Annotated in this window: 53 protein-coding genes and 7 pseudogenes; 25 read left to right on the forward strand and 35 right to left on the reverse strand. The window is 60.5% G+C overall.

Features of this window, described 5'->3' with window-relative positions; all coding sequences use genetic code 11:
- The first annotated feature begins 57 nt into the window (after positions 1-57).
- From HUK73_RS17935 to istA (HUK73_RS17945), 3 genes and pseudogenes are all read left to right on the forward strand, one after another.
- Positions 58-2,283: a TonB-dependent receptor gene (locus HUK73_RS17935; protein WP_176593297.1), complete on the forward strand. Its 2,226-nt coding sequence runs from the start codon at positions 58-60 to the stop codon at positions 2,281-2,283.
- 108 nt (positions 2,284-2,391) lie between these two features.
- Positions 2,392-3,174, forward strand: coding sequence for an alkaline phosphatase family protein (locus HUK73_RS17940; protein WP_176593298.1), 783 nt, complete (start codon positions 2,392-2,394; stop codon positions 3,172-3,174).
- A gap of 104 nt (positions 3,175-3,278) precedes the next feature.
- Positions 3,279-4,460, forward strand: a pseudogene (gene istA, locus HUK73_RS17945) (IS21-like element ISRsp3 family transposase); the annotation flags it as partial.
- 81 nt (positions 4,461-4,541) lie between these two features.
- On the opposite strand, the gene HUK73_RS17950 reads toward istA (HUK73_RS17945), so the two are convergent.
- The 5 genes from HUK73_RS17950 to istA (HUK73_RS17970) all read right to left on the reverse strand — a co-directional run bounded on the left by HUK73_RS17950 (position 4,542) and on the right by istA (HUK73_RS17970) (position 9,398).
- Positions 4,542-4,817, reverse strand: coding sequence for an ATP-binding protein (locus HUK73_RS17950; RefSeq protein ID WP_304413756.1), 276 nt, complete (start codon positions 4,815-4,817; stop codon positions 4,542-4,544).
- Between the two features lie 120 nt (positions 4,818-4,937).
- The gene (gene istB / locus HUK73_RS17955; RefSeq protein ID WP_054944222.1) at positions 4,938-5,705 is read right to left on the reverse strand and encodes an IS21-like element helper ATPase IstB; all 768 of its coding nucleotides are present in this window, start codon (positions 5,703-5,705) and stop codon (positions 4,938-4,940) included.
- Positions 5,702-7,198, reverse strand: coding sequence for an IS21 family transposase (gene istA / locus HUK73_RS17960; protein WP_082430708.1), 1,497 nt, complete (start codon positions 7,196-7,198; stop codon positions 5,702-5,704). The genes istB (HUK73_RS17955) and istA (HUK73_RS17960) overlap by 4 nt, the downstream gene beginning before the upstream one ends.
- 116 nt (positions 7,199-7,314) lie before the next feature.
- Complete coding sequence (locus tag HUK73_RS17965; protein ID WP_304413757.1) at positions 7,315-7,830, reverse strand: ATP-binding protein; 516 nt, start codon at positions 7,828-7,830, stop codon at positions 7,315-7,317.
- 14 nt (positions 7,831-7,844) lie between these two features.
- Positions 7,845-9,398: an IS21 family transposase gene (gene istA, locus HUK73_RS17970; protein WP_176593299.1), complete on the reverse strand. Its 1,554-nt coding sequence runs from the start codon at positions 9,396-9,398 to the stop codon at positions 7,845-7,847.
- 179 nt (positions 9,399-9,577) lie between these two features.
- Between istA (HUK73_RS17970) and HUK73_RS17975 the strand changes: the two are divergent.
- Positions 9,578-9,778 (forward strand): annotated as a pseudogene (locus HUK73_RS17975) (IS21 family transposase); the annotation flags it as partial.
- A gap of 91 nt (positions 9,779-9,869) precedes the next feature.
- Here HUK73_RS17975 and istB (HUK73_RS17980) read toward each other — a convergent pair.
- Complete coding sequence (istB, locus tag HUK73_RS17980; protein WP_004211466.1) at positions 9,870-10,733, reverse strand: IS21-like element helper ATPase IstB; 864 nt, start codon at positions 10,731-10,733, stop codon at positions 9,870-9,872.
- Positions 10,730-12,202, reverse strand: a complete 1,473-nt coding sequence (gene istA / locus HUK73_RS17985; protein ID WP_161626247.1) for an IS21 family transposase — start codon at positions 12,200-12,202, stop codon at positions 10,730-10,732. The genes istB (HUK73_RS17980) and istA (HUK73_RS17985) overlap by 4 nt, the downstream gene beginning before the upstream one ends.
- Before the next feature lie 228 nt (positions 12,203-12,430).
- On the opposite strand from istA (HUK73_RS17985), the pseudogene HUK73_RS17990 reads away from it, so the two are divergent.
- Both HUK73_RS17990 and HUK73_RS17995 read left to right on the forward strand, forming a co-directional pair.
- Positions 12,431-12,592, forward strand: a pseudogene (locus HUK73_RS17990) (IS21 family transposase); the annotation flags it as partial.
- Positions 12,582-12,884 (forward strand): annotated as a pseudogene (locus HUK73_RS17995) (ATP-binding protein); the annotation flags it as partial. The pseudogenes HUK73_RS17990 and HUK73_RS17995, both read left to right, overlap by 11 nt.
- On the opposite strand, the gene HUK73_RS18000 reads toward HUK73_RS17995, so the two are convergent.
- The 8 genes and pseudogenes from HUK73_RS18000 to HUK73_RS18035 form a co-directional block, all read right to left on the reverse strand.
- Positions 12,868-13,632: an IS6-like element IS6100 family transposase gene (locus tag HUK73_RS18000; RefSeq protein WP_001389365.1), complete on the reverse strand. Its 765-nt coding sequence runs from the start codon at positions 13,630-13,632 to the stop codon at positions 12,868-12,870. The pseudogene HUK73_RS17995 and the gene HUK73_RS18000 overlap by 17 nt on opposite strands.
- 121 nt (positions 13,633-13,753) lie before the next feature.
- A pseudogene (locus tag HUK73_RS18005) lies at positions 13,754-14,128 on the reverse strand (prolipoprotein diacylglyceryl transferase); the annotation flags it as partial.
- Positions 14,129-14,174: 46 nt separating this feature from the next.
- Positions 14,175-14,561: a rhodanese-like domain-containing protein gene (locus HUK73_RS18010; protein WP_004213269.1), complete on the reverse strand. Its 387-nt coding sequence runs from the start codon at positions 14,559-14,561 to the stop codon at positions 14,175-14,177.
- A gap of 36 nt (positions 14,562-14,597) precedes the next feature.
- On the reverse strand, positions 14,598-15,347 hold the full coding sequence (locus tag HUK73_RS18015) for an MBL fold metallo-hydrolase (protein WP_004213268.1): 750 nt from the start codon (positions 15,345-15,347) through the stop codon (positions 14,598-14,600).
- Positions 15,348-15,366: 19 nt separating this feature from the next.
- Complete coding sequence (locus HUK73_RS18020) at positions 15,367-16,146, reverse strand: sulfite exporter TauE/SafE family protein (protein WP_066487222.1); 780 nt, start codon at positions 16,144-16,146, stop codon at positions 15,367-15,369.
- Entirely contained in the window at positions 16,143-16,586 is a 444-nt protein-coding gene (locus HUK73_RS18025; protein WP_004213266.1) for a DUF6691 family protein, read from the reverse strand. The genes HUK73_RS18020 and HUK73_RS18025 overlap by 4 nt, the downstream gene beginning before the upstream one ends.
- Positions 16,587-16,589: 3 nt before the next feature.
- Positions 16,590-17,015 (reverse strand): YeeE/YedE family protein, encoded by a 426-nt coding sequence (locus tag HUK73_RS18030; protein WP_004213265.1) that lies wholly within the window; start codon positions 17,013-17,015, stop codon positions 16,590-16,592.
- A gap of 2 nt (positions 17,016-17,017) precedes the next feature.
- Positions 17,018-17,359, reverse strand: a complete 342-nt coding sequence (locus tag HUK73_RS18035) for a helix-turn-helix transcriptional regulator (protein WP_004213264.1) — start codon at positions 17,357-17,359, stop codon at positions 17,018-17,020.
- A gap of 323 nt (positions 17,360-17,682) precedes the next feature.
- On the opposite strand from HUK73_RS18035, the gene HUK73_RS18040 reads away from it, so the two are divergent.
- Positions 17,683-18,774 (forward strand): multicopper oxidase family protein, encoded by a 1,092-nt coding sequence (locus tag HUK73_RS18040; RefSeq protein WP_255326419.1) that lies wholly within the window; start codon positions 17,683-17,685, stop codon positions 18,772-18,774.
- A 31-nt stretch (positions 18,775-18,805) separates the two neighbouring features.
- On the opposite strand, the gene HUK73_RS18045 is transcribed toward HUK73_RS18040, so the two are convergent.
- Positions 18,806-19,977, reverse strand: a protein-coding gene (locus HUK73_RS18045) for an IS3 family transposase (protein WP_176593300.1) whose coding sequence is annotated in 2 segments (ribosomal slippage) — positions 18,806-19,713 and positions 19,713-19,977 — 1,173 coding nt in all. Because the reading frame shifts where the segments join, the coding sequence is not laid out codon by codon here.
- A gap of 270 nt (positions 19,978-20,247) precedes the next feature.
- The gene (locus tag HUK73_RS18050) at positions 20,248-21,114 is read right to left on the reverse strand and encodes a class I SAM-dependent methyltransferase (RefSeq protein ID WP_176593301.1); all 867 of its coding nucleotides are present in this window, start codon (positions 21,112-21,114) and stop codon (positions 20,248-20,250) included.
- A 97-nt stretch (positions 21,115-21,211) separates the two neighbouring features.
- Between HUK73_RS18050 and HUK73_RS18055 the strand changes: the two genes are divergently transcribed.
- Positions 21,212-21,394: a hypothetical protein gene (locus HUK73_RS18055; RefSeq protein WP_176593302.1), complete on the forward strand. Its 183-nt coding sequence runs from the start codon at positions 21,212-21,214 to the stop codon at positions 21,392-21,394.
- On the opposite strand, the pseudogene HUK73_RS18060 reads toward HUK73_RS18055, so the two are convergent.
- Positions 21,391-22,458: pseudogene (locus HUK73_RS18060) on the reverse strand (Tn3 family transposase); the annotation flags it as partial. The gene HUK73_RS18055 and the pseudogene HUK73_RS18060 sit on opposite strands and share 4 nt — an antisense overlap.
- 55 nt (positions 22,459-22,513) lie before the next feature.
- Complete coding sequence (locus HUK73_RS18065) at positions 22,514-23,278, reverse strand: IS6-like element IS6100 family transposase (protein WP_013054031.1); 765 nt, start codon at positions 23,276-23,278, stop codon at positions 22,514-22,516.
- Here HUK73_RS18065 and HUK73_RS18070 point away from each other — a divergent pair.
- Positions 23,255-23,842, forward strand: a complete 588-nt coding sequence (locus tag HUK73_RS18070; RefSeq protein ID WP_176593303.1) for a tannase/feruloyl esterase family alpha/beta hydrolase — start codon at positions 23,255-23,257, stop codon at positions 23,840-23,842. The two genes, HUK73_RS18065 and HUK73_RS18070, sit on opposite strands and share 24 nt — an antisense overlap.
- Before the next feature lie 30 nt (positions 23,843-23,872).
- Here HUK73_RS18070 and HUK73_RS18075 read toward each other — a convergent pair whose 3' ends face one another.
- From HUK73_RS18075 to HUK73_RS18125, 11 genes are read right to left on the reverse strand one after another with little or no spacing between them, the layout of a single operon-like run.
- The gene (locus HUK73_RS18075) at positions 23,873-24,226 is read right to left on the reverse strand and encodes a hypothetical protein (RefSeq protein ID WP_022676055.1); all 354 of its coding nucleotides are present in this window, start codon (positions 24,224-24,226) and stop codon (positions 23,873-23,875) included.
- 27 nt (positions 24,227-24,253) lie between these two features.
- Positions 24,254-25,459, reverse strand: a complete 1,206-nt coding sequence (gene pcaF, locus HUK73_RS18080) for a 3-oxoadipyl-CoA thiolase (protein WP_022676054.1) — start codon at positions 25,457-25,459, stop codon at positions 24,254-24,256.
- 8 nt (positions 25,460-25,467) lie between these two features.
- Positions 25,468-26,247 carry a 3-oxoadipate enol-lactonase gene (pcaD, locus tag HUK73_RS18085; protein WP_022676053.1) on the reverse strand — a complete coding sequence of 260 codons (780 nt, stop codon included), beginning with the start codon at positions 26,245-26,247 and terminating at the stop codon, positions 25,468-25,470.
- A complete protein-coding gene (locus HUK73_RS18090; RefSeq protein WP_022676052.1) occupies positions 26,247-26,909 on the reverse strand; it encodes a 3-oxoacid CoA-transferase subunit B in 663 nt (220 codons plus the stop codon). Before HUK73_RS18090 ends, pcaD begins: the two co-directional genes overlap by 1 nt.
- Positions 26,909-27,616 carry a CoA transferase subunit A gene (locus HUK73_RS18095; protein WP_028657796.1) on the reverse strand — a complete coding sequence of 236 codons (708 nt, stop codon included), beginning with the start codon at positions 27,614-27,616 and terminating at the stop codon, positions 26,909-26,911. Before HUK73_RS18095 ends, HUK73_RS18090 begins: the two co-directional genes overlap by 1 nt.
- A 16-nt stretch (positions 27,617-27,632) precedes the next feature.
- Positions 27,633-28,424, reverse strand: a complete 792-nt coding sequence (gene benD, locus HUK73_RS18100; protein ID WP_022676050.1) for a benzoate diol dehydrogenase BenD — start codon at positions 28,422-28,424, stop codon at positions 27,633-27,635.
- On the reverse strand, positions 28,417-28,902 hold the full coding sequence (benB, locus tag HUK73_RS18105; RefSeq protein WP_022676049.1) for a benzoate 1,2-dioxygenase small subunit: 486 nt from the start codon (positions 28,900-28,902) through the stop codon (positions 28,417-28,419). Before benB ends, benD begins: the two co-directional genes overlap by 8 nt.
- The gene (locus tag HUK73_RS18110) at positions 28,899-30,251 is read right to left on the reverse strand and encodes a Rieske 2Fe-2S domain-containing protein (protein WP_070936375.1); all 1,353 of its coding nucleotides are present in this window, start codon (positions 30,249-30,251) and stop codon (positions 28,899-28,901) included. Before HUK73_RS18110 ends, benB begins: the two co-directional genes overlap by 4 nt.
- Before the next feature lie 18 nt (positions 30,252-30,269).
- Positions 30,270-31,163 carry a dioxygenase gene (locus tag HUK73_RS18115; protein WP_022676047.1) on the reverse strand — a complete coding sequence of 298 codons (894 nt, stop codon included), beginning with the start codon at positions 31,161-31,163 and terminating at the stop codon, positions 30,270-30,272.
- 53 nt (positions 31,164-31,216) lie between these two features.
- Positions 31,217-31,507, reverse strand: coding sequence for a muconolactone Delta-isomerase (gene catC, locus HUK73_RS18120; protein WP_022676046.1), 291 nt, complete (start codon positions 31,505-31,507; stop codon positions 31,217-31,219).
- Positions 31,508-31,519: 12 nt separating this feature from the next.
- A complete protein-coding gene (locus HUK73_RS18125; RefSeq protein ID WP_022676045.1) occupies positions 31,520-32,668 on the reverse strand; it encodes a muconate/chloromuconate family cycloisomerase in 1,149 nt (382 codons plus the stop codon).
- A 105-nt stretch (positions 32,669-32,773) separates the two neighbouring features.
- Between HUK73_RS18125 and HUK73_RS18130 the strand changes: the two genes are divergently transcribed.
- Positions 32,774-33,697 (forward strand): LysR substrate-binding domain-containing protein, encoded by a 924-nt coding sequence (locus HUK73_RS18130; protein ID WP_070936377.1) that lies wholly within the window; start codon positions 32,774-32,776, stop codon positions 33,695-33,697.
- 260 nt (positions 33,698-33,957) lie between these two features.
- On the opposite strand, the gene HUK73_RS18135 is transcribed toward HUK73_RS18130, so the two are convergent.
- Complete coding sequence (locus tag HUK73_RS18135) at positions 33,958-35,187, reverse strand: NAD(P)/FAD-dependent oxidoreductase (RefSeq protein WP_070936379.1); 1,230 nt, start codon at positions 35,185-35,187, stop codon at positions 33,958-33,960.
- A 266-nt stretch (positions 35,188-35,453) separates the two neighbouring features.
- On the opposite strand from HUK73_RS18135, the gene HUK73_RS18140 reads away from it, so the two are divergent.
- Entirely contained in the window at positions 35,454-36,386 is a 933-nt protein-coding gene (locus HUK73_RS18140) for an alpha/beta hydrolase (protein WP_070936381.1), read from the forward strand.
- Positions 36,387-36,547: 161 nt separating this feature from the next.
- Here HUK73_RS18140 and HUK73_RS18145 read toward each other — a convergent pair whose 3' ends face one another.
- Positions 36,548-36,958 carry an FAD-linked oxidase C-terminal domain-containing protein gene (locus HUK73_RS18145; protein ID WP_254684574.1) on the reverse strand — a complete coding sequence of 137 codons (411 nt, stop codon included), beginning with the start codon at positions 36,956-36,958 and terminating at the stop codon, positions 36,548-36,550.
- A 389-nt stretch (positions 36,959-37,347) separates the two neighbouring features.
- Positions 37,348-38,112, reverse strand: coding sequence for an IS6-like element IS6100 family transposase (locus tag HUK73_RS18150; protein ID WP_013054031.1), 765 nt, complete (start codon positions 38,110-38,112; stop codon positions 37,348-37,350).
- Positions 38,113-38,160: 48 nt separating this feature from the next.
- On the opposite strand from HUK73_RS18150, the gene HUK73_RS18155 reads away from it, so the two are divergent.
- Entirely contained in the window at positions 38,161-39,207 is a 1,047-nt protein-coding gene (locus tag HUK73_RS18155; RefSeq protein WP_255326420.1) for an integrase, read from the forward strand.
- Between the two features lie 94 nt (positions 39,208-39,301).
- Here HUK73_RS18155 and HUK73_RS18160 read toward each other — a convergent pair whose 3' ends face one another.
- Positions 39,302-39,544 carry a hypothetical protein gene (locus tag HUK73_RS18160; protein WP_176593304.1) on the reverse strand — a complete coding sequence of 81 codons (243 nt, stop codon included), beginning with the start codon at positions 39,542-39,544 and terminating at the stop codon, positions 39,302-39,304.
- 241 nt (positions 39,545-39,785) lie between these two features.
- On the opposite strand from HUK73_RS18160, the gene HUK73_RS18165 reads away from it, so the two are divergent.
- The 5 genes and pseudogenes from HUK73_RS18165 (at position 39,786) to HUK73_RS18185 (ending at position 42,221) form a co-directional block, all read left to right on the forward strand.
- Positions 39,786-40,049, forward strand: coding sequence for a hypothetical protein (locus HUK73_RS18165; RefSeq protein WP_070936387.1), 264 nt, complete (start codon positions 39,786-39,788; stop codon positions 40,047-40,049).
- Positions 40,046-40,462 carry a type II toxin-antitoxin system VapC family toxin gene (locus HUK73_RS18170; RefSeq protein ID WP_084653589.1) on the forward strand — a complete coding sequence of 139 codons (417 nt, stop codon included), beginning with the start codon at positions 40,046-40,048 and terminating at the stop codon, positions 40,460-40,462. The genes HUK73_RS18165 and HUK73_RS18170 overlap by 4 nt, the downstream gene beginning before the upstream one ends.
- Before the next feature lie 71 nt (positions 40,463-40,533).
- Complete coding sequence (locus HUK73_RS18175) at positions 40,534-41,682, forward strand: tyrosine-type recombinase/integrase (RefSeq protein ID WP_070936436.1); 1,149 nt, start codon at positions 40,534-40,536, stop codon at positions 41,680-41,682.
- Between the two features lie 102 nt (positions 41,683-41,784).
- A pseudogene (locus tag HUK73_RS18180) lies at positions 41,785-41,988 on the forward strand (hypothetical protein); the annotation flags it as partial.
- A complete protein-coding gene (locus HUK73_RS18185; protein ID WP_236036586.1) occupies positions 41,988-42,221 on the forward strand; it encodes a formate dehydrogenase subunit delta in 234 nt (77 codons plus the stop codon). The pseudogene HUK73_RS18180 and the gene HUK73_RS18185, both read left to right, overlap by 1 nt.
- A gap of 484 nt (positions 42,222-42,705) precedes the next feature.
- Here HUK73_RS18185 and HUK73_RS18190 read toward each other — a convergent pair whose 3' ends face one another.
- Positions 42,706-44,451: a sigma-54-dependent Fis family transcriptional regulator gene (locus HUK73_RS18190; protein WP_084653591.1), complete on the reverse strand. Its 1,746-nt coding sequence runs from the start codon at positions 44,449-44,451 to the stop codon at positions 42,706-42,708.
- Between the two features lie 288 nt (positions 44,452-44,739).
- Here HUK73_RS18190 and HUK73_RS18195 point away from each other — a divergent pair, with 288 nt between their 5' ends.
- The 8 genes from HUK73_RS18195 (at position 44,740) to HUK73_RS18230 (ending at position 55,944) form a co-directional block, all read left to right on the forward strand.
- Positions 44,740-47,097, forward strand: a complete 2,358-nt coding sequence (locus HUK73_RS18195) for a TonB-dependent receptor (protein ID WP_070936392.1) — start codon at positions 44,740-44,742, stop codon at positions 47,095-47,097.
- 115 nt (positions 47,098-47,212) lie between these two features.
- Positions 47,213-48,070, forward strand: a complete 858-nt coding sequence (locus HUK73_RS18200) for an alpha/beta fold hydrolase (RefSeq protein WP_176593305.1) — start codon at positions 47,213-47,215, stop codon at positions 48,068-48,070.
- Positions 48,071-48,188: 118 nt separating this feature from the next.
- Positions 48,189-50,057 (forward strand): FAD-dependent monooxygenase, encoded by a 1,869-nt coding sequence (locus HUK73_RS18205; RefSeq protein WP_070936394.1) that lies wholly within the window; start codon positions 48,189-48,191, stop codon positions 50,055-50,057.
- A gap of 241 nt (positions 50,058-50,298) precedes the next feature.
- Positions 50,299-51,279: an NADPH:quinone reductase gene (locus tag HUK73_RS18210; protein ID WP_070936395.1), complete on the forward strand. Its 981-nt coding sequence runs from the start codon at positions 50,299-50,301 to the stop codon at positions 51,277-51,279.
- Positions 51,280-51,295: 16 nt separating this feature from the next.
- Entirely contained in the window at positions 51,296-53,221 is a 1,926-nt protein-coding gene (locus tag HUK73_RS18215; protein ID WP_070936397.1) for an AMP-binding protein, read from the forward strand.
- A complete protein-coding gene (gene bphC / locus HUK73_RS18220; protein ID WP_070936399.1) occupies positions 53,221-54,096 on the forward strand; it encodes a biphenyl-2,3-diol 1,2-dioxygenase in 876 nt (291 codons plus the stop codon). The genes HUK73_RS18215 and bphC overlap by 1 nt, the downstream gene beginning before the upstream one ends.
- A gap of 41 nt (positions 54,097-54,137) precedes the next feature.
- On the forward strand, positions 54,138-55,010 hold the full coding sequence (locus HUK73_RS18225; protein WP_070936401.1) for an alpha/beta fold hydrolase: 873 nt from the start codon (positions 54,138-54,140) through the stop codon (positions 55,008-55,010).
- Positions 55,011-55,158: 148 nt separating this feature from the next.
- Positions 55,159-55,944: a 2-keto-4-pentenoate hydratase gene (locus tag HUK73_RS18230; protein WP_070936403.1), complete on the forward strand. Its 786-nt coding sequence runs from the start codon at positions 55,159-55,161 to the stop codon at positions 55,942-55,944.
- Positions 55,945-55,946: the final 2 nt, after the last annotated feature.

Genomic DNA, 55,946 nt, shown 5'->3' on the forward strand with positions numbered 1-55,946 from the left:
CTCGGCCGAACGACCTGTCGATCCAACACAGGCGAAATTAAGCGGGGGAAGACCGACATGCGCAGCTATTTATTGATAAGTGCTTCGATCATATTGCCGGGTCTCGCAAGCCCGTCAGTTGCTCAGGCCCTATCGGGTAATGCTGAAACGGCATCTTCAATTTCTGATGCAGATGGAGACAGCGCCGAAATCGTCGTGACAGCCTCGCGCCGCAGTGACAGTGTTAAAAACACGCCGATCGCTGTCACGGCTATCGGCGGAGATGCGCTGAGGGAAAATCAAATCGCCAACCTGGCAGATCTAGCTTCTTCCACTCCGAACATCCAGATCAGCACCTCGTTCAACAACGCCAACATCGCGATCCGAGGTGTTGGCAACAGCCAATTCGCGGCGGGTTCGGATGCCGGCGTGGCTGTCCACTCCGATGGTGTCTATCTCGGCCAATCGGTGTTGGCGCTGGCAACAATGAACGATGTCGAACGTGTGGAAATTTTGCGCGGTCCCCAAGGAACTCTGTTCGGTCGCAACGCGACCGGCGGCGCGATCAACATCATCCCCAAACGTCCGACGGAAGATCTTCATTATGGCGTCGAAGCATCGTTCGGCCTCGATCCCGCGATGGTGCGCAGTTCGGCCTATGTCAGCGGCTCCGTCGTCGAGGGGCTGCGCGGACGCCTGTCGCTCAGCCAAAATTATAACAAGGGTTATACCAAGAATCTCGTTGCGTCCTCGGGCTCCAGTGCGGTGCCGTCCAGGCTGGACGATGCGGACAGCGCTTCCATTCGCGCCCAGCTCGAAGCTGGAACGGGAGCGTTCGTCACGAGGCTGTCGCTCGAATATATGAAGGATAAGGGGGCCGGTCCCTCTATATGGCTGACGGGCACACCAAGCGGCGTGTTGCCTCCGGTCGTTGCGAACACGCCGTTGGGCAATCTCGATAAGCGTCAGGTTTATAACAATTACGGTTACAAGAATAATGAGGCAAAATTTGCCACGCTCATATCGACGCTCGACATAGGGCAGGGGCAGATCAAGGCGACTGCCTCATATGGAGAGACGCGCATTGAGACCCTGACGGATGGAGACGGTACCGCTGTCGACCACACGTCGACCTACGCGCTGAATAACGCCAAGCAAACGTTTGGAGAGCTCATTTACGCATCGGATCCAGCACGGCCGTTGGGCCTGATTCTCGGCGCGAACTATTTCCATGAGCGCTCGTCGCAGGCCTTCTCAATACCGATCAGCACCCTGCCGCCGCCTCTCGATGTCCTGGGTCCGGTCGTTTATGATGCTGGTGCATCCTCGCTCAAGTCTACGTCCTATGCCGCCTTCGGACAGGCGCAATACAAGATCTCTGATGCGTTTCGCGTTTTCGCGGGCCTGCGCTATTCTCGCGATCGGAAAGCAATCGAGAATTATAGCAATTTTGGCGTGTCTCCGGCCGCAGGTCGCGAAAGCTGGAGCCGTACGACATATGAGTTAGGTGCTTCGCTGAAGGTGAATGCGAACGTCACTGGTTACGCAAAATACGGCACGGGTTATAAGGGCGGAGGGTATTCTGCCGCTGCTAATGCGATTGCGTTCAACCCCGAGACCAATACAAATATGGAGATAGGCCTCAAGGGGAACTATCTCGGGGGCGCCCTGCAGGCGAATCTGGCGGGCTTCCACATGAAGTATAAGAATTTACAGGTAAATCAGGCCGTGGGCGCCGTCGTTCTAGTCACAAATGCGGCCCGTGCGACGATAAATGGTTTTGAAGCGGAGCTGAAAATTCGCCCGGTCCAAGCTTTTCGTGTCGATCTGAATGCTTCTTGGTTGGATGCTAGGTTTGACGATTTTTTCTCACGCGATGACTCGCGCCCTACTTTCTTGCCAGACACTAAGATCATCAACGGTATCCCAGTGCAAGGAATAGATCTTGAAGATAACAGGCTTCCTACCGCACCTAAATATGCCGTCAGTGCTGGTGCCTATTACGACATATCGATAGATTCTGGCCTTGTTACTGTGGGCGGGCGCTATGATTGGAAGTCACGTGTCTATTTCAATGAGTTCAATACCCGGCTCTCATCGCAAAAGGCGATTGGTAAGCTCAATCTTTTCCTCCGTTATACAAGCAACGATCAACGTTGGAATGCGAGCCTGTTCGCACTGAATGTGACGGACAAACAGGTTAAAGAAAACGTCACCGTGGTTTCTGCTTTGATAGGGTCGTTGGGAGTCGCGCGGTATCAGCCCGCTCGGCAGTTCGGGCTCTCGCTCGGCTATCGATATTAGGCGATCGGCTCAGGGTTCGGATCGTGCAATGATGCCCCATATGTAACGGGTGGATGGTCAGTTTGATGCCTGATCGTCAGCGCCAGTTTGTACAGGAAGGCAAGCGCAGTGGGTTCGCATCGTTCGCATACGCTTGCCGACCGGCGCGCTTTTCTGAAAGCCGCCGGCGGCATTGGAGGGGCACTTGGCTATCCGAGTATCGCCAGAGCCTTTGGAATATCCGCCAACCGCCGCACCGGAACCATTCAGGATGTCAAACACGTCGTTATCCTGATGCAGGAGAACCGGTCATTCGATCATTATTTTGGATCCATGAAGGGCGTGCTGGGGTTTGGCGATCCGCACCCAGTCCCGCTGCCCGACGGTCAGCCTGTGTGGAGCCAAAGGGCCAAAAACGGTCGTGTGATACGACCTTTCCACCTCGATACGCGCACCACTGCGGCTCTAAAGGTCGCTGATCTCCCGCACGCGTGGAAGGACGCCACAGGCGCCTCTAACGGCGGGCGATGGGACAAGTGGATCGACTGGAAAACGCCGCTTACGATGGGGCACTACCGTCGGGACGACATCGCGTTCCAGTTCGCCTTGGCCGAAGCTTTCACCATTTGCGATGCCTATCACTGCTCGATCCATGGACAAACAAACCCGAACCGCCTGTTCGCGTGGGCGGGCGGCAACGATCCTCGAGGGTTGGCCGGTGGTCCTGTGACCGAGAATGGATCGGGTGTAGCGCTCGATTACGAGATGGTGATGACGCCTGAAATGCAGCGCATCGCCGAACGGAACAAGATCGATCTTAGGAACTTCGGGAAGGGGCCTCGCTACACCTACACTACCTATCCAGAGCGCCTTGAGAGGGCCGGTATTAGCTGGAAGGTCTATCAGTGTTGAGTTGCACTGAGAAGTGACCCGGGAGGGTTATAAGTTTTCACTGAGAATTGACCCATGTTTTCCTCGCCCCTGGCTGACAGTCAGGAGGCATCGGAGTGATCGACATGGACCTACTCAGTGTGATCCGCCGCTGGCATTTTCGGCAAGGCATCCCCATTCGCGAGATCCGGCGGCGGACTGGATTATCGCGCAACACGATCCGCAAATATCTGCGCGATGACGCGGTGGAGCCGACGTTCAAGGTTCCCAAACGGCCGAGCAAGCTTGATCAGTTTGCAGAAAAACTGACGACGTGGCTGCGGGTGGAATCTGGCAAGTCGCGCAAACAGAAGCGAACAGCCAAGCAGCTACATGCAGATCTGGTTAAGCTGGGCTACGAGGGATCATACAGCCGTGTTGCCGCCTTCGCCCGCTCGTGGAAGACCGAACGCCAATATGAAAAGCAAACCAGTGGGCGCGGCACATTCGTACCGCTGATCTTCCAGCCCGGTGAGGCCTTTCAGTTCGATTGGAGTGAAGATTACGCCCTTCTGAATGGCCGGCCTACCAAGCTGCAGGTGGCCCATACCAAGCTCTCCCACAGTCGGGCGTTCATCACGCGAGCCTATCTGCTGCAAACGCACGAGATGTTGTTCGACGCACTGACGCAGGCCTTCCGGGTGCTGGGCGGCGTGCCTCAGCGTGGAATATTCGACAATATGAAGACGGCTGTAGACCGGATCGGCCAGGGCAAAGTCCGACAGGTCAATGCGCGGTTCGCTGCCATGGCCAGCCACTACCTGTTCGAAACGGATTTTTGCAATCCGGCCTCAGGCTGGGAGAAAGGTCAGGTCGAGAAAAACGTTCAGGATGCGCGTCGACGGTTATGGCAGCCAATGCCCAACTTCCCAGATCTTGATGCCCTCAATGCCTGGTTGGAAGAGCGGTGCATCGCACAATGGGGAGAAATCCAGCATGGCGTCCTCCCCGGCACAGTTGCCGATGTGCACGCCGTTGAGATTATCAGCCTGATGCCGATGGGGCGGGCCTTCGATGGCTTTGTCGAACATACCAAGCGCGTGTCGCCGACCTGCCTGATCGCGTTCGAGCGCAATCGCTATAGCGTTCCTGCATCCTTTGCGAACCGGCCAGTGAGCCTGCGGGTCTATCCTGATCGGTTGGTCATCGCGGCCGAGGGGCAAATCTTGTGCGAGCACAACCGGATTATCGACCGTTCTCACCAGAAGCCGGGGCAGACGATCTATGACTGGCGGCACTATCTGGCTGCGCATTTCGCAAAAACGGGACAGGCGCTTCACTAATTCCGGGACAGTCGTTTCGCTAATTCCGGGACAGCGGGAGGTCGTTTTTCGTTTGCCTGGTTGATATCAGTTTTGCTTCATCTCGCTGTTTTGGTTTTCGGTCAAGCTGTGGGGCGATTTTTGCCGCCGCATGCTGTCGCCTTCGAGCGTGATGCGATGGGCATTGTGGATGATGCGATCGAGAATGGCGTCGGCGATAGTCGGCTCACCGATCATGTCGTGCCAGGCGGCAACGGGAAGCTGGGCGGTGATCAGCGTGGATTTCCGGCGGTAGCGTTCCTCGAAGATTTCGAGCAGGTCGAGACGCTGCTGATCGGTCAGACCATGAGTGCCCTCTGTCAACGGCGGAGTAAAAGTCGGCCATTGGGCGGCGCAAAATCAGGCCGGGTGATCCGTGTGCTGGCGAGCGCCGCGAGGGCGTAGCCCGAGTGGGGGTCGCCAACACACGGATGGTCTTTTCTGTCAGGGGTTGGAGCGTGCCTTGCGCGCCTGGCTTTGGGCCAGACGATAGCTCTCTCCGTTCATCTCGAGTATGGAGACGTGGTGGGTAAGCCGGTCGAGGAGCGCGCCTGTCAGGCGCTCGGAGCCGAACGTTTCGGTCCACTCGTCGAACGGCAAGTTGCTGGTGATCAGCGTCGAGCCGCGCTCGTAACGCTGCGAGATCAGCTCGAACAGCAGTTCCGCGCCGGTTTTCGAGAGCGGCACGAACCCCAGTTCATCGATGATGAGGAGCTTGTATCCGGCCATTTGCTTGTGGAGGCGCAGAAGGCGGCGTTCGTCGCGTGCCTCCATCATCGCGCTGACCAGCGCGGACGCGGTGGTGAAGCCGACCGTCAGGCCCTTCTGGCAGGCGGCAAGGCCGAGGCCGATCGCCACATGGGTCTTGCCGGTTCCCGAGGGACCAAGGGCTATGACGTTCTCGCGGCGGTTGATCCAGTCGCAGCGTGCCAGTTCCAGCACCTGCATCTTGTTGAGCTTGGGGATCGCGGCAAAGTCGAAGCTGTCGAGGCTCTTGGCGGCCGGGAACTTCGCAGCCTTGATCCGGCGCTCGACCATCCGGCGTTCCCGGTCGATCAGCTCCAGTTCGACAAGCCGGGCAAGGTAGCGGACGTGATCTGCGCCCTCGGCCGCGCATCGCCGGGCCAGCTTGTCATGCTCGCGCAGGAAGGTTGGTAGCTTGAGCGTCTTGAGGTGGCTGGCCAGTAACAGCTCGGGGGACGGACTGCTCATGCCGCATCCTTCGCATCGCCCGAGAGCAACTGCATGTAGGAGCGCGCCGATGTCGTCTCCACCCTGGCTCTGGGCAGATAGGGATAGATCGCCATGTCCAATCGGGGTGGTCGGCGCTCCACCCGGCACAGCAGGAGATGCTTCACGGCATCAAAGCCGATCGCCCCGATATCGAGAGCCTGCTTTACGGCCGCATGCAGATCGGCAAGCGTGAAGCTCTCCAGCAGACGCAGCACCTGCACATACTCGCGCCGACCATGCTTGCCCATACGAGCTTCCATGAGGCGGCGCAGCGTTGCAAACGCTTCGGGCAGGTGCCAGCCTTGCAGGGGCGCTGCCTGATCGAGCGCATTGATCTTCTGTTCGATCAGGGGAAGGTAATGGATGGGATCGAAGATCACGTCCTCGCGCTCGTAGCTGCGCACATGACGGGCAATGACCTCGCCCCGGCAGCCGATCACCACCTCGCCGACATAGCCCCGGATCCATACCTCCTGATGGCCGAAGCGCACCGGCACCGAGTAATCATTGGTCCGGTAACGCACCAGCGCCTGCGACGAGACCTGGCCGCTGGTCTGGTCACAAGCCTCGAACGGGGCAGCCGGCAGTTCCTGCATCGCCGCCAGATCGCGCTTCAGCCTCTCGCCGATCGTCTCGCTCTCGCCCCGCAGCCGGTCGTTCTGACGCTTGCGGCATTGCTCCTCGAGCCACAGGTTGAACGCCTCCCACGTCGCGAACCGGGGGATCGGCACCATGAAGTTGCGGCGAGCATAACCGACCAGCCCTTCAACACTGCCTTTGTCGTTCCCCCTGCCGGGACGGCCGTAACGATCGCGGATCAGGTAATGCGACAGGAAGCCGCTGAACAGCCGGGCGCGCTGCCTCGTGCCGTCGGGCAGGATCTTCGAGACCAGGCAGCGGTCGTTATCGTAGACGATCGACAGCGGCACCGCGCCGAAAAACGCGAAGGCGTGCACGTGGCCGTCCATCCATGCCTCGGCAACGGCAGCGGGATAGGCGCGCACGTAGCAGGCGTCGCTGTGCGGTAGATCGAGCACGAAGAAATGCGCCTTCTGCACAACACCGCCGATCTCGACCATGGCCTCACCAAAATCTGCCTGGGCATGGCCGGGCGCATGCGCCAGCGGCACGAACATCTCCCGGCTGCGCTGCTCGCGCTGTCGGATGTAATCCTTGATGATCGTGTAGCCGCCGGTGAAACCGTGCTCTTCGCGAAGGCGGTCAAATACCCGCTTCGCCGTATGACGCTGCTTGCGCGGAACCTGACGGTCACCATCAAGCCATGCATCGATGATCGGAACGAACGCTTCCAGCTTGGGCCGCCGCACCGCCGCCGTCCGGCGGTAACCGGGGGGCTCCGAATACGACAGCATCTTGCGGACCGTGTCGCGCGATACGTTGAAATGCTTCGCCGCCTCACGCTGGCTCATGCCGCCCGCGCAAGCAAGACGCACCTTCAGGTAAAGATCCACGGTATATATCTCCACGCCCTCCCTGCTCGCGCAAAGAAGGCAAAGTGGACGACTTTTACGCCGCCCGCAGCAGCACTTCGCCGCCGCCACCGTGGTCTAATTTTGCACCGCCGTTCTCAGCCCCAGTCATCGAGGATGAGCAGTTCGACCCGGGCAAGACGGTCGACAAGCCGCGGGAAGCGACCATCGAGACGAGCCAGCGCAAGATCCTCGAACAGGCGCGGCATGCGCAGATAGAGAACCGAGTAATCGAGCCGGGCCGCCTGCCGGCCAAAGGCGCAACCGAGCCAGGTCTTTCCGGTGCCGGTCTGGCCGGTGATGATCAGATTCTCATGCGCCTTGAGCCATGCTCCTTGCGCAAGCGAGAGGATGTTGCGCCGGTCGAGCCCGCGCGGCGCGGCAAAGTCGATATTCTCGATGCAGGCATCGGCAAAGCGCAGCCGCGCGGCTTTCAGCCGGTTGGCGAGGCGCTTGTCGGCACGCACCGCGATTTCGCGATCGAGCATCAGCCCGAGCCATTCTTCGCGGGCCAGATCGCCGGCGCTGTCCTGCTCAGCGATGTCGCGCCAGGCGGCCGCCATTCCAGCCAGGCCAAGCGCCTGCATCTGGTCGAGGGTAGGATGGTTCAACATGGATTGTCCTTTCTTCACTGATAATAGGTGCCACCACGGATGTTGCCGTGGGCTGGCGTTGGCCGCACCGGCTCGGCCGCCGGTTTTGCCCGGTCGAGACCGGATTTGAGGATGGCGCTTACCGAGGAATAGGAGGCGGCATTGATGAGGAGCGCCCGTTCGCAGGCAGCTTCCACCCGGTCCTGTTCATAACGCCGGGCCAGCGAGATGACGCCCATGGCAGAGCGATAGCCCTGCTCGGGATGGGGCCGGGTCCGCATCAGCCGCTCGACAAGGATTGCAGTATTGGCGCCGATCCGGGCGGCCTTGCCGATCAGGCTGGCGGGCGTCATGTTGGCGTAGCGCTGATGGGCCTTGGGCATGTGCTCGTTGACCGTGACATGACCACGCCGCTGCGATCGCCGGACATGGCTGGCCACCCGCTTGTGGTCATGGAAGATTTCGACCACCCGATGGGTAAGCCGGACATCGACCTGGCGGCCGATCAGTCGGTGCGGTACCGAGTAGAAGGTCTTATCCACCTCGACATGATAATCAGGATGGACCTTGGCCCTTTTCCATTCGGCATATTCGAACGGCTGTGCCGGCAGCGGTGCCAGGGCCAAGCGTTCGAGTTCCTCGAACAGCTCGCGGCGGGACTTGCCAACATGCCGCATCGGCCGGTTGTTGAGATCCTCCAGCAGTACGGCGATGGCTGCGTTGAGCTCGGCCAGCGAGAAGAAAGTCCGGTTGCGCAGCCGCGCCAGGATCCAGCGCTCGACGATCAATACCGCGCCTTCCACCTTGCCTTTATCGCGCGGGCGCCGGCTGCGGGTCGGCAGGATCGTCGTGTCATAATGCTCCGCCATCGCGGCAAAAGTCGCATTGAGCGTCGGCTCGAACCACAGGGCTTTGACCACACCGGCTTTCAGATTGTCGCAGACGATGGATTTGGGCACGCCGCCAAAATAGGCGAGCGCCCGGCATTGCCCCTCGATCCAGTCAGGCAGCTTCTGGCTGAAGCTCGCCATCGCGAAGGTCAGCGACGATGCCCCCAGCACCGCCACGAAGACCTGCACCTGATGGATTTCGCCGGTCGACGGATCCACCAGCGGAACGGTGTGGCCGGCATAATCGGTCTGCATCACCGCGCCAGCCTGGTGCCGGTTGCGGAAGCTGGCCTGAATGCGTTTCTGAAAGACGCCGAACCGCTCGCAGAACCAGGTATAGCCATAGCCGTGGGGATGGGCGGCGCGATATTCCTGCCACAGCAGCGTCAGCGTCACACCCTTGCGCTTGATCTCCCGTGCGATCAGCGCCCAGTCCGGCTCGGTCAGATCCTGCGGTGGACGCCCGACACGGCGAAAGAGCAGCCGCTCAAGCTCCGCGTCATCGTCCTGGCCCGGCGGTAGCGGCCAACTCGCAAGTCCCGCCTCGCGGGCCCGCAGCACATAGGTCGATACCGTCGTTTTGCTGAGCTTCAGCCGTTCCGACACCGCCCGCACCGACAGCCCCTGACCATAGGTCAGGCGCAGGATCGATCGCATATCCTTCACGTCCGTTCGTCTCGCTTGCTTCCGTCTCGGCATCTTCCCTCCCATCACATCGGTGAAAGGTCACAATGCCACTCCGGCGCACCCGAAAAACGAACCTCTTTTCCCGCCCGAAACACTGTCCGGGAATTAGCGGAATCGCTGTCCCGTATTTACTGAAATCACTGTCCGGGAATTACCGAAATCGCAGTCCGGGAGTTTCCGAAACACGCAATCTGGCAGTTGTTCAGCGCAAGCCTGGCGCTTTGCGCAATGGGGCGCCATTCCTCGAAATGCCCGAAGCCTTCCGGCAACTGCAGGGGCATCTGCTCAAGCGGCTCGGTGGTGACAGGGAGATGGTCGAAATCCTCGCCCTTGTTCTACAGCATAACGAACAGGCTGTGCTCAGCGCCGTCGAACTGGCCCTCGAAGCTGGGGGCCGACCAAAACTATAGCGCGACGATCTGGGTGAGAGGTCAGCGACTATCAGGATGAGAACAGATTGTCGCGGCGGGTTCATGGTGCGGGTTAGATTGTCGCTGGCAAGGGCGATTCTTCGCTCTGATTGTCGCTGATCGACATTTTCTCGATGGATTTGATTGTCGCGTATTTTGGGGTCCTTCCAGCCCCTGTCTGTCGCTGGAGGGCGGCCCTGCGACGATAGCTCTCGACATTCATCTCGAAGATGGTGGCGTGATGAACGAGACGGTCGACGGCCGCGAGCGTCATGGCGGGATCCGGGAAGACCCGGTTCCATTCGCCGAAGGGCTGGTTGGCCGTGATGAGCATGGATCGGCGCTCATAGCGTGCGCTGATCAACTCGAAGAGCACGGAGGTTTCAGCCTGATCCTTGGCGACATAGGCGAGGTCGTCCAGGATGAGCAGGTGGTATTTGTCGAGCTTGGCGATGGCGGATTCGAGCGCCAGTTCGCGGCGCGCGAGCTGAAGCTTCTGGACCAGCTCGGACGTGCGGGTGAACAGCACGCGCCAACCATTCTGGACAAGTTGCAGGCCGATGGCTGCCGCCAAGTGGCTCTTTCCTCCGCCCGGCGGGCCGAACAGGATGAGATTGGCGCCCTTTTCCAGCCATCCGTCGCCCGAGGTCATGGCCGTGACCTGCGCCCGCGAGACCATCGGCACGGCGTCGAAGGCGAAGCTGTCGAGCGTTTTGCCCGGTGGTAATCGTGCGTCGCTCAGATGACGTTCGATCCTACGCCGGTCACGTTCGGCCATTTCATGCTCGGTAAGTGCAGCGAGCAGTCGGGTGGCGGGCCAGCCCTCCTTGTCGGCACGTTCGGTAAACTCGGGCCAGATCACCTTGATGGCAGGAAGCCTCAACTCGTTGAGGATGAAGCTCAGGCGCTGGGCATCGACGTTATGGGCCTTGGTCATGCGGCCTCTCCCAGCAGCAGGGCATCGTAGTCGGTCAGGGGGCCAAGCTCGACCACCACCTCGGGCAGCGCGGCCGGATCGGGCGAGAAGCGCGTTCGCAACGCGGCGATGTCAGGCAGCCGGCCTTCGTCAAGGTCCTGGGCGAGAAGATCGGCAAGCTCGGCCTCGCAGGCCCGTTCATGGGCCATGGACAGCAACTCGACCATCTTGCGGCAAGCGTCACGCTCGGACATGGCTTCGAGCAGCCGTTCGAACATGAGCCTGTACGCCTCGCGCGGGAACAACTGGTCGCGATAGGTCAGCTGCAGCAGGGCCATCGGCTTACGCCTGAGGCTATGGATCACGTGACGGTAATCCACCACATAGCCATGTTCGGTAGCGCTTTTCGGGCGACCGCGTGGCCGGGTCATGAGATAACTGCCGCCCAGGAACAGATCGAGCCGATCATCGTAGAGGCGCACACGCAGTCGATGCCCGATCAACCGTGACGGCACCGTGTAGAACACCTTGCGCAGAACGAAGGTGCTGGACGAGGTGACGGGAAGGATATGTTCCTCGTAGTCGCTGGTGCGACGATCAGGTAGCGGTTTGAGCGTTGCCCTTTCGGTGTCGATGCGGGCGGCACTGCGCCGGTTCTTTCGGGCAACGATCTCGTCGATGAACCTGCGATAGGCCGCGAGGTCCTCGAAGTCGGTCGATCCACGCATCGCCAGCGCATCCTCCACCGCCGCCTTGAGATGGCCGTGGGAGCTTTCGACGCTGCCATTCTCATGTGCGATGCCGCGGTTGTTGCGGGTCGGCGTCATGCCATAATGTTCGCACAAGGCGTCGTAGCGTGTGGTCAAGTCCGCACGGGCATCGGCATCAAGGTTGCGAAACGCGGCCGACAGACTGTCGCTGCGGTGTTCGCCCGGCGCGCCGCCCAGCATCCAAAGCGCGTTCTGCAGCCCCTCAGCCAATGCGACATAGCTCTCGCCGCCCAGGATGACATGGGCATGTTCGAAGCCTGACCACACCAGGCGGAAGTGGTAAAGCAGGTGATCGAGGGGCGCACCCGCGATCGTGACTTTGAGGCTCCTCATGTCGGTGAAGTCCGAAAGGCCCATTCGCCCCGGCTCATGAGTCTGGCGGAAGATCACTTCCTGTTCCGGGCCATGAACGGCCCGCCAGGCACGGATACGACGCTCCATCGTGCGGCGAACCCCAAAATCGAGATCGGGATGGCGACGGCGCATCTCCTCGAAGATCGCCACCGCCCGCAAGCCAGGTGCCGCCTTCAGCATTGGTACGATCTCGCTCTCGAAGATCGATTCCAACGGATCAGGTCGCCGTCGGCCGCGGGGCGCTTTACGGTGTGAAGGAAGCACCGGATCGCTCGCGATCCGGTAGCCCGTCGCGGTGCTGAACCCGGCCTTCGCCGCAGCCACCGGGACCGGGTTGGTCTGTCGCAATTTCATGAAAAGCCTCATTTGATGATCGTTGACTTGGCAACCCGGCACTCACGGCATCTCCCTCCAATCTGGATATGCCAATGAATATTGGGTCGGCCCCGACGATCTGCGGCTCCTCCATTAAAGGGCCATCGGTTGTTGGGGTCTCGGCTACGGGCTTCGGGCTACGCCCTCCGCCCTTCACCGACACCCCAACAACCGATTCTCATCTTGATTGTCGCTACGCTCGCATCCTGTCAGTCGCCGCGCACCAAAACCCACATCCTCAATGTTCTGCACCGCCTGATCGATGGCAAGGCTCCACCGGCATCCCCAATCGATGCCCCGCAGGCCCTGCGCCTCGCCCAGGAGCCTGTTGCCGATGTCGAACGCTACGACACGCTGAGGGCGTTACGCCATGCGTCATGATCCGGCCAGCGCCGCTGTGGTTGTCATGCTACGTGGCCTCAAAATGTATGGCATGGCGCAAGCCGCTGGTGATCTGATCGAGCAGGGCGCGCCAGCCTTTGATGCTGCCGTTCCGATCCTCTCACAGCTTCTCAAGGCGGAGATGTCCGAGCGGGAGGTCAGGTCCATTGCTTACCAGATCAAGGCAGCCCGGTTCCCGGCCTACAAGGATCTGGCAGGCTGGCTCTGTTGCAAAGATTGGCGGCAGTCAGAGGTAGGCTGTCGCTCTGCGCCGATCAGGCGGCTGCTGCGAAATGGTGGTTGAGCATGCCCATGGCCTCCGTCAGCGCCGAGGGCCCAATGCCAAAAGCTCTCTCCACAAGGCGCACCTCGCCCCTGATGCCGGGCTGCAGGCACCAGGGGCGAGCCTGTCCTTTGCGCAGGGCTCGCATGACTTCGAATCCCTTGATCGTGGCATAGGCCGTGGGGATCGATTTGAAACCGCGCACCGGCTTGATCAGTATCTTGAGCTTTCCGTGATCGGCCTCGATCACGTTATTGAGATACTTCACCTGCCGGTGGGCCGTCTCCCGGTCCAGCTTTCCTTCGCGCTTCAATTCGGTGATCGCTGCACCATAGCTCGGCGCTTTGTCGGTATTGAGCGTGGCAGGCTTTTCCCAGTGCTTCAGGCCTCGCAGGGCCTTGCCCAGGAACCGCTTCGCTGCCTTGGCGCTGCGGGTCGGCGACAGGTAGAAATCGATCGTGTCGCCCCGCTTGTCGACTGCCCGGTACAGGTAGGTCCACTTGCCCCGCACCTTGACGTAGGTTTCATCCAGGCGCCAGCTCGGATCAAAGCCACGCCGCCAGAACCAGCGCAGCCGCTTCTCCATCTCCGGGGCGTAGCACTGGACCCAGCGATAGATCGTCGTATGGTCGACCGAAATGCCGCGTTCCGCCAGCATTTCCTCAAGGTCGCGATAGCTGATCGGATAGCGACAATACCAGCGCACCGCCCACAGGATCACATCACCCTGGAAATGGCGCCACTTGAAATCCGTCATCGTTCCGTCCGTCCAATCTCCGCCAAGCATGCTCAAGCTTCACGATTTTTGCAACAGAGCCGCTCATCGAACGGATTTGTGACGTTGCCGTTGAAATAGTCGAGAGCTTCATGAGCGCGTGCAGCCATTCGAGGCCGTGTCGTCGCGCGAACAGGATCAGCGCGAGCGAGACGCCAGCTGCACCCCCGTGGAACGACATGCCGCCGTCCCACAGCTTGAGGATTTGCAGGGGGTCGAAGATCATCTCAGGACCGTAAAAGATCACATAGCCGAGACGGCCACCGAGGATAACGCCCAACGTCGCGTAGAACACGAGATCGTCGGCTTGTGCGCGGTTCATCGGGGCCGCTGGTTGGGCCAGCAGCCGCAGCAGATACCACCACCCGGCAATGATGCCGGCGATATAGGCCAGCGAGTACCAGCGGATGTCGAGCGGGCCTATGGAGATGGCTATCGGGCTCAATCCGAGGCTGGCGAATGCGATATGGCTATCCAAGGATTGTATCCTGCCTGCGAGAAGCGGCGCTCGAGCGCGCCATGGGTTATTCCGGTGCGATTGAAGCGCCGGCATCCTTGAGCGCCGCAAACCCGCCGGGGACGTGGGCGACATTCTCCACGCCCATCTCCTTGAGTGATTTTGCGGCCAGCGCCGAGCGGGCGCCGGACCCACAATAGAGCACCAACCGCGATCCACTGGCGAGTTTGGCATTGTGGGTGGGGCTTTCAGGATCGACCTGGAATTCCAGAAGGCCACGCGGGACATGCACCGCACCAGCCACCAGCCCCGATTTTGCGACTTCCCCTGGCTCGCGGATGTCAACGAACTGGACCTTGGGATTGCCGACAAGTTTGGCTGCATCGTCAGGCGCGATAGTTTCGACAATCGCATTCGCTTCGGAAACCAGTTGTTTCGAGGTGCGTGTTGGCATCGACTTTCTCCTGTAAATGAACCTGTATCGGATGGCTCAGCCCTGCTCGGACTTGCCGCCTATCTGGCGCAGCATTTCCGGCAAATCTGTCGGGCAATCACCGCAAAGCTTGTTTGCCGGAACGGCAACGTCGATCTTCTTTGGGTAGGGAAGATCGAGAGCGGCCATGATCGCGACGAATTCCTGAACGGTCTTGCCCGCAAGGCGCGGGTTCCGTTCACGCTCCTGCGCCACTGTCGTGATGTGGCGATGATTGTAGTCGTGAGCCGGGTAGATCAGACCATCGCCCGGCAGCGTGAAAATCTTCTGCGTGACGGAGTGATAAAGGGTGGCGGCGTCACCGTTTTGGAAGTCGGTGCGGCCACAGCCGTCGATTAGCAGGGCGTCGCCGGTGAAGGCGCGAAGACCATCGGGCTGCTCAACCAGGTAGGTATGGTGGGCGTCGGTGTGCCCCGGCGTAAACAGCGGCTGAAGCTTGAGCGCGCCGACAGTCAAAGGCTGGTCCTCGGCGACCCCCACGTCAGCACAGGGAAGGCCGTCCATGGCGGGGTGCGCGATCTTGGAGCCGGTAAGGCTGCGCAGATAGCAGGCCGATGTGACGTGGTCCGCATGCACATGCGTCTCCAACGTATAAGCCAGTTCGAGATCCAGTTCCTGAAGCGCGGCAAGGTCGCGTTCGATCGTTTCGAGGACAGGATCGATCAGGACGGCTTTGCGCGTCTCCGGGCAACCGAGGAGGTAGGTGTAGGTCGAGGACTCCGGCTCGAACAACTGACGAAAGATCATGATCGGTCTCCAATGGTGTCTAGCCGCCGATCCCGCCCAGGCTGCGGAACAGCATGTAGGCGGCCACGGCCAGCAGGACGAAAGCGAAGATGCGGGTGAGCAAGCCCTTATGATCGGCGAGCCGGATGGCGGTTTGCATGCCGGCGACGCCGCCAGCGACCCCGCCAGCGATGAAGAAGCCGGCCACGCGCCAATCCACGAGTCCTGACAGGGCATAGTTGAGGGCTGTCGCCGATCCGAACGTTCCCACCGAAAACAGCGACGATCCGACCGCGTTGAGGATGGGCATGCCGCTGCCGAGCATGATGCCGGGCACAATCAGGAAGCCGCCGCCGATGCCGATGAACCCTGACAGGAGGCCGGCGAGAAGGCCGATCGCCACGAGCCGCACAGCGATGGGGCGCGTGATCCGCACGCCCGGGTCGCCGCCGCCGGATTTGCCGCGCAGCATGGAAACCCCCACCACGATCATCACGCCTGCGAACAGCACCAGGAGATGCTGACCCGCCACCATCTTGCCCAGGGTGGAGCCGATCAGGGCGCCTATGACGCCCGATGCCCCGAAGACGAGGGCGCAGGGCCACTTCACGGTTCCGGCCCGGGCGTGCTGGATCAGGTTGGCGAAGGCATTGGCGGCCACCGCCAGCGCGCTCGTGCCGATCGCGACGTGCGGGTCCTTCATGCCCACGACATACAGCAGCAACGGCAGGGCAAGGATCGAGCCGCCGCCGCCGATCACCCCGAGGGTAAAGCCGACGACGACACCGGATATGAGCGTGAGGATGTCGACCGGCGTCATGGGTTTGCCCCGGGCCTGGCTGCGCGATAACGTTCCTGAAGGGCGAAGACGCCCATGCCCGCCAGCATCGCCACGACGAACACCAGCGCCGCCGGCGCTCCGAGGCTCAGGGCGACCAGGGCCGGACCAGGGCAGTAGCCGACGAGGCCCCATCCGACGCCGAACAAAGCCGCGCCCGAGAGAAGCTTCTTGTCCAGGGACCGGGACGATGGCCCATTGAACGCCGGTGCGAAAAGCGGAGCATCGCGCCTTCGGCCGAGTGCAAATCCCAACGCTGAAACCATGACGGCCGAGGCCAGCACCAAGGCAAGGCTCGGGTCCCACGACGGCGCGGCGACATCAAGAAACGCCAGAACCTTGCTGGGGGCTATCATGGCGGAGACGATCAGGCCGAAGCCGAAAATGAGCCCCGAGGCGAGCGCGATGAGCAGCTTCCTCATTGCTCAGAGTCCGATGACGTGTCGGGCGACGTACACAGTCGCGGCCGCTGTGATGAGGAAGACGCCTGTCGCGGCGAGCGAGCGGGGCGAGAGCCTCGCTATTCCGCAGACGCCATGCCCGCTGGTGCAACCACTCCCGAGCCGAGTCCCAAATCCCACCAGAAGGCCGGCTGCGATCACGACGGCGACTGGGGCCGGCGACGTGAGGTCCGGTAGCAGGCCGCCCGCCGCCCGGTAGAGCAAGGGCGCGGCGAGCAGGCCGACCAGGAATGTTGCGCGCCAGGCCATCTCGCCGCGGACAGGCGCAAGCACCCCGCCGACGATGCCGCTGATTCCAGCGATGCGCCCATTGGCGATCCACAGGAAGGAAGCCGAGAGGCCGATTAGCGCGCCGCCCACGATGGCCGAGAATGGGGTGAAACCCTCCATCGTCAGGATTCTCTGCTCTCAGCTTCGTCACCGGCGCAAAAGAGTGCGTAGAGTTCCGTCAGGATCGGCAGCACGCGCTCGGACGTGATGCGGTAGAATATCGTCGTTTTCTCCCGCCGTGTTCCGACCAGGCCTTCGTCGCGCAGCGTGGCCAGATGGCGGGACAAATTCGACTGTGTCAGTCCGAGGCGTTCGCCCAGATCGGTTACCGACAACTCCCCGCCGAGCAGGCTGCACAGGATCATCAGACGGTGCCGGCTCGCAAGCGAACGGAGGAACGCTTCCGCTTCGCCGGCCTTTTCCTCCAGAAGCTCCGGAGACATTTTAACGAGGGAAGGTGGCACAGTTGCTCCAAACATCTTATATGTAGCATATATGATGGAGTGGTGTTCGATCAAGCGCCAGCTAGGAGGTTCCCCCCGTGAGCTACTATTTCGCCAAGCCATCGAGGCTCCTTCGAAGCGCCGGAGTGCGAGGTAACCCCATGCTGATCGACCAGGCTGTCCGTATCGCTTCCGAGCTGCGCTGCACGCTGGGACAGATTTAGATGCTCGATCGACGTTCGCTGTTGGCTGGCGGAGCGGCATTGTTCGCAACCACCGCTTGCTCGCGCTCCACGCCGGGCCTCGGCGGGGGAGGTGCAAACCCGCTTCCGATGCCGCCGCTGTTGGACGCACGGCCTGGCCGCTCATTCGCGCTACGGGTCCAGTCCGGAACGACTTCATTTTATCCAGGCCGGCCGAGTGACACGCTCGGGTATAATGGCAGCTATCTCGGACCGACGATCAGGGTGCGCCGTGGCGACGACGTGGCGGCTGTCGTGACCAACGGGCTCAACGCGGACACGACTGTGCATTGGCACGGGCTTCTGATCCCCGGAGAGCTGGATGGCGGCCCCCATCAGATCATCGCGCCGGGCGCGACCTGGCGGCCCACGCTCCCGATCCGGCAGCCCGCAGCGACCCTCCTTTATCACTCACACGTCCATGGGTTGACGGCCGAGCAAGTCTATTCGGGCCTGGCTGGGGCGTTGCTGGTAACCGACGACGAAGAGCAGGGCCTGGGGCTCCCGTCAGAATATGGCGTGGACGATCTGCCCCTGCTCATCCAGGATCGCCAGTTCGAAAATGGTCGCCTTGTCATGCCAGGCGGCATGATGGTCGCCATGCAGGGCCGGCGCGGCGACACGATCCTTGTGAACGGCGCGGTGAATCCGCTGGCGGCGGTGCCAAATCGGTTGGTTCGCCTGCGGCTCGTCAACGCATCGAACGCGCGGATTTATGAGCTGTCGTTTTCCGATCGGCGGAGCTTTCACTGGATCGGAACCGAAGGGGGGCTGCTCGAACACGCAGTGGCATTGGAAGCCATAACCTTGGCGCCGGGCCAACGTGCCGAGCTTCTCGTGGACTTCACGGACGGTAGGTCCGCCTCGCTGGTGACGGCGGCTGATACCAACAGCTCGATGATGGGCGGCATGGGTATGATGGGGCGTGGCGCCCGAAGGACCGATGCCGCGGCACCAGCGACCGTGCTGCGGTTTGAACCACGGCCGTTGGGACAGGCTCGTGCCAGCGGCGTCGTGCCGACCCTTCTGGCATCACGAACTGGGCCCGACGCCAGCAAGGCGGTGCGCCGTCGCCGTCTGAGCCTCAACATGGGCATGGGCGGCATGATGGGCTCAGGAAGCGGCGGTGGCGGCCTTACGATCAATGGCAAGCCATTCGACATGAATCGCATCGATGAGACGGTGAAGCTATGAGCAGCCCCCACCGGGTGGTCCGGGTTTATAGTTAGTGCATTGTCGTCTCGGCCGCCATTGCCGGGCGTAGGTGGAGCGAAGCGGAACCGGAGGCCGGTAATGGCGGTGTTGCCGCTTCCGGGGCCGGCGGTCGGTAGCCCAGGCTGCTATGCGGCCGGACGGTGTTGTAGTGGCGCCGCCACGCCTCGATCAGCACTCTGGCCTCGGCGAGGCTGTAGAAAATCTCACCATTGAGCAGTTCGTCGCGAAGCGACCCGTTGAAGCTCTCGTTGTAGCCGTTTTCCCATGGTGAGCCTGGCGTGATGTAGAGCGTCTTCACGCCGATCTGCCCAAGCCATTCCTGGACTGCGGTGGCGATGAACTCGCTGCCGTTGTCCGATCTGATATGTGCAGGTGGGCCCCGGTCAATGAACAGCTCGGCCAGGGCCGCCAGCACATCTTCGTGGCGGAGCTGGCGGGCGACCACCAGCGCCAGGCACTCGCGGCTGGCCTCGTCGATGATCGTGAGGATGCGGAACTTACGCCCGTCGTGCGTCCTCGCCTCCACAAAGTCATACGCCCAGACATGCCCAGGATACTCCGGTCGCAGCCGAATACACGAGCCATCGTTCAACCACAGCCGACCGCGTTTTGGCTGACGCTGGGGCACCTTCAGCCCCTCGCGTCGCCAGATCCGTTCCACCCGTTTGTGGTTCACCGACCAGCCGGCCGCATGCAGCAATGCCGTCACCCGGCGATAGCCGTAGCGCCCGTACTGCCTGGCCAGCGCGACGATGTCGTCCGTCAGCGCCTCCTCGTCATCTGCCCCACACGGCATTTTCCGCTGTGTCGACCGATGCTGGCCGAGCACGCGGCATACCCGCCGCTCGGACACATCCAGCACCGCCCGCACCTGGTCGATGCACCGCCGGCGCCGTGCGGGGCTCAGAAGTTTCCCTTTGCCGCCTCCTGCAGGATCAGCTTGTCCAATGTCAGGTCCGAGATCGCGCGACGCAGCCGAAGGTTCTCTTTCTCCAGATCCTTCATCCGCCGGGCCTGATCTGTCTTTAGGCCGCCATATTCCTTGCGCCAGCGGTAATAGGTCTGCTCGCTGACTGCGATGCGCCGGCATGCCTCGGCAGTCGTTCCGCCCTGGCCCAGCATGATCTCAACCTCACGCAGCTTGCCGATGATCTCCTCGGGCTTGTGCTTCTTGGCAGGCATTCGTCGTCCCTTCCTTGATCCAGACTGTCATAGTCGATGGACCACTCAGAAGGGGGCAGCTCACGCCCGGTCCGCGCATCGCGCAGGGTGACGCGCGCGCCTCCCATGCCGTCGCCTACGAACTTGGCATCCTGGCTGATGACCCGCACGGTGACCGGCGTGGGTTCCGCATATGCCGCAGCGCTGATCGCCAGCAGGGTGACCAATGGGATGATTGCAGATCGCCGCATGGTTCTGTCTCGCGTATTGTGATGGTCTGAATGGATTACCTCAGGCCAGCGCCGAAACGAGCCAGGCGGTGTAGCCCATCATGACGCCCTCATCGGGACGGTGGTGCGCACTGTAAATCTCGACCAGATCGGCCTGCGCCGCTTGTTGCACGGGCTCCGGATAGTCGAGCAGGACTTGCCCGAAAGCCATGGCGTTGCAGGCGAATTGCTGTGCCTGGCTTGGCGAAGCACCCGGCCCGCCGACGGCGAGCAGTCCCTTGGCGGCGACGATATCCACGCCGTGAAAGCCTGCGCCATCGAGAACTTCTCGCATGTAATCGCGATCCTCGAAGGCGAATGGGCCAGGCGCGCGGGGAACGGGGGCCGGCAGTTCGACATGGCGGCGCGCCGCGGCCATGCCTTCCAGCATCCATGGGTTCTGCTGGGGCGGCCCCCACACGGCAAGGTCGATTCGCCCGCCCGGCTTGAGCAGCTCGCGCAGGTTGGCGAAGGCGGGGATCGGCTCGGCGAAGAACATGCTGCCGAAACGGGAAAACAGCCGGTCGTAGGGGCCATCGGGCAGTGTCACGCTGGCCGCGTCGGCGCACAAGAAGCTTGCGTTGGTGATACCGGCTGCGGCAGCACGGCGCGTGGTCGCCGCGATCAGATCGGGTGAGATGTCGATACCAAGCACTGCGCCGCTCGGCTGGACAACCTGCGCGATGGCAAGGGTCGTAGCGCCGCCGCCGCAGCCGATATCCAGCACGCGTTCGCCCGGCGAATAGGCCGCCCGCGCCAGCAAAGCATCGCCGACCGGCGCAATCGTACTTTCAAAGCCATTGAGGTTTGCCAGCCACCGCGCGCCCATTTCGCCGGCCCAGTCTTCATACTTCAGGGCATCGGCGTGGGGCAGGGGATTATCGGTCATGGGGCGTCCTTCGGCTGCATGGCTATCGTTTTCACTTTAGGCCGATCGCGCTCCAAAAGAAAGTGACGGATCACTTTTATTGTGGCATTGCCTCGGCATGAGCCGTCTTTACCTTTCCGCCGACATACGGCGTGCTGAAACCATTGCGACGGTGATCGGTCTGGCGGCGCGGTGCGATCCGGCGGAAATCACCACGGGACAGATCGCGGTGGCCATGGGAGGGCGTAGCGTGGAAAGTACGCCAGACAACGCTAAGGACGAACAGTCAGGGAACGCTTAGGCGACGCGGCTATCCGGCGGCAGATTGAGGGCCTTGCGGCCATTGGAAGCAGCGGCTCTATCCCAGAGGAAATCGCCGGAGAAAGCAATATGCTCCCAGCCAACAGGGGAGGTATGGGCAAGCAGATCATCAGGCACCGCGACCGATGTTGACCGGAGATGTTGGGCAGCGGCATCCATGTAGATCGTGTTCCAATAGACGATCGCGGCGATGACCAGGTTGAGGCCGGATGCGCGATATTTCTGTGCCTCATGACTGCGGTCGATGATCCGACCCTGGCGGAATGTGTAGATCGCCTGCGTCAGGGCATGGCGCTGCTCGCTGTTGTTGAGGCCGGCATGGCATCGCCGGCGTAGATCGGGATTTTCCAGCCAATCCAGCATGAACAGCGTCCGCTCGATTTTGCCGATTTCCTGTAGCGCGACGTCGAGCTGGTTCTGCCGCTCATAGGCGGCGAGCTTTCGCAGCATGACCGACGGCGCCACGTGTCCGGCCTTGATCGACCCTACGAGGCGCAGCACGTCGTCCCATTGCTCAGCGATGATGTCGGACCGGATGCGCTTTCCCAATAGCGGGGTGAGGGACGGATAAGCTGCAACCGGCGCGATCGTCGCGAGCCGTCGGTCGGGAAAGTCGCGCAGGCGCGGGCAGAAGCGAAATCCAAGCATGGCGCACAGGGCAAAGACATGATCGGTCGCCCCGCCCGTGTCGGTGTAATGCTCGGCGATTTTCAGATCGGTGCCGTGGCTGGTGAGGCCGTCGAGGACATAGGGCGCCTCATGCGTCGCCGCTGAGATCACGTTGACGTGGTAAGGCGCGCGCTGATCGGAATTATGGGTGTAGAAGCTGAAGCCATGATCGACGCCATAGCGGGCGTTGATGTCGCCCCCCGATGCGCCGCGCTTCGCGCCCCTGAAGAACTGGCCATCGGAACTGGACGTGGTGCCATCGCCCCAGACCCGCGAGAATGGCAGGCGGTGGTGCGCATTGATGAGGACGGCGAGCGCCGCGCGGTAGCTGTCGTCGCGGATATAGGCGTCATGGGTCCACAGGAGCTGATCGCGCGGCTCTGTTGCAAAGATTGGCGGCAGTCACAGGTAGGCTGTCGCTCTGCGCCGATCAGGCGGCTGCTGCGAAATGGTGGTTGAGCATGTCCATGGCCTCCGTCAGTGCCGAGGGCCCAATGCCGAAAGCTCTCTCCACAAGGCGCACCTCTCCCCTGATGCCGGGCTGCAGGCACCAGGGACGAGCCTGTCCTTTGCGCAGGGCTCGCATGACTTCGAATCCCTTGATCGTGGCATAGGCCGTGGGGATCGATTTGAAACCGCGCACCGGCTTGATCAGCATCTTGAGCTTTCCGTGATCGGCCTCGATCACGTTATTGAGATACTTCACCTGCCGGTGGGCCGTCTCCTGGTCCAGCTTTCCTTCGCGCTTCAATTCGGTGATCGCTGCACCATAGCTCGGCGCTTTGTCAGTATTGAGCGTGGCCGGCTTTTCCCAGTGCTTCAGGCCTCGCAGGGCCTTGCCCAGGAACCGCTTCGCTGCCTTGGCGCTGCGGGTCGGCGACAGGTAGAAATCGATCGTGTCGCCCCGCTTGTCGACTGCCCGGTACAGGTAGGTCCACTTGCCCCGCACCTTGACGTAGGTTTCATCCAGGCGCCAGCTCGGATCAAAGCCACGCCGCCAGAACCAGCGCAGCCGCTTCTCCATCTCCGGGGCGTAGCGCTGGACCCAGCGATAGATCGTCGTATGGTCGACCGAAATGCCGCGTTCCGCCAGCATTTCCTCAAGGTCGCGATAGCTGATCGGATAGCGACAATACCAGCGCACCGCCCACAGGATCACATCACCCTGGAAATGGCGCCACTTGAAATCCGTCATCGCTCCATCCGTTCAATCTCCGCCAAGCATGCTCAAGCTTCACGATTTTTGCAACAGAGCCCTCCTGACGATATCCTGGCGACGCAACTGCGTTACCGGTTCCCGGGGTCAGAGGCAGCAATCTACAGCCGCGCAGGTCCGTTCCAAACGAGCGCCTGGCAGGACATCGCAATGCACTCGGCCAATCTCGATGGTTTTTTTGCGCACGGTGGCAAGCTGATGGTGCCACACGGTGTGTCGGATCCGGTGTTCTCGGTCATGGACACGCTGGCATGGCGCGACCGCGTCGTGCAGCGCTACGGCGCACGGACCGATGATGGTTTGCGCGTGTTCCCCGTTGCCGGCATGGCCCACTGCATGGGTGGGCCGGCGACGAGCCATTACGATGCCTTGGGTGCGCTGGTCGCCTGGGTGGAACAGCACAAGGCTCCGGACAGCCTGCTCGCCACGGCGGATGCGCACACGCCATGGCCGGGCCGCACGCGCCCTGTCTGCGCCTGGCCAAGGATCGCGCGCTATCGTGGCGGCGACCCCGAGCGTGCCGACAGCTTTGCCTGCGAATGATCGCCGACACGCCCAGACACCACTGCAGGATCAGCGAGTGAAACCGGAAAACGGCGTGAGATAGATCGCGCCGAAGCCGTCAAGCACTGCGCGCACTTCGGGCGTCGTCTCACCGTAGACGTAAAGCTTCTCGATCCGCACCAGCGCCAGGAATTGCTCAGCGAAGGGCGAGAAGGTCTGCTGTACATGAGGCAACAGGCCCTCGATGCGATAGCGCTCAACGATATGGACTTGCGTGCGGGCCTCATTGACCACGTACTCATACGTAAGCGTATCGGCTTCCTTTGCCGTCTCGGCCACGATCTTCGCGACAAGCTCCTTGAAAGCCGGAAAGTCAGCCGGTTCGATCGCGCAGTGATAGATGCTGTAAAGTTCGCCCTGCATCGCGGTTTTCCTTTGAATAACTTGAGATCAGACACGTTCGATAAGCAAAGCCAGCCCCTGGCCTACGCCGATGCACAGGAAAGCCAGACCATAACGCCCGCCGGTGCGCTGCAGCTCCTCCACCGCAGTCATAGTGATGCGTGCACCCGACATTCCGAGCGGATGGCCCAGTGCAATCGCGCCGCCATTGGGGTTGACGCGCGTGTCTGTCAGCGGATCGATCCCAAGATCGCGCAGCGTAGCAATTGCTTGGCTGGCAAAGGCTTCATTGAGTTCGATAACGTCCAGGTCGCCAACACCGAGCCCGGCGCGGGCGAGCACCTTACGCGCGGCTTCGATCGGGCCGGCTCCCATAACGCGCGGAGCAATCCCGGCGGCCGCCATGCCAATGATGCGTGCGCGCGGTGTCAGCCCGTTGGCCTTGGCAGCGGCGTCCGAAGCAATGATCATCGCAGCGGCGCCATCGTTCAGGCCCGAGGCATTGCCCGCCGTCACGGTTCCATCAGCACGCACGACCGGCTTGAGCTTGGCCAGCGCCTCAAGGCTCGTCGCGCGCGGATGCTCGTCACGTTCGAACAGCTTGGGCGGTGCCTTGCCTTGCGGAACCTCGACCGGCTCGATCTCCACGTCGAAACGGCCCGATGCGATGGCCGCAGCAGCCTTTTCCTGGCTTGCCAGCGCAAAGCGATCCTGATCCTCGCGGCTCACCTGCCACTGGTCGGCGACGTTCTCGCCGGTCTGCGGCATCGTGTCGACGCCATAAGCTGCCTTCATCGCCGGATTGATGAAGCGCCAGCCAAGTGTAGTGTCCTCGATCTTCTGGGCCCGGTCGAAGGCACTTCCTGCCTTGCCCATGACGTAAGGCGCGCGAGTCATGCTCTCGACGCCGCCGGCCACCATCAGGTCGGCATCGCCCGAGCGGATTGCCTGCGCAGCAATGCCGACGGCATTCAGCCCCGACGCGCAGAGGCGATTAACGGTGACGCCCGGAACCGTTTCCGGCAGCCCGGCTAGAAGCACAGCCATGCGCGCGACGTTACGGTTGTCTTCTCCCGACTGGTTGGCGCAGCCGAGGATTACATCATCCACCTGTGCCCAATCGAGGTCCGGATTGCGCTTTGCCAATGCGCGAAGGGGCAGCGCGGCCAGGTCGTCGGCGCGCACGCTGGCCAGCGATCCGTTGAGCTTCCCGACAGGGGTGCGGATGGCATCACAGATGAAAGCGTCGGTCATCGAGCGGTTCAATCCTTCAGAAATTCGAGCATGGTCTCGGCCAGAAGCCGCGGCGCCTCAAGCGGCGCGAGGTGCGCAGCGGGCAAGGCCGCGTGGTTTGCTCCGGGAATCTGGGCAAGCAGGTATTCACCGTGGCCTTCAAAGGGCGTGGAGGTGTCACGGTCGCCCGTCACTACCAGCGTCGGACAGCCGATCTGGCCAATCCGTGATGCGAGATCCATATCGCGGATGGCTGCCGCGCATCCGGCGTACCCCGAAGCTGCCATATTCACCAGCTGGCGGCGGATCGTCTGCGCCACTGCAGGCTCGGCGGCAATGAATTCGGGTGAAAGGAACCGCCCCATGGCCAGATCGACGATAGCGGCCATGCCTTCGCCGCGCACCTTTGCCACGCGGTCGCTCCACGCGGTCTTGTCCATCTTAGCCGAAGTGCAGACCAAAGACAGCGCGGCGACGCGATCGGGCCGTGCGAGCGCCATTTCCATCGCAATCATTCCGCCCAGCGATACACCCGCCACCGCTGCAACTGTGATCCCGGCGCCATCCATGGCGCCAAAGATGTCCGCAGCAAGGCCTGCCATGGCGTAGTCCTCGTCTGCGACATCCGATGCACCATGCCCCCGCGTGTCAACGCGCAGGAGCCGGTGGCTTTGCCGCAGCAGCGGTAGCGCGCCGTCCCACAAGTCCATGTCCGTGCCGATGGAATTGAGCAGAACCAGCGCGGGCACATCGTCACGCCCTTCGAGCTTCCAATAGACGCGCTTTCCCTCTTCCCCGCTGAAAGGCATCAGCCCTGCGCCCCTTCGACAAAGGCCGAAACATCGAGCGGTGCGCCGGTCTTGGCGACGACCTCGGCAACTGTAACCCCCGGCGCCAGTTCGACGAGCGTCAGTCCGCCCGCCTTGCGGTCAACCGCAATGACAGCGAGGTCCGAGACGATCAGGTCCACCACCCGCCGCCCGGTCAGCGGCAGGCTGCACGCCTCGAGAATCTTGGGCGCACCGGACTTTGACACGTGGTCCATCACGACGACAATGCGCTTGACCCCGGCGACGAGGTCCATTGCCCCGCCCATGCCCTTCACCATCTTGCCGGGAATGGTCCAGTTGGCGAGGTCGCCGTTTGCGGCAACTTCCATCGCGCCCAATACGGCCATGTCGATATGACCGCCCCGGATCATCGCGAAGCTGTCGGCCGAAGAGAAGAAGCTCGACGTGGGCAGCGCGGTGATGGTCTGCTTGCCCGCGTTGATCAGGTCCGGATCGGCCTCGCCATCATAAGGGAAAGGGCCGATGCCGAGCATGCCATTCTCGCTCTGCAGCGTAACCTTGATGCCTTCGGGCACGTGGTTAGCCACCAGCGTCGGTATGCCGATGCCAAGGTTGACGTAGTCGCCATCGCGCAATTCCTGCGCGGCGCGCGCGGCCATCTGGTCACGATTCCACCGCATCAGGCGCTCTCCCTTTCGCGTACGGTCAGCTTTTCGATGCGCTTTTCATTGATCGTCGAAAGCACGATGCGGTCGACGTAGATGCCGGGTGTATGGATGCAGTCGGGGTCGAATGTACCTGCGGGCACGATCTCCTCGACTTCGACCACCGTTACTTTGGCCGCCGTTGCCATGTTCGGGTTGAAGTTGCGCGCAGTGCGCCGGTACATGAGGTTGCCCTCGGGGTCGGCACGCCACGCCTTGATGATGGCAAGATCGGCGCGCAGCCAATTCTCGCGCACATATTCCTCGCCTTCGAACACCTCGACCGGCTTGCCCTCAGCGACGACCGTGCCTACGCCGGTGCGGGTATAGAACGCCGGAATCCCCGCGCCCCCCGCCCGGATGCGCTCTGCCAGCGTCCCCTGCGGCGTCAGCTCGAGTTCAAGTTCGCCCGACAGGTACTGCTCCTCGAACAGCTTGTTCTCGCCCACATAGGACGAGATCATCTTCTTCACTTGGCGGCTCTTCAACAGCATCCACAGGCCGAAGCCATCGGCGCCAGCATTGTTGGAAATGACCGTTAGGTCCTTCACGCCCGCCGCGCGGATTTCGGGAATCAGGCTTTCCGGATTGCCGGACAGGCCGAACCCGCCAGACATCACGGTCATCCCGTCGAACAGCACGCCGTCCAGCGCCGCCGCGGGACTTGAATAAATCTTGGACATTGGTTGGCCCTTGCGTTCAGCCCAGGTCACCGCCCGCAACGGGCAGGATGGTTCCGGTTATGTAGCTTGCCTCGTCCGAGGCCAGGAAAAGGATTGGTGCGATCTGTTCGTCCAGGGTGCCATAGCGCTTGAAGAACGTTGATCCCGTCACCTGTTCGACCGCCTGCGCCATCCACGCCTGTTCCTGCGCATTGTCGCCGGCGGCATTTCGCGGCACCCTGCGCGGCGGTGCGCTGGTTCCCCCCGGCGCAGTCGCCACGACGCGGATACCTTGTTCGCCATATTCCATCGCCAAGCTCTGCGTCAGCGCGTTGATCCCCCCCTTGGCCGCCGAATAGGGACCGCGCCGGATGCCGCGCGTGGCATTGGACGATACGTTAACAATGGTGCCCGAACCTTGCGCCAGCATCGCGGGCAGCGCCGCATGGCAGCCATAAAGCGTCGGCATGAGCGAGCGGCGGATTTCCGCGTCGATCTGCTCGGGCGTGAACTCGGCAAAGGGCCGCATGCGGATAGCACCGCCGACATTATTGATGAGAATGTCGATCCGGCCGAAATGGGCAACAGCCTCTGCCATGGCCGCTGCTGCGCCTTCATGCGTTTCGAGATCCGTCACGAATGCCCGCGCCGATAGCCCGATTTCGGCGGCCACGTCGGCAACGAATTCGGCCCGGTCGACCAACAGGACCTGCGCGCCCTCTGCCGCGGCCCGCAGCGCCACACCGCGTCCGATGCCCTGCGCAGCGCCAGTCACGACCATCACCCTGCCGGCAAACCGCCCCGCGAAATGCGCCACCGGATCAGACATGATAGACGTCGATCACCTGGTTGATGTAGTCGTTCTTGAGCACGATCTTCTTCGCCGAAATCTTCAGTTCGCCGCCGACCCGGCGCAACGTGCAAAAGGTCGCACCAAAGAACTGGCTGGTCATCTTGAAGCGATGGCTGAGCGTATGCCAGTTGTAACGCACATCAAGCTCGTCGCCGCGATCGTCCATCAGTTCGATGTTGGCGATCATGTGCGTGGTGCGCGGTTCCGGCGTGCTCGCGCTCGAACGCTCGGTCTCGAGCCGGTACACGCGATCTTCCAGACCTTGCCTGTTCGCGTAATAGATCAGCGAAATCTGGCTCTGCGGATCGGTGACGAGTTCGTCGTCGTCGGTCCACGCCGGCATCCAGTAAGTGCAGTCAGGCGTGTAGCATTCGAGCCACGCGTCCCATTGCCGGTCGTCGAGCAGGCGCACCTCGCGATTGAGGAAAGCGGTAACTTCAATGAGCACGCTCACGCCATTTCCTCCGCCCGCTGGTCACTCTGCGCAAGGCCATCAAGCAGGGCCTTGGCCCAGTATTCGTGCTGACGGACGAACAGACCCTCGTCCTCGCTGCGCTCGCTGCTCAGCAGCGGATTCATGCCCATCTCGCGCGCATTCTCGTCGGGTCCGTTGATCCAGCGCTTAGCACCACGACTGAGGTCGTTCCACAATTCGCCCGCGCCCGCATAGGAGGCCTGGCACGTGCGGAACTCCTCCAGATCATCGGGTGTGCCCATGCCGGAGACGTTGAAGAAATCCTCGTACTGGCGGATGCGGATAGCGCGCAGTTCGGCGCTCTCGCCCTTCGGCGCAAAACAGTAGATCGTCACTTCGGTGTGATTGACATCGATCGGTCGCACCACGCGGATCTGCGTGGAGAACTGGTCCATCAGGAAGACGTTGGGATAGAGCGCCAGATTGCGGCTCTGCTCGACGATGAAACGCGTGCGCTCCTTGCCGAGCCGCTTCTCAAGTTCTTCCTTGTGCGACCAGACGGGCCGCACCTCGGGATTGAGCACCTTGGTCCACAGCAGGATATGCCCGTTGTCGAAGCCGTAGACTCCGCTTACGGCCTTGGACCAGCCGTTGGCATCGACCGCCTTGGTGCCGCCTTCGGCGCGCCGCCCCATGGTCTTGGCGTAGTTGTAGTGCACCGAGCTGACGTGGTAGCCGTCGCAACCGTTCTCCATTTGCAGCTTCCAGTTGCCCTCGAAGACGTATGACGAACTTCCCGCCAGAACCTCGATGCCATCTGGTGCTTGGTCGACAATCTGATCGATGATCACTCGCGTCTCGCCGAGGTATTTGTCGAGCGGCCCAACATCGGGATTGACGCTACCGAACAGAAATCCGCGGTAGCTTTCAAAGCGGGCAAGGCGGGCGAGGTCGTGCGACCCGTCCTGATTGAACGAAGCGGGATAGGCGCCCGAGCTCTCGTCCTTGGCCTTCAGCAGCTTGCCGTCATTGGTGAAGCTCCAGCCGTGGAACGGGCAGACCATGACGCGCCCGTTGCCCCGCTTGCGCCGACACAGCATCGCGCCGCGATGCGAGCAGGCGTTGATGAAGGCGTTGAGTGCGCCATCCTTTGTACGAGTGATGACCACGGGGGTCCGTCCAACCGTCACCGAGAACCAGTCGTTTGTCGACGGGATCTGGCTCTCGTGCGCGAGATAGACCCAGTTGCCCTCGAAGATGTGCTTCATTTCGAGTTCATAGAGATCAGGGTCGGTAAAGATGTCGCGGCGGCAGCGGAACTGCCCGGTATCCGCGTCATCGACAACGGCCGTTTCAATGCGATTCCTGATGGCACCGGACATCGTCATTTCTCCCAGATTCTTGCGTCAGACTTCAAGGCGCGCGCGGGTGGAAAACTTCTCATCTTCCTGGTCCACGGCACGCTGCATCTCGAAGTCGAACGTGATCGAGGCACTGTCGCCTTGACGCATGGGCACGGGCAGCAGGCCTGCGCGCGTGCCGAACGCAAAGTCGTCATGCGCGAACGGATCGTCTCCAAAGTTGATCTGCGTGGTCAGCTGGCGGTAGCCCGGCGCTTCGATGAAGAAGTGGACGTGGGCCGGGCGGTTTCCGTGACGGCCAACGGCCTTCATGAGAACGTCGGTCGCCCCACCGGGGGGCACGCTGTAGCCCTTGGGCATCTTCGAACGGAATGCATAGCGACCGTCGTCGCCTAGCTTTATGCGACGGCGATTGTTGAACGGCGTCTGCTCCTTCGTCGGGTCGAAGTGCGAGTACCAGCCCTGCGAGTCCGCATGCCACACGTGCATGATAGCATTCCGCACCGGCTCGCCATCGGGGCCACGCACCTGACCCGTCATGTACAGGCTGGTGGTGTCATCGGGATCAACGGTGAGGTTGACGTCCGGCCCTTCGACCAAAGGCGCGCCTGCAACATAAAGTGGGCCTTCGATGGTCCGCGGCGTACCGCCGGCAAGACCTGCCTCGGCATCCTTGGCGTCCATGTAGAGGTCCATGAAGTGCTCGAGGCCGATGCCCGGAACGATCAGCCCGATCTCGCCGGCGCTGTCCTGCAAGTATTTGACCGCGCCCCAGAACTCGCTCTCGGTCACGTCGTGACGCACGATCACGCGCGCAGTCGCCTCCAGCAGATCGCGCATGATGGCTTTGAGGCGGGCATCGCCACCATCACCGTCAAGGCCTGCCGCACGGTCGAGCAGGTTTCGGATCGGAGCGGAATCAACGAATGATTCTTGCATGACGTCAATCTCCCAAGATACTGTTTCAATTACCTGATTATAAAATGTCCGGTTCAGCGGTCATCGTCGTGAAGCGATGAGGGATGCCGGCAGAGCGCAGTCACCTTCATCGTCATGAAAGGGTAGAGCGGCAGGCCGATAAGGATGTCGTGCAGTTGCGAATTGCTCTCGACATCGAAGATGCTGACGTTGGCGTACTGCCCCGCTACGCGCCAGATGTGTCGCCACGTGCCCGCTGCCTGCAGTTCCTGAAACCGCGCCTTCTCGGCGGCCTTCAGCTGTGCCGCCTCGTCCGCATCGAAGCCGAGCGGAATGTTGACCTGCATTTCAACCATGAACAACATGCGTGCGTCCTCTCAGGCGACGGCGTGAATGACGGGGGCCGCACTGTCGCGGCGGAAGCGGGCGATCTTTTCCTCGTCGAGCGTGACGCCGAGGCCCGGCGCATCGGGGACCGCCAGCTCGAAATCGGCATAGCGCAGCGGCGTTGCCAGAATTTCCTCGGTCAGCAGCAGGGGGCCGAACAGTTCGGTGCCCCACGCCAGTTCAGGGAACGAGGCAAACAGGTGCGCCGAGGCAACGGTGCCGACGCCGCCTTCAAGCATCGTGCCTCCGTAAAGGCCGATCCCCGCAGCCGTCGCGATGGCGGCAACCTCGCTTGCAGGATGCAGCCCGCCCGATTGCGCGATCTTCACCGCGAACACGCCGCCAGCCGCCGCAGAGGCGATGCGGAAGGCCGAACGCGGACCATTGAGCGCTTCGTCGGCCATCAGCGGCACCGCCTGGGTTCCGGACAGCCGCGCCATCGCATCTAGAGCATCGCGCGCCACCGGCTGCTCGACTAGTTCGACGCCGACATCGTGCAGCATTGCCATGCCACGCACGGCCTGCGCTTCGGACCAGTTCTGGTTTACGTCGACACGCACGCTCGCGCGTCCGGCCAGCGCCTTGCAGATTGCCCCCACATGCGCAACGTCGTCCGCGACTTCGCGCTTGCCGATCTTGAGCTTGAAGATGCGATGGCGGCGCTGCTCGAGCATGGCCTCGCCCTCCTCGATGTCGCGTGCGGTGTTTCCGCTGGCGAGCGTCCATGCGACGGGCAGCGAGGACCGTACGCGCCCTCCCCCGATCAGCTCGGAGACCGGCACGCCCAGCCGCTTGCCCGCCATGTCGAGAAGCGCCGTTTCCACCGCGCACTTGGCGAAATGGTTGCCGCGCACGCTGCGGCCGATCCGTGCCATCGTGGCGCGCACACGCGAAAGATCGCAGACCTGAAGGATCGGTGCGATATATGTATCGATTGCAGACTTGATGCTTTCAGGGCTTTCCTCGCCATAGCTGAGGCCGCCTATGGTCGTGCCCTCCCCGATGCCTTCGACGCCGTCGCCGTCGGTCAAACGAACAATGACCATCGACTGCGCACGCATGGTCGCCATCGCGAGGACGTGTGGCCGGATTGTCGGCACATCGACAATGAAGGTATCGATCCGGTCTAAAGCCGCCATTATCACACCTCTCCAACTTCACACTGTTATCAGGAAAAGTAGCGTGTCACCGGAGGGCTTTCAAAGATCATTGCGGTCATGACTCCATACCTGTAAGGTATAGCAATGGACCTGAGGCACCTCCGTCAATTCCTTGCGGTGGCAAGTGCGCGGAGTTTTTCACACGCGGCAGCCACTCTTAACATCGCGCAGCCACCCCTAAGCCGAACGATACGTCAAATGGAGGAGGAAGTAGGAGGCCTGCTTTTCGACAGGACTGCCCGGCCGCTAAGTCTGACCCCTCTTGGTCAATTGCTTTACGAGCAAGCCAGGCAAATCCTTGATCGCATGGATGACATGCAGGCCATGATGAGGACCGCTGCCGCAACGGAACGGCGACGCTTCACGATCGGGTTTGTCGCCTCCACGATCTACGCGAGGCTTCCTGAACTGATCCGCGCCTTTCGCAAACGAGCTCCTGACGTCGAGCTATCCTTGGTGGAAAGCACGACACTTGAACAGATAGCCGCTCTCAAGGACGGGCGAATTGATGTCGGCTTCGGTCGCATTCGTTTTGAAGATCCAGACATCAAGCGGACCATTCTGCGCAACGAGAGACTGGCAGTAGCATTGCCGCGCGGACACACGCTCGCGCAGTCTGAACGCGCTTTGACACTTAAGCAGGTAGCTACACAGCCGCAGATCATCTACCCGCGTGCACCACGTCCTAGTTATGCAGACCAGGTGATATCGCTGTTTCGCGACCATGGACTCGAACCGAAAATCGCGCACGAAGCGAGAGAATTGCAGATCGCGATTGGCCTAGTTGCCGCTGAGGAAGGGCTCGCAATTGTTCCTGAATCGATCAGCCGCTCCAGAAGCCACGATGTCGTTTATCGGGAACTGTCAGAGCAGGCGACATCGCCTATCATCATGAGCCAACGGATGAACGAAATCTCACCCGAGCTGCAGCTGATGGCAGGTGTTATCGCAGATGAATATGCGGGATGGGGTTATCCTGTCCCTGAAGCTTTGAGGACATCTGGTTAAGGTGTTCGAACAGTTTCGCCGCAATCAGCAAAAGAAAAAAATCCGGGGCAGTCGCAGACTCGCCTTGCCCACCCCGCAGAAGTTGCCTGAAGAAATTTGTCTGTCCGGTAACAGACATTGTCTTTTCAGGGAGGATCCGGTGGCCCAAACCTTTCTGGTGCGCTTGCGTAAACTTCACAATGCAGACCACGCCAGAAAGCATCCTGCATGGCCTGAACATTAACGGGTGCTAATCCCGCAAAAATGCCCGTGCTGAGTGTTTATGCGAGCATTTCTTTCAGCGGCACGCTGGCGTCGGCCAGCTGCTCAGGTGCGATCTGGGCCCGGGCTTCGACCAGTTTCTTGCCCTGGACGTAGTCCTTGACCATGTTCACGCAGTCGAGCGCGATGACCTTGCCGTTCTTGAGGTAGACCACCGAGAACGAGCGCGTGACCGGGTCGCCGCGGAGCACGGCGTTGTCATGGCCGGTCGACAGGCCGACGGTCTGCAGGCGCAGGTCATACTGGTTGGACCAGAACCATGGCGTGGCCTTGTAGGGCGCTTCGGTGCCACAGATGCACTTGGCGGCAGTGGTAGCCATGTCGTTGGCATTCTGGACGGATTCGAGGCGGATCACCGCGCCGTCGGCAAAGTCGTTCGAGTGAGCCGCGCAATCGCCGATCGCGTAGACATCGGGCAACGAGGTACGGCACAGTTCGTCGACGTCGACGCCGTTGCCACCCGATGCCCCCGCTGCCAGCAGCGGGCCAACACAGGGCACGATGCCGATGCCGACGATGACAATGTCGGCCGGGATGACCGAGCCGTCCTGCATTTTGACGCTGGTCGCCTTGACGCCATCGCCTTCGATGCAGTCCATCGCCGCGCCGGTGCGCAGATCGACGCCGTGGGCGCGGTGCTCGGCCTGGTAGAATTCGGAAAGGGGTTCACCCGCAACCCTGGCCAGCACGCGCGGCAGGGCTTCCAGCAGGGTGACCGAGACGTCGAACTTGGTCAGCACCGCAGCGGCTTCGAGGCCGATGTAGCCGCCGCCAACGACCACGGCGCGCTTGGCTCCGGCATCGAGTTCGGCCATCAGCCGGTCGGCGTCTTCCTTGGTGCGGACGGCGTGGACGCCCTTGAGGTCTGCGCCCACGCACGAAAGGCGGCGCGGATCGCCGCCGGTGGCCCAGATCAGCTTGCCGTAGCAGAGCTCCGAGCCGTCACCGAGCTTGACCGTGTGCGCGGCGGGATCGAGCGAGACGACTTCGGCGCCGAGCTTCATCTCGATCTGCTTATCTTCCCAGAACTGCGCCGGGCGGATGCAGATGCGGTCGAAGGTCTTGTCGCGGGCGAGGTATTCCTTGGACAGCGGCGGGCGTTCGTAGGGGATCTCCGGCTCCCTGCCGATCACCAGGATGCGGCCTTCGAAGCCATTCTGCCGCAGGGCGATCGCAGCCTGTGCGCCGCCGTGCCCGGCGCCCACGATGATGACGTTTTCTGTTCTCAAACCTGCTTCCCTACTCGAAACCGCAAGACATGTTGTCAGACCGCCGCGCAAGATGTTTTCAACAAATTCTACCCACGCCATCGGTAGCACGCGCAGCCCTTTTTCCATAATATAAAATATACTGCATAATGTGCTAGATATTATATGGCATGCAATCAGCTCGGCAGTATGGATACTAGTGAAGGCAAGGCCACGTAGCGCGATCGATTTAATAGATCACCCAACTCTGGCGAGCGACTGAATTATAGAGAGGACTACCCTAGAACATGAGGAAAATCGACCTCTTTACCGTGTTGGCTGTAGCATTCCTGCGCGCTGGCCAGCCAGCGCTCGCCCAAGCGGATCAGCTGGAAATCAAGCTGGTTCAAGCGCCGCCGGAACCCCACGCCATCCCTCTATCTTCGCCCACCGCGGCAGCCAGTAAGGGGCTTGAAACTTGGATGACGTACGGGCCACATGGCTACGTAGTCCGCAATGTCACTGTTCCCACGATCACCCCGTTTCTTCCAGACCCGTCGAAGGCGACAGGTGCTGCAGTGATCGTCGCCCCTGGCGGAGCTTTCATGCTTTTGGCGATAGAACCAGAGGGCTGGAAGGTTGCCAAAGCCCTCAATGCTCGTGGCATCGCCGCCTTCGTCCTAAAATACCGAGTGATGCCAACGCCGATAGGTATCGATGAAGCGAAGACCTTCATGGACAAAAAGGTGGCTGAGGGCCTGCCTGATCCATCACAGCAGCCATCACTTCAATACCCGCCATCAACTGACGACGCGCTAAGCGCCCTTTCCTTGGTGCGAGCAAATGCCGAGAAGTGGGCAATTGATCCTTCTCGTGTAGGAATGATCGGGTTTTCGGCGGGTGCCATGACGTCTCTCAACGCTGTCATGAGCGCAAAACCCGGGGAAGGGCCCAATTTCTTTGGCTACATCTACGGCCCACAGGCCAAGGTGACTCCGCCCCGAGACGCTCCTCCGATGTTTGCCGCGATTGCGTTCGACGATCCTCTGTTCCCAACTATGGGTTTCCCCATCGTAGAAGCCTGGCACAAGGCCAACCGCCCGGTCGAATTGCACGCCTACGCAAAAGGCGGCCACGGCTTCGGGCTCGGAATTGAGGGTACGACCACTCCGTTGATGCTCGACCAGTTCGTGGCGTGGCTGAATGCAGGAGGCTTTCTAAAATCTCAGAAGTCGGAATAGCAGCCTCATCAGGCCGAGGGTGGATCGCTTACCTCTTAATCTGCTCAAACGGATGCCAAAGCAAAAAGTCTGTTACTCGCGAAACCAACTCGTTGAACGCGTTATCTCCGTACTAAGGCTCCGAGGGGGGAAGCTGTCCGCCTTGCTAACACACTGGCCTTTCAGGCGATCCCCTGCCTGCCGGGCGAGAGGATATGGTTGGGGTCAAGCGCCTGCTTGAGCCGGGCAATAAGGTCGCGATTGGCCTCGCCGTATTGCTTCGCCACCAGGTCCATGGTGTTGACGCCGGTGCGGTAGCTCGCCCAGCCACGCTCGCCGAAGCGGGTTACCATTTCGCGGATGCAGTCGTCCGCCTTCTTCTCTTCAACAAGGTCCTCCTTGTCATACTGGATGAAGACAAGATGGTGCAGTTCGCGCCCGCCGATGGCGTATGCGACCGAGTAGTCGAAGCCGTATTTGCCCAGGATTTCCTTGGCGAGTTCGGTTTGCTGTTGCGTCTCGATACCCTTGGCCGGAGCGACCGGCGCAAAGCAGCACATCCCGCCGCCGCGCCAGCGCATGATGTGGGACAAAGCTGCCGTTCTTTCACAACCTGTTGAACGACTAATCTTGCCAGCAACGGACACCCGGCCGCGGCCGAAAGGAATTGCAAGGAGTTATCTTTAACTTAACAAGATGGCGCCTTCCCGCCTATCTTGATCACTCTGCCTTCTATGGAACCGCTCATGTGCACTGCGTTGATCAAAGCCGAAATAAAGAGGTTTCTGAATGACGACCGCGCCGAGGTGCTTTGCATCAAGGGCAAGTGGGGAGTTGGGAAGACCTTCGCGTGGCGGAAGTGGCTTGCTAAGTCCGGAGCAGATGGATCTTTGAATCCTAGACGCCGGCCCATTACGGCATCTAGGTCGGCTCTGTTGCAAAGATTGGCGGCAGTCACAGGTAGGCTGTCGCTCTGCGCCGATCAGGCGGCTGCTGCGAAATGGTGGTTGAGCATGTCCATGGCCTCCGTCAGTGCCGAGGGCCCAATGCCGAAAGCTCTCTCCACAAGGCGCACCTCTCCCCTGATGCCGGGCTGCAGGCACCAGGGACGAGCCTGTCCTTTGCGCAGGGCTCGCATGACTTCGAATCCCTTGATCGTGGCATAGGCCGTGGGGATCGATTTGAAACCGCGCACCGGCTTGATCAGCATCTTGAGCTTTCCGTGATCGGCCTCGATCACGTTATTGAGATACTTCACCTGCCGGTGGGCCGTCTCCTGGTCCAGCTTTCCTTCGCGCTTCAATTCGGTGATCGCTGCACCATAGCTCGGCGCTTTGTCAGTATTGAGCGTGGCCGGCTTTTCCCAGTGCTTCAGGCCTCGCAGGGCCTTGCCCAGGAACCGCTTCGCTGCCTTGGCGCTGCGGGTCGGCGACAGGTAGAAATCGATCGTGTCGCCCCGCTTGTCGACTGCCCGGTACAGGTAGGTCCACTTGCCCCGCACCTTGACGTAGGTTTCATCCAGGCGCCAGCTCGGATCAAAGCCACGCCGCCAGAACCAGCGCAGCCGCTTCTCCATCTCCGGGGCGTAGCGCTGGACCCAGCGATAGATCGTCGTATGGTCGACCGAAATGCCGCGTTCCGCCAGCATTTCCTCAAGGTCGCGATAGCTGATCGGATAGCGACAATACCAGCGCACCGCCCACAGGATCACATCACCCTGGAAATGGCGCCACTTGAAATCCGTCATCGCTCCATCCGTTCAATCTCCGCCAAGCATGCTCAAGCTTCACGATTTTTGCAACAGAGCCATCTCGCCTGCTATGCCACCTTTTGCGCACGCGCGGGCGGGATCGGCCTGCCCGCGAACGAGGCACGGATCGTCGCCTACCTCGAGGATTGTGAACGGCGCGAGCTCAAGCCGGCGACGGTCGGGCGGCGTCTTGCCAGTCTGGCGGCGGTGCATGGCCTGCTCGGGGTGGCGACACCTACCCAGGGGAGCATCGTGCGCGACGCGCTGCGTGGGTTTCGGCGCCGGGTCGATGTCACGCAGCGTCAGGCCGGGCCGCTGCGGTTTGGAGAGGGGCTGGGCAGCGCTCCGGCAAAAGGGTTTACCCTGAGCGCGCTGTTGCAGGCATGCCCTGGAACATTGCCTGGTTTGCGCGATGGGGCGCTGCTCAGCCTCGCCTACGACACCGGGTTGCGCGTGTCCGAACTGGTGCGGGTGGCGTGCGACCATATCACAGTCGAACGCGATGGTTCGGCAGTCCTGACCGTTCCGCGCTCGAAGACCGATCAGGAAGGGCAGGGGGCCTATGCCTGGCTCTCGCCCGACACGATGCGGCGCGTGTCTGCATGGCGGACAAGCGGCGGGATTGCCGAAGGCCCGCTGTTTCGCCGAATCGGCGTGGTGCGGACCAAGGCTCGCGCTGCCGAGGCCCCTGCCGCCTTGCCTGCCCCGCCGGGGTTCAGGTGGCGGCTGCCCGCAGGATCGCCATCGCCTGCCGAAGCTAAACCCGTGCTGGCATCGACGACCTATGTCATCGGCGAAGAACCGCTGACACCGGCGGCGGTGCGACTGATCATCAAACAAACCGCCCGGCGCGCGGCAGACGAACACATGGTCAATCTGTTCGGAAAGGAGCTCGATGCGGCGATTTCAGCGCTCAGCACGCATTCGCTGAGAGTAGGTCTAACGCAGGATCTGTTCGCCAGCGGAGAAGACGCCGGGCCGATTGCGCAGGCTCTGCGTTGGTCCTCGACATCGACCGCGCTGCGCTATGGCCGCAAGCTGGCCCCGTCGTCCAATGCCACCGCGCGCATGCTGCGCGAAGTGCGGGGATAGAGGAGGTGCTCTTGGCCAGGAGTGTGCGGAAACCGGGAAAACCCGTTGCCATCAATTATGGCAGAGCGGCATCAGTTCGTCTTCGGCGGTGACACTAACTTTGGCAGCCGACAGAAAACGGATCCCCCACCGTTTCGAGGCGAGGCCGCCCGGCCAGATGGAGACCGCATTGCCAGGAAATAATATCGATTTCCTCGATTTCGTAATTCTGTAGGCGTAGCGCGGCGGCGTAACCTGTCCAGCTCGCCCGCAGATTCCAGGCTGGGGCAAAGGAAGTCGCACAAATCCGCGCATCAAGCCGCCCAATCGCCGCGCCAGCATCGGCGATCGCGGCCACCAGATCGGGCGTCCAAGCGATGCCGGTAAGGGGCGGGGGAGGGTGCTTCACGGACAAATTATAGCCTGACGAGTGATGTTTAGTCCATATGCCGGTTGATTAAGTGTTGATAATGGCTGCTTATCGTAACTACGCAAAACTCAGATTAGCGATTGCATGATTGCATTTTACTAGTTTCCGATGTGAATTGCCGCTATATTAGCGGCGATGGCCACCTCGGCCGCCAACATGGAGTCCGCGCATGGCCAGCGTCACGATCCGCAACCTGTCTGAAGAAACCAAGGGTCTGCTTGCCCAGCGTGCTTCACGTAGGCGCCATAGTCTCGAGGAAGAACTGCGCCAGATTCTCGATGAAGCTGCGCGCGCAGAAGTGGGCAACCCCGATGCGCTCGAGCCGCTCGGCAGCTTCATCGTGCGCATCACGCGGCCAGGCTATGACGATGTCGCCGCCGCGATCGATGCGCAGCGCCAGCGCCCTGATCGAGCGTTGCCGGTCTTCGAATGATCTACCTGATCGATTCCAACGTGGTTTCCGAGTCGATGCGGCCAGCACCCTCGGCTCGTGTGGTGACATGGCTCGATCGCCATGCTGGCAACTGTGCTATGCCGACTGTTGCGATCTTCGAGGTACGTGCCGGGATCAACTCCATGCCACCCGGGCGCCGCCGCGACGAACTGATGGGGGCGTTCGAGCGTATCGTTGCCCGATTTGGTCCGCGCGTCGTGTCCTTCGACCGGCCTTCGGCGGAAATGGCGGCCGAACTGGCCAGCGTCAGTGCCAGCGCTGGACGGACCATGACGACTGGCGACGTCCAGATTGCCGGTATCGCAGGGGCTTACGGGCTCACATTGGTGACCCGGAACGTGAAGGATTTTGCAGCTACCGGCATCGACCTGGTCAATCCTTGGGGCGATTGATGCGGCGACCGATCATCGCACCGCCAGCCCGGCTGCTTGCGGCCCAAGCACCCGACGAGAAAAGTCCTGACATGCGCGAACCCGTCCGCCCTCAAAAATCATCGGTCCGTACCCGAAAGATCGTTCCTTTATCTGTCGAACCAGCAGATCTGATCGGAGATGTGCGCGCACTGGCAGGTGCAGGCATTCGCATCGACGAGGCGCTGCTCGATGCAGCCATGCGTGGCTGGTCCGAAAACACACGCCGCGCCTTCCGCTCTGACCTGACCTTGTGGGGGCAATGGTGCCGATTGCGCCGCGTTGAGCCTGCCGTTGCAAGGCCTGCCGACGTTGCTGCCTGGATCCGAGCCCTTTCCGGTACTGAGACTTGTGACCTCAAAACCCGCGCAATGGCGACGATCGAGCGCTACCTCGTCCATGTGGGCTGGGCTTACCGCATGGCGGGTCTCACCGATCCAACGTCGGACCCCTTGGTCAAGTTCGAGCGCAAGGCGGCCCGTAATCATCTAGGCGTGCGGCAGCGGCAGGCGCATGCCATTCGCTTCAAAGGCGACATTGCCGATCTCGACAGCCCTGCCTCGGGGGTGTGCCTCGCGCACCTGCTCAAGGCCTGCCGCCGCGACGAGCTGGGTTTGCGCGATGCCGCGTTGTTACGCATTGCCTATGATACGGCGGCGCGGCGATCTGAACTGGTGGCGATCAATGTTGCGCACATTGAAGGCCCTGATAGTGAGGGCGCAGGGATCCTTCACATTCCCTCGAGCAAGACTGACCGTAAGCAAGCTGGTGCGCAGGCTTACCTTTCTCCAGCAACCATGATGGCCATCACGCGTTGGTGCAAAGCTTCTGAAATCGACCAGGGGCCGCTGCTGCGCCGGGTCACGACGCATTTTGACGGATCAATCGATGGTATCGGTGCAGAGCCGCTACACCCCAACAGTATCACGCTCATTTACAAGCGGCTTATTCGCCAAGCCTGGGAGAAGGGCTTGCTGGGGCAGATGAGCGAGGCCGAGCTTAGTCGCTGGTGCAAGGCGATTTCGTCGCATTCCATTCGTGTCGGCGTAGCGCAGGATAACTTTGCCGCAGGTGAGGGGCTACCAGCGATCATGCAGGCTTACCGCTGGCGCGATGCACGCACGGTGTTGCGCTATGGCTCAAAACTTGCTGCCAAAAGTGGCGCGAGCGCCAGACTGGCAAAGCGGTTCTCCGATCAGTAGCGCGAACAACACGCCGAATGCCGTGCAGATTGAATGCAGCCCAATATGGCGCGACGATTGGAGTTCAGTGCACGCAATTGCGCTCTACTTTGGCGCCCGACAGTTGTCCCCGGCGTGGTCTATACCACCTTTCACCACCCCGAAACGCAGGCCAATCTCGTCACGACCGAGTTCTCCGACTGGGCGACCAATTGCCCGGAATACAAGGTGACCGCAGTGCAGGTATCGGCGTCCAACGGGCCAAGTGACTGGCAGGAAAACTATGCTGCGCTCACCACCCGCGCGCGCCGCATCGAGGCGATCTGATGGACGAACAGCGGCTTGTAAGCATGGCCAACCAGATTGCCCGCAATCTGGCGGCGCAAGGTGAGGATGCCGCCGTTTCGGCAATGGTCCAGCATATCGTGGATTTCTGGGATCCGCGCATGAAAGCTGCGATATTGCTCGCTGACCCGCAGGGCTTGGATCCGATAACTGCGACGGCGATTTCAAGACTGGGTGTTGATTGTGAAGCAGCGTTGGAGTGGGACCCGCTCTGACGGGAGGTAATGCATTGATTTCTATCCTTATACTGGCGCATGCCGGGGTCCCGATCGGCGCCGATCGGGACCCCGGTCAAAACCAACTTTTTACGGCAATTCAAAATGATAGATCGTGAAGTAGGAGGGGCCCGTTCCAGCGCCGATCCACAGGTTTGTGCGAGCGACAGCGTTACCAACTAGTTTGGGGGCCGGCTATCAAGTTGACCAAGCTGTGGAGCGCAGGAATCGCGCCAACCGTGGGTCGTAAGTGCTACCGCCGCACGTACAAGCCATAGCGAGTGGTCTTGTTCGGGTGAGCGTCATATGGCTGCCAACTCGGTCCCGTCTTCTCGGCCTTCACGGCGGCCAATGCCACCTTGGCCTTGAATATGGGGCTGTCGTTCCGGCGCGGTCGTCTGCTCTCCTGTCACGCGGCATGATGGCCGCCATCAGACAGAAAATCCACTAATCGCCCTGTCCAGAATCGCCGCCCAGCATAAGATTACTCGGCTTGCCATTTCTTGAGTCGATAATCGATTTGCGCGCGTGTGACACCGAGCAGCTTTGCTGCCCGAGCCACATTGTCGTTTGTCGCGGCAAGAGCTGCCTTGATCGCCGCGCGCTCCAAGCCTTCAAGGTTGAGGCCTTGAGAGTTCAGTGCGTCTAGGATTGTCGCGGGCAGACCATCCAGATCATCTGAGCTGTGGGCCAGATTGCCTGCTTCATCCAGTTGCATCAGTCTTTTGGCAGCTTCTGCCAATTGGCTTTGGGGGAAATGGCCAACTTCGAGCATTTCCCCTCGCTGGCACATGATAACTGCGCGTTCGATGACATTTTCAAGTTCTCGGATGTTCCCGGGCCAGTTGTGTGCCAGCAGCATCCGGTAGGCTTGCCCCGAAATCCCGGAGACATTTCGATCGTGACGTGTGCTGAACATCTTTAGAAAATGATCGATCAGCACCGGTAGATCATCCGTGCGCTGGCGCAGAGACGGAATCTGTATCGGAAATACGTTCAATCGATAATAGAGGTCGGCGCGGAATCGTTTTTCCTGGACTGCTACTTCAAGATCTTCGTTTGTAGCGGCAATAACTCTGACATCGGCTTGAAGTGTCTTGTTGCTGCCAAGCCGCTCGAATTTATGATTCTGGAGAACCCTAAGAAGCTTGCCCTGCGATGATAGCGAAAGCGTGCCGATTTCGTCGAGAAAGATGGAACCGCCATTCGCTTCTTCAAACCTGCCGGGCCGCGTGGCACCTGCGCCCGTAAAAGCCCCCTTTTCCACGCCAAACAATTCGGCTTCAAGGAGATTTTCTGGAATGGCGGCGCAATTGATCTCCACGAACGGATTCTCGCTACGAGGGCTTCGATCATGGATCTGTCTCGCAAAAACGCTTTTCCCGACGCCGCTTTCACCCAGCAGGAGTACGGTCGCGCGTGTGTCGGCTACCTGATTGACCTTATGCTGGACGGCATTGAACGCGGTGGACCGACCTACAACGATTCCACTTGCATTATGGGCTTGCAGTAAGAGTTCAGGCTGTAAGGAAATCGGACCGGTGGCGGTTGTGGCATCATCTTCGCTCATTTGGAGCGCGGAGTAATAGACCATGTCTTCAGTACTATCACTCCACTGATCGGCAAATTTTGCGATGCCGCTGCAATGATCATGGCCGCCCGAACAGCATGCAAGCTCTCGGAAATGTACTGGCGCGCCATAACATGTGGTCAAAAAACCAGCAGCATAGCCAACTGTCATCCAGCAGCCCGATTCCGAGTTATGGAAGCGCCGCTCGTCATCGCCGATGCGTTCGATACTGTTCTTCCAAACGAACTCGATGTGGCAGCGCCGCCTATTTTCATCGAGGTCGATGTTGATCACGGCAGCGGCAACCATACCGTGGAGGGTATGCATTTGCCCACCGGTCAGCAGCATTTCCTCCCACGATTGTGCCGGACTTCTCTCAAGTGAGGCCTTGGCGTCGCGACAGCCGGCTGAATAACCGAGCCGCGTTATTAGCGCCCGTGCCTGATGGTAGCCAAGCAACGGCAAAAGTTCGGATCGGAGCTGCGCAAGCCAACTGGCGTGCAAGAGGGTGACCCGGCTCTGGTCCAGCCAGATCAATCCCTCGGGAAGATCAAAGTGCAGCCGTTCGATGAGGCCGGCAATATCGCGCTTCGTAGCCGTCAGGCTCACATTCGGAGTCCATTTCACCGATTCTGAATGGTCCACACGATGCTGGTTCAAGACACCCTCCTCGATGTCGGAATATTCCGAGATTGTGATTATTTGACATCGGAATATTCACAGTTTTTGCGATGCCTGCAAGCTGAAACGACCAATGTCAGACGCAGCCGCGACCGTCGGTGTGCAGCAGGATGGCGAATAGCGCCCATCAAACAGCCATTTTCTGTGATCAAGCCAAGCGGCTGAAAGCACGCTGGCGAAATTGGCACGGTCCTTGCTGATCTCGGTCGGGACAGCGCCCAAGTTTCTACCTGGCGCTAAAAAAGAACAATCACTGGGAGAGATCTGATGGAAAATAAGAACGTACGTTCCGGTTGTCAGGCTGCAGGTTTGGCCCTCGCGGTAGGATTGCTATATGCACCTGTCGCATCTGCCCAGGAAGCTAGCACCACAGATCAAGCACCCGATGGAGGCATCGGGGAAATTATCGTCACGGCGCAGAAGCGCAGTGAACGGCTGTCGGATGTGCCTCTTTCCATCACCGCCGCGACGGGAGAACAGTTGCGTTCGCGGGGTGTTACGTCAACGTTCGATTTGGAGCGGGTTGTGCCAGGCTTCACGGCCCAGCAAAGCGCCTATGGCCCACCAGTCTTCACCATTCGCGGCATTGGGTTCTATGACACCTCGACGGGGGTCAGTCCGACCGTCAGTGTCTATGTCGACCAGGTTCCGCTGCCCTATTCGGTAATGACGCCTGGCGCCTCACTCGACCTTGAGCGGGTGGAAGTGCTGAAGGGCCCCCAAGGCACACTTTTCGGGCAAAACTCCACCGGCGGGGCAATCAACTACATTGCTGCGCGGCCGACCGATGAATTCCGCTTCGGCGGAAGCGCCACGTATGGCCGCTTCAATCAGTTCGACGTCGATGGCTATGTGAGCGGCCCGTTGGCGGAAGGTGTCAAGGCCCGGCTTGCTGTTCGCCATGAAGACCGGGGGGACTGGCAGTATAGCCAGACACGCAATGACACGCTCGGTCGCCGTAACTTTACCACGGGGCGCCTGCTGCTCGATGTCGAGCCCAGCGACAAGCTGAAGCTTCAGTTCAACCTGAATGGCTGGATCGACAAGTCCGACAGCCAGGCCGCGCAGTACATTGCCTATGCGCCGACCAACCCGGTGGGCTTTCCCGAAGAAAAGGCCTTTTTCGCCACAGCGGTAAGAGCGCCCAACAACGCACGCGTTGCGGATTGGGACCCCGGTGTCGATTTCCGGCATGACGACCGGTTCTATCAGGGGTCATTGCGGGCGGATCTCGAATTGTCGCCAAGTGTGACGCTAACTTCGATCACGGCTTACACTGACTTCCGCGGTCGTAACCCCAATGATTCCGACGGCGTGGCGTTCAATGATCTGTTTTTCCTGATCAAGTCTGACATCAGCTCCTTTTCGCAGGAACTGCGCCTTTCGGGTGATACGCCCGGCCTGAAATGGATGGTTGGCGGTAATTATCAGCGCGATACTGCGGACGAAGATCAGCTCGGCACAGTTTCGGGCAGCAACTCCGGCATCGCCACGCCGGCGTTTGTCAACCGCTACCGTAACTTCGACATCCGTAACGATCAGAAGATCAAGACTGCCGCCGTGTTCGCGAGCGTCGACTACGAGATCGCACCAAAGGTTACGCTGCAGGGTTCCGTCCGTTATACGGATCAGCGTCGCAGCGCCAATGGCTGCCTGTTGGATGCGGGCGACGGGTCTTTCGGAACAGCCTTCGGCAACCTCTACAGTCTTCTTCAGACGATCGGATCGGGGGTCCCGACCACAATCACCATTCCGAAGGGCGGATGCGTTACTTCCGACGCGAACTTCCTGCCCGTGACCAACGTTCCGGGGACGCTCAACGAGGACAATCTCTCATGGCGCGCGGGGCTGAGCTGGAAGCCCAACAGCGATCTGCTGCTTTATGCCAACGCAACGAAGGGTTTCAAGGCGGGGAGCTTTGCCGGTGTGCCGTCGGCCTCGGTCACCCAGTATATTCCCGTAACGCAAGAGTCCGTCTTGGCTTATGAAGCCGGGTTCAAAACGTCACTGCTTGATCGCCGTGTCACGCTGGAAGGCGCGGCCTTCTACTACGATTATCAGGACAAACAGATCCTGGGCTTCATTAATACCGGCTTCCCCCTGGGCACATTGCCAAAGCTGGTGAACATTCCCAAGTCGCGGGTAGCGGGCTTCGAATTGTCGACGACCATCCGCCCGGTTGCTGGGCTGAGCCTGCGCGGCGCAGCTTCCTACATCAACTCCAAGGTGACGCGGAACTACCAGACACCCGATTCTGGCGGCACCCTTGTCGATCTCAAGGGCGAAGGGTTCCCTAACACGCCCAAGTGGCAGATTTCGGGCGGCTTCGATTACGAGGTGCCTGTCTCAAGCGCGATCAATGGCTTTATTGGGGCGGATGTGAACTATCGTTCCAAGACGGTCGCGGCCTTCGGCAGCGATCCGCGGTTCGCGATTGATAGCTATGCGCTCCTCAACATGCGTGCGGGCATCAAGAGCAACAACGATAGCTGGCGTGCGGAAGTCTGGGGACGCAACATCACCAACAAGTATTATTGGAACGGCGTTTCGCACGTCATCGATTCCTTCTCCAAGGTTGCGGGCATGCCGGCAACCTACGGAGTAACGGTGTCGTTCCGATACTAATGTCCCGGTGAAGGCGGCCCTTGGGTGACCCTCTCCACACCCAGGGGCTGCGCTTTCCCATCCGATGCACACCATTGTTGCTGCGCGGAATAGATTTCTCCTGATCGAGGATTGCATGATGTCAACGGAAGCACAAACCAGCCAATACATCGATACGCCGCGTTGGCGATTGCACTACCACGTGGCTGGCGAGGGGCACCCGCTGATCATGCTGCACGGTTCTGGCCCAGGAGCCAGTGGCTGGAGCAACTTCAATCCCAATTTCGCGAAGCTGGCCCAGCGCTACAAAGTCTATCTGCTCGACTTTCCGGGCTGGGGAAAATCGTCCGAATATGACCCAACCGGGGAGAACCGCTTTCTCGCCAATGTCGAGGCGACCCGCTTGTTCATGGACGGTCTTGGTATCGAAAAAGCAGCGCTAGTCGGCAATTCGATGGGCGGGCTTGCTGCACTGATGATGACCGCACTGCACAACGACCGGGTCACTCATTGCATTACCATGGGCGCACCGGCACCCGGCGGCCCGCAACTGTTCTTTCAACCCGGTGGCCCGACAGAGGGGCTCAAGATTCTCTTCGCGACATATGCTGATCCAAGCCCCGAGAATTTTCGCAGGCTGGTCAATGTAATGGTCTTCGACCCGGCCTATGCGACCGATGAACTGGTGAACCAGCGCTCCGCAAATGCCCTCGCGAACCCTGCGCATTTGTCCAATTTTCTTAAGGGCGCGGCCGCCATGAATATCGATGGTCTGGGCCAGGACGAGGTTTTCGCGGGCCTTGCACGCACAACTACGCCCTCGTTGCTGATCCATGGCCGCGACGATCGGACCGTGGGCGTGGAGCACAGCATGCGCCTGGCGGGTGTCATGCCAAATTCCAGCCTCATCGTCTTCAACCGCTGTGGCCATTGGGCGCAGCTTGAACATGCAGATCGGTTCAATGCCATGCTTGCAGCGTTTATCGACGCCTGACCGGGCCGATTGGCGCCGCTTCAGGACCTGCGTTCCAAACGCTGACCATCCGTGAAGCACTCCGCCTGCCCTAGGCCGATTACCGGACAAGCAATCCAACTTTGAAGGGTAACCCAAGATGACTTCAGCAGTTCAAAAACCGGCGTATGAAACCGAGGTTCTGATCATCGGCACCGGGCCGGCAGGCGGCACCATGGCCTTGGCTCTGGCCAAAGCGGGCATTCGCACGGTGATCGCCAACCGCTATGGCTGGACCTGCCGGACACCCCGCGCTCATATCACCAACCCTCGGGCGATGGAAATTTTTCATGACCTCGGTGTGATCGATGACGTCAATCTCTACGCGTCGCCTAACGAGTTGATGGGCGAAAACGTGATGTGCCAGAGCCTTGCGGGCGAAGAGTTCGGCCGCCTGCGTACCTGGGGCCATGAGCCCGGCCGCCGCTTCAACTATGCCCTTGGGACCCCGGAAGTCTTCGTCGATCTGCCGCAGAACTATCTGGAAAAAATTCTACTGGGTGCCGCTGCACACAAGGGTGCGGAGGTGTTGCTTCACACCGAATTCGTCAAGTTTGATCAGGATGATGAGGGCGTTACCTCGGTCCTGCGCAATCGGCTGACGGGTGAAGAGTACTCGGTGCGATCAAAGTATCTCGTCGGCGCTGACGGCGCGCGGTCGGCGATCGCGAAACAGCTGAATCTGCCCTTCAAGGGCGATATGGATAAGCTGGGCGCGACCAATATCGTTTTCACGGCCGATCTGACTAAGTATGTCGAGCATCGCCCAAGCTCGCTCTACTGGATGTTCACACCCGGAGAAGCACCGGGCGGGTTGATGATGGGGGCCCTGCGGATGGTTCGCCCATGGACCCGCTGGCTGGCAACGACGTTTTTCGACATCAACAATCCGCCCGTGATTGATCATGTCGAAGCACGCCGACTCATGCACAGGTTGATCGGTGACGACAGCATCGACGTTCAGATTGAATCGGTGTCGTTGTGGGCATTCAATGAATGCTGGGCGACCCGGTTTCACCAGGGCCGTGTGTTCTGTGCCGGAGACGCGGTACACCGCCACCCGCCACTGAAGGGTCTGGGTTCGAACACCTCGGTTCAGGACAGCTACAATTTGGCTTGGAAACTCGTCCATGTCCTTAAGGGAATGGCCACTCCGGCGCTGCTGGAAAGCTATTCGCAGGAACGCGTGCCCGTGGCCGAAGAGTTTGTTCCTGCCGCCTTTGGCGCGATGAAATATTACGACCAGGTTGTAGCCGCACTCAATCCTACCTTGTCCGACGATCCCGCCGTGTCCTCTGCCAGCTTTGAAATGCTCAAGGGCGAAAGTGCTGACCTGTCTGCGCGGCGACAACTGCTTCGGGAGGCTGTCGCCGACACCTACCGGACGTATGACTGCCCTGGAATCGAGATGAACCAGCGGTATCAGAGCTGCGCAGTGGTGACGCCTGAAGGCGAGACTGCGCCGCCCTTCTCGCAAGATGCCGAGATTTACTATCAGCCCACCAGCTTCCCGGGCGCTCGCTTGCCCCATGCATGGCTGTTCAAGGACGGATCGAAGATCTCGTCACTCTATGTATGCGGTGGCGGTGAATTTACGTTGCTCACTGGCAACAGCGGGGCCGGATGGCGTGCAATTGCCAAAGCTGTGTCAGACAAACTGGGCGTGCCCATCAAGGTTGTGACCATTGGTCTGGGGCAGGATTATCAGGACCACTATGGCGATTATGCCCGCATCAGCGAGGTCGATGAAAGCGGCGCGCTGCTGGTACGGCCCGACGTCTATATCGGGTGGCGCGCTGGTTCGCTGACGGAAACGGCAGCAGTTGACCTTGAAGCCGCTTTTTCCACCATTCTGGGGCGAGGGGCATCCGGACATGGAGAGCTGAAGGCCAGTGGAGCTATCCAACCCTCGAAGAAATTCGATGAAATGGACAATGCCCTCACGGCAAAATTCACGCCGGCTTCTTAAGGCAATGAGATGAGCGCGAAAGGTGTTGTGGCACGGCAGGTGCCGCGACGCAGGGGCCGGCAATTTTACGCGGCTAGATCAAGACGGGCTTCGGCTTCGGTCAGTTTCTAACAACCCGGCCGCCCCGCGCAACTGTGGCGCAATGCGGGGCGGTCGAGGCTGGATCGAACAGCTGATCGGCGTGGTTCTTCGAAAGGGCCAGCGGTCGATACGCCAAGCAAGCTGAACAACGGGAACTGAAATGCGGACTGCACAGTATGGCGAAATCGGCGAAGCGGCGGATGTCCTCGATATTGTGGACTGCCCGCATCCTGTAACGGGCCCTGGCGAAGTTCGGGTCAGGGTAAAGGCGTCCGGGGTAAATCCGTCCGACGTCAAAATCAGAAGCGGACATATTCCTTCGCCTTGGGGATTTCCACGCACCCCACACAGCGACGGCGCTGGCGTGATTGATGCTGTCGGCGAAGGCGTCGATCCTGCCCGGATTGGCGAGCGTGTGTGGATTTTCAATGCTGCGTGGGGCCGCACCACTGGAACCGCAGGCGAATATGTCGTTGTGCCGGAGAATTTCACCGCACCGCTGCACGACGATATCTCGTTCGAAATCGGCGCTTGCCTAGGCATCCCTGCATCGACAGCTCTGCACGCACTCACCTTAAATGGGGATATTCGGGGGAAAACCGTTCTGGTCGCGGGTGGCGCCGGCGCCGTTGGCCATTACGCCGTCCAGTTTGCGCGGCAACTCGGCGCAGCCAGGATATTGGCCACGGTCAGCAGTTCGGAGAAGGCCGAATTGGCGAGGCTGGCCGGAGCGGATCGGGTTATAAACTATCGCACAGAAGGCACCTTGCAGGTCATCATGGACGCCACAAGCGGCGCGGGTGTTGACCTGATTGTCGAGGTCGATCTCTCGGTCAACGTCGATCTCGATGTTGCGGCATTGGCAAAAGAGGGGCGCCTTGTCGCGTATGGCAGCTCGGAACGGGAGTTCAAGATGCCGTTCTCGAAGTCCATCCTGAAGAATATCGGGTTTGATTTCTTCATCCTCTATCATTTGCCGCAAGCGCGACGTCACGAGATTTGCCAGGGCGTGAATGACCTCATCGCTCAGGGAAATATCGTCCACAATATCGCCGAAGTGTTGCCACTGCATTCGATCGTCAAAGCGCACGAACGGGTCGAGTCTGGCAGTGCCATCGGCAATATCGTTCTTGCGGTCTGAGGGCGGGAGCGCGAGCATGTCAAACTATCGCACAACCTATGATGAGTGGATGGCCGATCCCCTGAGCTTCTGGGCGGCGGCTGCCACTGCAGTGGATTGGATCGCAACGCCAACAGAGAGCGTCGTTGATCCACAAGGATTGGCCAGTTGGTTTGCCGATGGAACGTGCAACGTCTGCTGGAATGCGGTCGATCGGCACGTCGTTGCCGGGCGGGGTGACGAAGCCGCGCTGATTTATGACAGCGCCATTCTCGGCATCAGCAAGACACTGACCTTTTCGCAGTTGCTGGACGCGGTCGAACTGTTTTCGTCGGTGCTGCGCAGCCATGGCGTAGCGAAGGGCGACCGGGTCATCATCTATATGCCGATGATCCCCGAAGCAGTCATCGCGATGCTGGCTTGCGCGCGTCTGGGAGCGGTCCATTCGGTTGTCTTCGGCGGCTTTGCTGCGCACGAATTGACAGTTCGCATCGATGATGCCGAACCCAAAGTTGTCGTTTCGGCATCGTGCGGATTGGAGCCGAACCGGATAATTGCGTACAAACCACTGCTCGACGAAGCCATAGCAAATAGTCGCCATAAGCCCGAGGCGGTAATCGTCCTCCAGCGGCCGCAGCTTTTTTGCGAACTACGCCCTGAACGTGATTACGATTGGAATGCCGAGTGGAGTGCCGCGATTACTCGTGGCGACAGGCCGGAATGTGTCGAAGTGCGAAGCACCGATCCGCTCTATATCCTCTACACGTCCGGTACGACCGGCAAGCCAAAGGGCGTTGTTAGGCAACAGGGCGGCTATATGGTCGCCCTGGTTTGGTCGATGAAGAATGTCTTCGGCATCGGTGCAGGCGATGTCTACTGGGCCGCATCCGATCTCGGCTGGGTCGTGGGACATTCCTATATTACCTACGGCCCGTTGCTTGCCGGATGCGCCACCGTCATCTTTGAAGGAAAGCCTGTCGGCACGCCCGATGCGAGCACCTTCTGGCGCGTGATATCGCAGCACAAGGTGAATTTGCTGTTCACGGCCCCAACGGCCCTGCGCGCAATTCGCAAGGAAGACGCAGGCGGCGTGCTGCCACAGAAATTCGATCTGTCTTCGCTGCGTGCGATTTATATCGGCGGAGAGCGGGGCGATCCAAGCGTCATCAAATGGGCAGAATCTGCGCTGGACGTTCCGGTGCTGGATAACTGGTGGCAGACCGAGACCGGTTGGCCGATGACTGCCAATCCGACCGGATTGGGAACAATCGAAGTCAAGTACGGATCGGCGGCCGTGCCGATGCCTGGCTATGATATCCAGATACTCGATGCAGAAGGCGAACCCGCTCCTATTGGAGAAACCGGATCGATTGCTGTCAAACTGCCCCTGCCGCCTGGTGCCCTGCAGACACTCTGGAACAACCATGGCGGCTTTGAGGAATCATACCTCACTGAATTTCCCGGATATTACAAGACAGGCGATGCTGGTTACATCGATCAAGACGGCTATGTCTTCATCATGAGCCGGACCGACGACATCATCAATGTCGCGGGCCATCGGCTGTCGACCGGTTCGATCGAAGAAGCGATTTCGACGGTCGATCAAATCGCGGAATGTGCTGTTGTCGGAGTTGCCGACGGCATCAAAGGCGAAGTTCCGCTTGTACTCTTCGTTGTTTCAGATGGCGCTTCTGCGAAATCAGCCGAAATTTCCGCCATGGCAACATCTGCTGTTCGAAGCCGAATTGGATCAATCGCTACTCCGAAGATCATTCTGTCGATTTCGCGACTGCCCAAGACCAGATCGGGCAAGATTCTGCGCAGCACGATCCGGAAAATCGCGAATGGCGAACCATGGACCATGCCTCCGACAATCGAGGATCCGTCGGTCCTCGATGAGGTTTCTGCGGCCCTGGCCGGAGTGGGATTGCCAGAGAAATTGGGAACTGAGGGAGAAATCTGATGACTGTTGATCGCCTTGGCTATCTTGGCTTCGACGCGTCCGATGTCGATGCGTGGAGCAGATATGCGAACAATACGCTCGGCATGATGACGGCGGCGAAGGGCAAGGACTCCGACCGCTACAGGCTGGATTCGCGCGCGTGGCGGCTTGCTGTGCACCGCGGTGAAGCGGATGACATTTCCTATGCCGGGTTCGAAGCTGCCGATGCCGCAGCATTCAATTCCACTGCAGAGCGCTTGCGGCAGATGGGCTATCAAGTGACGAACGAACCTGACGATCTCAAAGCGGATCGCGGCGTGATCGACCTGGTGTCGGTCATCGATCCATCGGGTGTAAGGATCGAGGTCTATTATGGCGCCACGGAATTGTTCGAAGTTCCGTTTGTGTCTCCCGTCGGTGTTTCGTCATTTGTTACCGGTGAGCAGGGATTTGGCCATATCGTTCTAGCCACGCCCGACCTCGAAAAATCGATGGAATTCTACGTTGCTGGTCTCGGGATGGAGCTTTCCGACATCATCGACTGGGATCTCGGACCCGGCGGTAAGCACAAGCTTCACTTCTTCAACTGCAACCGACGGCATCACAGCCTGGCTTTGCTGCCTGCCCCGGCCCCCAAACACATTCATCATTTCATGATCGAGTCTGCTTCGCTTGATGATGTTGGTCGAGCGATTGACCGTATGGAGCGCGACTCTCGAATTCTCCTGACATTTGGTCGTCATACGAACGATCACATGTATTCCTTCTATGGGATCACCCCTTCCGGTTTCGCGGTCGAGTTCGGCTGCGGACCGCGCGACGTTGATCGCTCCTGGTCGGTCGTTCGATATGACAGCATCAGCATGTGGGGTCACAAGTTCATTTCCCCTGAGTGACTGTTCCAAACCAAACACATGAATTTTGAGGAATAAATCTCATGGGAAGCATTGCAACTGCAGGGACTGATAACCCTGAAATATCCAAGTCAGTGATCGCCGCTGGCATTCGCACCAATTATCACGATGTGGGAGAAGGCTCTCCGGTCGTATTCATCCACGGGTCTGGTCCGGGTGTTTCTGCCTGGGCAAACTGGCGGATGATATTGCCAAAAATCTCGCAGCAGAACCGTGCAATCGCCCCGGACATGGTCGGCTTCGGCTTCACGGATCGTCCGGAAAACTTCAAATACGGTGTTGAAGCTTGGGTTCAACATCTTCTGGGCTTTCTCGACGCCCTCGGCCTCGATCAGGTTGATCTTGTCGGCAACTCGTTTGGCGGCGCACTATCGCTGGCTGCAGCGATCCGTCATCCTGATCGGTTCCGGCGCTTGGTGCTGATGGGCAGCGGCGGCATCAAAGGGTCAATCTTGCCAGGGCTCGATGAAGTGTGGGGCTACACGCCCTCGCTTGAGAACATGCGCCGCATGCTCGACATTTTCGCATACAACCGCGATCTTGTAACCGACGAACTCGCCCAGATCCGCTATGAGGCGAGTATTCGGCCCGGTTTCCAGGAATCCTACAGTCAGATGTTCCCGGCCCCACGCCAACGCTGGTTTGACTCGTTGGCATGTCAGGAAGACGACCTGCGCAAACTTCCCCATCAGACCCTGATTGTTCACGGCCGTGAGGATCGGGTCATCCGTGTGGAGGATGCCTATCGCATGGCAAGCCTGATCCGGCGCGCGCAACTGCATGTCTTCGGGGAATGCGGACATTGGACTCAGATCGAGCGGTCCAGTCGATTTGTTCAACTGGTTGGCAATTTCCTGGCCGAAGCTGCTTCAAGCGAACCCATTCCGCTGAGCTAAGGCGCGATAGTTCGTTCAATCGGAGACGCCTCAAGGCGGCGTCTCCGATTGAATATGCAGCCTTACGCGCGGCCCGAACGAGACCAGCATCATTGCGGATCGGCACAGCCAGGCAGGCCAGACCGTTGGCGACTAGAAAGAGAGAACCATGCTCAAGCCAGATTATGAAGAGCTCGCAAGGCGACTGCGCGACGCCTACACCGGCGAGACGCTACCGCCGCTGCGCGAGTGGCTGGAGCCGACCGATGCGGCCGGGGCCTATGCGGTCCAGGCGATCAACACAAGTTTCTGGGAAAGCCAGGGCCGCGGCATCGTTGGCCGTAAGGCTGGCCTGACTGCCGAGGCCGTGCAGAAGCAGCTTGGCGTCGACCAGCCCGATTTCGGTGTCCTGTTTGACGACATGCAGATTGCGGACGGCGGTAATCTTGATCCGGCGCGCTGCATCCAGGCCAAGGCCGAAGCGGAAATAGCCTTTGTTCTGGGCGCGGACCTGCCATCGGCTGACACCACGGCAGAGCAGGTCGCGGCGGCGGTCGCCTCGGTCCATGCGGCGATCGAGATTGTCGACAGCCGCATTGCCGACTGGAAGATCACCTTTGCCGATACCGTCGCCGACAACGGCTCTTCGGCGTTCTTCGTCCTGTCCGATCAGGGCCTACCTCTGGCTGGTCTCGATTTGGAGGGTGCGGCCATGACCATGACGCTCAACGGCAACGTGGCCTCGTCCGGGATCGGTTCGGCGGCGCTGGGCAATCCGCTCAACGCGGCGGCCTGGCTGGCCCGCACTCTGGCAGCAGGCGGCGACCCGCTGAAGGCTGGCGACATTCTGCTGGCCGGCGCCCTCGGCCCGATGGTGGTGCTGAACGCCGGAGACGAGGTTCGCACTGATGTCGCCGGCATCGGCACCTGTTCCTTCTCGTTCAACGGAGCCTGATT

It is taken from the genome of Sphingobium sp. EM0848 (assembly GCF_013375555.1).
In the GTDB taxonomy this organism is placed as follows: domain Bacteria; phylum Pseudomonadota; class Alphaproteobacteria; order Sphingomonadales; family Sphingomonadaceae; genus Sphingobium.

What these genes read in the sequence shown, in the direction of transcription:
- HUK73_RS18030 (WP_004213265.1), bottom strand. Translation starts at nt 17,015, where the DNA reads ATGGAGGGTTTCACCCCATTCTCGGCCATCGTGGGCGGCGCGCTAATC.
- HUK73_RS18130 (WP_070936377.1), top strand. Translation starts at nt 32,774, where the DNA reads ATGGACCTGAGGCACCTCCGTCAATTCCTTGCGGTGGCAAGTGCGCGG.
- HUK73_RS18115 (WP_022676047.1), bottom strand. Translation starts at nt 31,163, where the DNA reads ATGCAAGAATCATTCGTTGATTCCGCTCCGATCCGAAACCTGCTCGAC.
- HUK73_RS18225 (WP_070936401.1), top strand. Translation starts at nt 54,138, where the DNA reads ATGGGAAGCATTGCAACTGCAGGGACTGATAACCCTGAAATATCCAAG.
- istA (WP_176593299.1), bottom strand. Translation starts at nt 9,398, where the DNA reads ATGCCGAGACGGAAGCAAGCGAGACGAACGGACGTGAAGGATATGCGA.
- HUK73_RS18010 (WP_004213269.1), bottom strand. Translation starts at nt 14,561, where the DNA reads ATGCCAACACGCACCTCGAAACAACTGGTTTCCGAAGCGAATGCGATT.
- HUK73_RS17965 (WP_304413757.1), bottom strand. Translation starts at nt 7,830, where the DNA reads ATGTTGAACCATCCTACCCTCGACCAGATGCAGGCGCTTGGCCTGGCT.
- HUK73_RS18230 (WP_070936403.1), top strand. Translation starts at nt 55,159, where the DNA reads ATGCTCAAGCCAGATTATGAAGAGCTCGCAAGGCGACTGCGCGACGCC.
- HUK73_RS18210 (WP_070936395.1), top strand. Translation starts at nt 50,299, where the DNA reads ATGCGGACTGCACAGTATGGCGAAATCGGCGAAGCGGCGGATGTCCTC.
- bphC (WP_070936399.1), top strand. Translation starts at nt 53,221, where the DNA reads ATGACTGTTGATCGCCTTGGCTATCTTGGCTTCGACGCGTCCGATGTC.
- catC (WP_022676046.1), bottom strand. Translation starts at nt 31,507, where the DNA reads ATGTTGTTCATGGTTGAAATGCAGGTCAACATTCCGCTCGGCTTCGAT.
- HUK73_RS18020 (WP_066487222.1), bottom strand. Translation starts at nt 16,146, where the DNA reads ATGACGCCGGTCGACATCCTCACGCTCATATCCGGTGTCGTCGTCGGC.
- HUK73_RS18215 (WP_070936397.1), top strand. Translation starts at nt 51,296, where the DNA reads ATGTCAAACTATCGCACAACCTATGATGAGTGGATGGCCGATCCCCTG.
- HUK73_RS18165 (WP_070936387.1), top strand. Translation starts at nt 39,786, where the DNA reads ATGGCCAGCGTCACGATCCGCAACCTGTCTGAAGAAACCAAGGGTCTG.
- pcaF (WP_022676054.1), bottom strand. Translation starts at nt 25,459, where the DNA reads ATGACCGACGCTTTCATCTGTGATGCCATCCGCACCCCTGTCGGGAAG.
- HUK73_RS18125 (WP_022676045.1), bottom strand. Translation starts at nt 32,668, where the DNA reads ATGGCGGCTTTAGACCGGATCGATACCTTCATTGTCGATGTGCCGACA.
- HUK73_RS17935 (WP_176593297.1), top strand. Translation starts at nt 58, where the DNA reads ATGCGCAGCTATTTATTGATAAGTGCTTCGATCATATTGCCGGGTCTC.
- HUK73_RS18090 (WP_022676052.1), bottom strand. Translation starts at nt 26,909, where the DNA reads ATGCGGTGGAATCGTGACCAGATGGCCGCGCGCGCCGCGCAGGAATTG.
- HUK73_RS18140 (WP_070936381.1), top strand. Translation starts at nt 35,454, where the DNA reads ATGAGGAAAATCGACCTCTTTACCGTGTTGGCTGTAGCATTCCTGCGC.
- HUK73_RS18205 (WP_070936394.1), top strand. Translation starts at nt 48,189, where the DNA reads ATGACTTCAGCAGTTCAAAAACCGGCGTATGAAACCGAGGTTCTGATC.
- HUK73_RS18170 (WP_084653589.1), top strand. Translation starts at nt 40,046, where the DNA reads ATGATCTACCTGATCGATTCCAACGTGGTTTCCGAGTCGATGCGGCCA.
- HUK73_RS18195 (WP_070936392.1), top strand. Translation starts at nt 44,740, where the DNA reads ATGGAAAATAAGAACGTACGTTCCGGTTGTCAGGCTGCAGGTTTGGCC.
- HUK73_RS18025 (WP_004213266.1), bottom strand. Translation starts at nt 16,586, where the DNA reads ATGAGGAAGCTGCTCATCGCGCTCGCCTCGGGGCTCATTTTCGGCTTC.
- HUK73_RS18055 (WP_176593302.1), top strand. Translation starts at nt 21,212, where the DNA reads ATGAGCCGTCTTTACCTTTCCGCCGACATACGGCGTGCTGAAACCATT.
- istA (WP_161626247.1), bottom strand. Translation starts at nt 12,202, where the DNA reads ATGAGGCTTTTCATGAAATTGCGACAGACCAACCCGGTCCCGGTGGCT.
- HUK73_RS18200 (WP_176593305.1), top strand. Translation starts at nt 47,213, where the DNA reads ATGATGTCAACGGAAGCACAAACCAGCCAATACATCGATACGCCGCGT.
- HUK73_RS18065 (WP_013054031.1), bottom strand. Translation starts at nt 23,278, where the DNA reads ATGACGGATTTCAAGTGGCGCCATTTCCAGGGTGATGTGATCCTGTGG.
- HUK73_RS18110 (WP_070936375.1), bottom strand. Translation starts at nt 30,251, where the DNA reads ATGACGATGTCCGGTGCCATCAGGAATCGCATTGAAACGGCCGTTGTC.
- HUK73_RS18075 (WP_022676055.1), bottom strand. Translation starts at nt 24,226, where the DNA reads ATGCAGGGCGAACTTTACAGCATCTATCACTGCGCGATCGAACCGGCT.
- pcaD (WP_022676053.1), bottom strand. Translation starts at nt 26,247, where the DNA reads ATGCCTTTCAGCGGGGAAGAGGGAAAGCGCGTCTATTGGAAGCTCGAA.
- HUK73_RS18070 (WP_176593303.1), top strand. Translation starts at nt 23,255, where the DNA reads ATGGCGCCACTTGAAATCCGTCATCGCTCCATCCGTTCAATCTCCGCC.
- HUK73_RS18185 (WP_236036586.1), top strand. Translation starts at nt 41,988, where the DNA reads ATGGACGAACAGCGGCTTGTAAGCATGGCCAACCAGATTGCCCGCAAT.
- HUK73_RS18050 (WP_176593301.1), bottom strand. Translation starts at nt 21,114, where the DNA reads ATGACCGATAATCCCCTGCCCCACGCCGATGCCCTGAAGTATGAAGAC.
- HUK73_RS18000 (WP_001389365.1), bottom strand. Translation starts at nt 13,632, where the DNA reads ATGACGGATTTCAAGTGGCGCCATTTCCAGGGTGATGTGATCCTGTGG.
- HUK73_RS18095 (WP_028657796.1), bottom strand. Translation starts at nt 27,616, where the DNA reads ATGTCCAAGATTTATTCAAGTCCCGCGGCGGCGCTGGACGGCGTGCTG.
- istB (WP_004211466.1), bottom strand. Translation starts at nt 10,733, where the DNA reads ATGACCAAGGCCCATAACGTCGATGCCCAGCGCCTGAGCTTCATCCTC.
- benD (WP_022676050.1), bottom strand. Translation starts at nt 28,424, where the DNA reads ATGTCTGATCCGGTGGCGCATTTCGCGGGGCGGTTTGCCGGCAGGGTG.
- HUK73_RS18150 (WP_013054031.1), bottom strand. Translation starts at nt 38,112, where the DNA reads ATGACGGATTTCAAGTGGCGCCATTTCCAGGGTGATGTGATCCTGTGG.
- HUK73_RS18015 (WP_004213268.1), bottom strand. Translation starts at nt 15,347, where the DNA reads ATGATCTTTCGTCAGTTGTTCGAGCCGGAGTCCTCGACCTACACCTAC.
- istB (WP_054944222.1), bottom strand. Translation starts at nt 5,705, where the DNA reads ATGAGCAGTCCGTCCCCCGAGCTGTTACTGGCCAGCCACCTCAAGACG.
- HUK73_RS18175 (WP_070936436.1), top strand. Translation starts at nt 40,534, where the DNA reads ATGCGCGAACCCGTCCGCCCTCAAAAATCATCGGTCCGTACCCGAAAG.